Annotated in this window: 50 protein-coding genes and 1 pseudogene (2 of these 51 running past the window's edge); 22 read left to right on the top strand and 29 right to left on the bottom strand. The window is 63.7% G+C overall.

Annotated elements, in window-relative coordinates; all coding sequences use genetic code 11:
• Positions 1-353, bottom strand: the start of a protein-coding gene (locus tag VOM14_RS24390) for a 2-hydroxy-3-oxopropionate reductase (protein ID WP_327631322.1). 553 nt of this gene lie to the left of the window's left edge; the window shows 353 of its 906 coding nt (coding positions 1-353); it begins with the start codon at positions 351-353; its stop codon lies off the left edge, out of view.
• A 45-nt stretch (positions 354-398) separates the two neighbouring features.
• Entirely contained in the window at positions 399-1,205 is an 807-nt protein-coding gene (gene garL, locus VOM14_RS24385; protein ID WP_327631321.1) for a 2-dehydro-3-deoxyglucarate aldolase, read from the bottom strand.
• A 224-nt stretch (positions 1,206-1,429) separates the two neighbouring features.
• Between garL and VOM14_RS24380 the strand changes: the two genes are divergently transcribed.
• A complete protein-coding gene (locus VOM14_RS24380) occupies positions 1,430-3,025 on the top strand; it encodes an aldehyde dehydrogenase (NADP(+)) (RefSeq protein ID WP_327631320.1) in 1,596 nt (531 codons plus the stop codon).
• Positions 3,026-3,149: 124 nt separating this feature from the next.
• Here VOM14_RS24380 and VOM14_RS24375 read toward each other — a convergent pair whose 3' ends face one another.
• From VOM14_RS24375 to kdgD, 3 genes and pseudogenes are all read right to left on the bottom strand, one after another.
• Positions 3,150-3,893: a FadR/GntR family transcriptional regulator gene (locus tag VOM14_RS24375; RefSeq protein WP_327631319.1), complete on the bottom strand. Its 744-nt coding sequence runs from the start codon at positions 3,891-3,893 to the stop codon at positions 3,150-3,152.
• A 174-nt stretch (positions 3,894-4,067) separates the two neighbouring features.
• Positions 4,068-5,417: pseudogene (locus VOM14_RS24370) on the bottom strand (MFS transporter).
• 231 nt (positions 5,418-5,648) lie between these two features.
• Positions 5,649-6,566 (bottom strand): 5-dehydro-4-deoxyglucarate dehydratase, encoded by a 918-nt coding sequence (kdgD, locus tag VOM14_RS24365; protein WP_327631318.1) that lies wholly within the window; start codon positions 6,564-6,566, stop codon positions 5,649-5,651.
• A gap of 215 nt (positions 6,567-6,781) precedes the next feature.
• Between kdgD and garD the strand changes: the two genes are divergently transcribed.
• The 7 genes from garD to VOM14_RS24330 all read left to right on the top strand — a co-directional run bounded on the left by garD (position 6,782) and on the right by VOM14_RS24330 (position 15,243).
• Positions 6,782-8,371, top strand: a complete 1,590-nt coding sequence (gene garD, locus VOM14_RS24360; protein ID WP_327631317.1) for a galactarate dehydratase — start codon at positions 6,782-6,784, stop codon at positions 8,369-8,371.
• Between the two features lie 134 nt (positions 8,372-8,505).
• On the top strand, positions 8,506-9,348 hold the full coding sequence (locus VOM14_RS24355; protein ID WP_327631316.1) for an NAD-dependent epimerase/dehydratase family protein: 843 nt from the start codon (positions 8,506-8,508) through the stop codon (positions 9,346-9,348).
• Positions 9,345-10,298, top strand: a complete 954-nt coding sequence (locus VOM14_RS24350) for an SMP-30/gluconolactonase/LRE family protein (RefSeq protein WP_327631315.1) — start codon at positions 9,345-9,347, stop codon at positions 10,296-10,298. Before VOM14_RS24355 ends, VOM14_RS24350 begins: the two co-directional genes overlap by 4 nt.
• 678 nt (positions 10,299-10,976) lie before the next feature.
• On the top strand, positions 10,977-11,969 hold the full coding sequence (locus VOM14_RS24345; protein ID WP_327631314.1) for a TRAP transporter substrate-binding protein: 993 nt from the start codon (positions 10,977-10,979) through the stop codon (positions 11,967-11,969).
• A 164-nt stretch (positions 11,970-12,133) separates the two neighbouring features.
• A complete protein-coding gene (locus VOM14_RS24340) occupies positions 12,134-12,604 on the top strand; it encodes a TRAP transporter small permease (RefSeq protein ID WP_327631313.1) in 471 nt (156 codons plus the stop codon).
• 7 nt (positions 12,605-12,611) lie between these two features.
• Positions 12,612-13,964, top strand: a complete 1,353-nt coding sequence (locus VOM14_RS24335; RefSeq protein WP_327631312.1) for a TRAP transporter large permease — start codon at positions 12,612-12,614, stop codon at positions 13,962-13,964.
• Between the two features lie 79 nt (positions 13,965-14,043).
• Positions 14,044-15,243 (top strand): porin, encoded by a 1,200-nt coding sequence (locus VOM14_RS24330; RefSeq protein WP_327631311.1) that lies wholly within the window; start codon positions 14,044-14,046, stop codon positions 15,241-15,243.
• A gap of 107 nt (positions 15,244-15,350) precedes the next feature.
• Here VOM14_RS24330 and VOM14_RS24325 read toward each other — a convergent pair whose 3' ends face one another.
• From VOM14_RS24325 to VOM14_RS24315, 3 genes are all read right to left on the bottom strand, one after another.
• On the bottom strand, positions 15,351-15,599 hold the full coding sequence (locus VOM14_RS24325; protein ID WP_327631310.1) for a 4-oxalocrotonate tautomerase: 249 nt from the start codon (positions 15,597-15,599) through the stop codon (positions 15,351-15,353).
• The gene (locus VOM14_RS24320; RefSeq protein ID WP_327631309.1) at positions 15,580-16,356 is read right to left on the bottom strand and encodes a class II aldolase/adducin family protein; all 777 of its coding nucleotides are present in this window, start codon (positions 16,354-16,356) and stop codon (positions 15,580-15,582) included. Before VOM14_RS24320 ends, VOM14_RS24325 begins: the two co-directional genes overlap by 20 nt.
• A 102-nt stretch (positions 16,357-16,458) precedes the next feature.
• Positions 16,459-17,355, bottom strand: a complete 897-nt coding sequence (locus VOM14_RS24315; protein WP_327631308.1) for an urea transporter — start codon at positions 17,353-17,355, stop codon at positions 16,459-16,461.
• 246 nt (positions 17,356-17,601) lie between these two features.
• Here VOM14_RS24315 and VOM14_RS24310 point away from each other — a divergent pair, with 246 nt between their 5' ends.
• Positions 17,602-18,156, top strand: a complete 555-nt coding sequence (locus VOM14_RS24310; RefSeq protein ID WP_327631307.1) for a putative glycolipid-binding domain-containing protein — start codon at positions 17,602-17,604, stop codon at positions 18,154-18,156.
• On the opposite strand, the gene VOM14_RS24305 is transcribed toward VOM14_RS24310, so the two are convergent.
• The 7 genes from VOM14_RS24305 to VOM14_RS24275 form a co-directional block, all read right to left on the bottom strand.
• The gene (locus VOM14_RS24305) at positions 18,131-19,099 is read right to left on the bottom strand and encodes an alpha/beta fold hydrolase (RefSeq protein ID WP_327631306.1); all 969 of its coding nucleotides are present in this window, start codon (positions 19,097-19,099) and stop codon (positions 18,131-18,133) included. The two genes, VOM14_RS24310 and VOM14_RS24305, sit on opposite strands and share 26 nt — an antisense overlap.
• Positions 19,096-19,977 (bottom strand): metal-dependent hydrolase, encoded by an 882-nt coding sequence (locus VOM14_RS24300; protein WP_327631305.1) that lies wholly within the window; start codon positions 19,975-19,977, stop codon positions 19,096-19,098. Before VOM14_RS24300 ends, VOM14_RS24305 begins: the two co-directional genes overlap by 4 nt.
• 115 nt (positions 19,978-20,092) lie before the next feature.
• Complete coding sequence (locus VOM14_RS24295; protein ID WP_327631304.1) at positions 20,093-21,001, bottom strand: SDR family NAD(P)-dependent oxidoreductase; 909 nt, start codon at positions 20,999-21,001, stop codon at positions 20,093-20,095.
• 49 nt (positions 21,002-21,050) lie between these two features.
• The gene (locus VOM14_RS24290) at positions 21,051-22,655 is read right to left on the bottom strand and encodes a flavin-containing monooxygenase (RefSeq protein ID WP_327631303.1); all 1,605 of its coding nucleotides are present in this window, start codon (positions 22,653-22,655) and stop codon (positions 21,051-21,053) included.
• Positions 22,656-22,808: 153 nt separating this feature from the next.
• Entirely contained in the window at positions 22,809-23,672 is an 864-nt protein-coding gene (locus VOM14_RS24285; protein ID WP_327631302.1) for a MerR family transcriptional regulator, read from the bottom strand.
• 79 nt (positions 23,673-23,751) lie between these two features.
• Positions 23,752-24,336, bottom strand: coding sequence for a GNAT family N-acetyltransferase (locus VOM14_RS24280; RefSeq protein ID WP_327631301.1), 585 nt, complete (start codon positions 24,334-24,336; stop codon positions 23,752-23,754).
• 136 nt (positions 24,337-24,472) lie between these two features.
• Positions 24,473-25,360 carry a DMT family transporter gene (locus VOM14_RS24275; protein ID WP_327631300.1) on the bottom strand — a complete coding sequence of 296 codons (888 nt, stop codon included), beginning with the start codon at positions 25,358-25,360 and terminating at the stop codon, positions 24,473-24,475.
• A gap of 115 nt (positions 25,361-25,475) precedes the next feature.
• Here VOM14_RS24275 and VOM14_RS24270 point away from each other — a divergent pair, with 115 nt between their 5' ends.
• The gene (locus VOM14_RS24270) at positions 25,476-26,903 is read left to right on the top strand and encodes an aminotransferase-like domain-containing protein (protein ID WP_327631299.1); all 1,428 of its coding nucleotides are present in this window, start codon (positions 25,476-25,478) and stop codon (positions 26,901-26,903) included.
• A gap of 30 nt (positions 26,904-26,933) precedes the next feature.
• On the opposite strand, the gene VOM14_RS24265 is transcribed toward VOM14_RS24270, so the two are convergent.
• From VOM14_RS24265 to VOM14_RS24255, 3 genes are all read right to left on the bottom strand, one after another.
• Positions 26,934-28,019, bottom strand: coding sequence for a TAXI family TRAP transporter solute-binding subunit (locus VOM14_RS24265; protein ID WP_327631298.1), 1,086 nt, complete (start codon positions 28,017-28,019; stop codon positions 26,934-26,936).
• Between the two features lie 57 nt (positions 28,020-28,076).
• Positions 28,077-28,961, bottom strand: coding sequence for a hypothetical protein (locus tag VOM14_RS24260; protein WP_327631297.1), 885 nt, complete (start codon positions 28,959-28,961; stop codon positions 28,077-28,079).
• 528 nt (positions 28,962-29,489) lie between these two features.
• Positions 29,490-31,079 carry an MDR family MFS transporter gene (locus tag VOM14_RS24255; RefSeq protein WP_327631296.1) on the bottom strand — a complete coding sequence of 530 codons (1,590 nt, stop codon included), beginning with the start codon at positions 31,077-31,079 and terminating at the stop codon, positions 29,490-29,492.
• A gap of 74 nt (positions 31,080-31,153) precedes the next feature.
• On the opposite strand from VOM14_RS24255, the gene VOM14_RS24250 reads away from it, so the two are divergent.
• Positions 31,154-31,957 carry a TetR/AcrR family transcriptional regulator gene (locus VOM14_RS24250; RefSeq protein ID WP_327631295.1) on the top strand — a complete coding sequence of 268 codons (804 nt, stop codon included), beginning with the start codon at positions 31,154-31,156 and terminating at the stop codon, positions 31,955-31,957.
• A gap of 338 nt (positions 31,958-32,295) precedes the next feature.
• Positions 32,296-32,826 carry a response regulator gene (locus VOM14_RS24245; RefSeq protein WP_327631294.1) on the top strand — a complete coding sequence of 177 codons (531 nt, stop codon included), beginning with the start codon at positions 32,296-32,298 and terminating at the stop codon, positions 32,824-32,826.
• A gap of 123 nt (positions 32,827-32,949) precedes the next feature.
• On the opposite strand, the gene VOM14_RS24240 is transcribed toward VOM14_RS24245, so the two are convergent.
• Both VOM14_RS24240 and VOM14_RS24235 read right to left on the bottom strand, forming a co-directional pair.
• A complete protein-coding gene (locus VOM14_RS24240) occupies positions 32,950-33,591 on the bottom strand; it encodes a Fur family transcriptional regulator (RefSeq protein ID WP_327631293.1) in 642 nt (213 codons plus the stop codon).
• 62 nt (positions 33,592-33,653) lie between these two features.
• Positions 33,654-34,280 (bottom strand): glutathione S-transferase family protein, encoded by a 627-nt coding sequence (locus VOM14_RS24235; RefSeq protein ID WP_327631292.1) that lies wholly within the window; start codon positions 34,278-34,280, stop codon positions 33,654-33,656.
• A gap of 155 nt (positions 34,281-34,435) precedes the next feature.
• Between VOM14_RS24235 and VOM14_RS24230 the strand changes: the two genes are divergently transcribed.
• Positions 34,436-36,136, top strand: a complete 1,701-nt coding sequence (locus VOM14_RS24230) for an ATP-dependent helicase (protein WP_327631291.1) — start codon at positions 34,436-34,438, stop codon at positions 36,134-36,136.
• Positions 36,137-36,140: 4 nt separating this feature from the next.
• Here the strand turns inward: VOM14_RS24230 and VOM14_RS24225 are convergent, their stop codons facing one another.
• The gene (locus tag VOM14_RS24225; protein WP_327631290.1) at positions 36,141-37,088 is read right to left on the bottom strand and encodes a phosphoribosyltransferase; all 948 of its coding nucleotides are present in this window, start codon (positions 37,086-37,088) and stop codon (positions 36,141-36,143) included.
• Between the two features lie 220 nt (positions 37,089-37,308).
• Here VOM14_RS24225 and VOM14_RS24220 point away from each other — a divergent pair, with 220 nt between their 5' ends.
• Positions 37,309-37,851: a molybdopterin-dependent oxidoreductase gene (locus VOM14_RS24220; protein ID WP_327631289.1), complete on the top strand. Its 543-nt coding sequence runs from the start codon at positions 37,309-37,311 to the stop codon at positions 37,849-37,851.
• Positions 37,821-39,683, top strand: a complete 1,863-nt coding sequence (locus VOM14_RS24215; RefSeq protein WP_327631288.1) for an ATP-binding response regulator — start codon at positions 37,821-37,823, stop codon at positions 39,681-39,683. The genes VOM14_RS24220 and VOM14_RS24215 overlap by 31 nt, the downstream gene beginning before the upstream one ends.
• A gap of 24 nt (positions 39,684-39,707) precedes the next feature.
• On the opposite strand, the gene VOM14_RS24210 is transcribed toward VOM14_RS24215, so the two are convergent.
• The 3 genes from VOM14_RS24210 to VOM14_RS24200 all read right to left on the bottom strand — a co-directional run bounded on the left by VOM14_RS24210 (position 39,708) and on the right by VOM14_RS24200 (position 42,500).
• Positions 39,708-40,559: a helix-turn-helix domain-containing protein gene (locus VOM14_RS24210; protein ID WP_327631287.1), complete on the bottom strand. Its 852-nt coding sequence runs from the start codon at positions 40,557-40,559 to the stop codon at positions 39,708-39,710.
• Positions 40,560-40,902: 343 nt separating this feature from the next.
• Positions 40,903-42,243, bottom strand: coding sequence for a type II toxin-antitoxin system HipA family toxin (locus tag VOM14_RS24205; RefSeq protein WP_327631286.1), 1,341 nt, complete (start codon positions 42,241-42,243; stop codon positions 40,903-40,905).
• Between the two features lie 2 nt (positions 42,244-42,245).
• Complete coding sequence (locus VOM14_RS24200; protein ID WP_327631375.1) at positions 42,246-42,500, bottom strand: helix-turn-helix transcriptional regulator; 255 nt, start codon at positions 42,498-42,500, stop codon at positions 42,246-42,248.
• Positions 42,501-42,863: 363 nt separating this feature from the next.
• On the opposite strand from VOM14_RS24200, the gene VOM14_RS24195 reads away from it, so the two are divergent.
• The 4 genes from VOM14_RS24195 to zwf all read left to right on the top strand — a co-directional run bounded on the left by VOM14_RS24195 (position 42,864) and on the right by zwf (position 46,609).
• Positions 42,864-43,490 (top strand): C39 family peptidase, encoded by a 627-nt coding sequence (locus VOM14_RS24195; RefSeq protein ID WP_327631285.1) that lies wholly within the window; start codon positions 42,864-42,866, stop codon positions 43,488-43,490.
• Positions 43,491-43,577: 87 nt separating this feature from the next.
• The gene (locus VOM14_RS24190) at positions 43,578-43,841 is read left to right on the top strand and encodes a hypothetical protein (RefSeq protein ID WP_327631284.1); all 264 of its coding nucleotides are present in this window, start codon (positions 43,578-43,580) and stop codon (positions 43,839-43,841) included.
• Between the two features lie 108 nt (positions 43,842-43,949).
• Positions 43,950-44,885 carry a bifunctional Delta(1)-pyrroline-2-carboxylate/Delta(1)-piperideine-2-carboxylate reductase gene (gene lhpI / locus VOM14_RS24185; RefSeq protein WP_327631283.1) on the top strand — a complete coding sequence of 312 codons (936 nt, stop codon included), beginning with the start codon at positions 43,950-43,952 and terminating at the stop codon, positions 44,883-44,885.
• A 242-nt stretch (positions 44,886-45,127) separates the two neighbouring features.
• The gene (zwf, locus tag VOM14_RS24180) at positions 45,128-46,609 is read left to right on the top strand and encodes a glucose-6-phosphate dehydrogenase (protein ID WP_327631282.1); all 1,482 of its coding nucleotides are present in this window, start codon (positions 45,128-45,130) and stop codon (positions 46,607-46,609) included.
• 131 nt (positions 46,610-46,740) lie between these two features.
• Here zwf and VOM14_RS24175 read toward each other — a convergent pair whose 3' ends face one another.
• Together VOM14_RS24175 and VOM14_RS24170 are read right to left on the bottom strand one after the other, a co-directional pair.
• Positions 46,741-47,697 (bottom strand): LysR family transcriptional regulator, encoded by a 957-nt coding sequence (locus tag VOM14_RS24175; protein WP_327631281.1) that lies wholly within the window; start codon positions 47,695-47,697, stop codon positions 46,741-46,743.
• Between the two features lie 142 nt (positions 47,698-47,839).
• Positions 47,840-48,892: an NAD(P)-dependent alcohol dehydrogenase gene (locus VOM14_RS24170; protein ID WP_327631280.1), complete on the bottom strand. Its 1,053-nt coding sequence runs from the start codon at positions 48,890-48,892 to the stop codon at positions 47,840-47,842.
• 309 nt (positions 48,893-49,201) lie between these two features.
• On the opposite strand from VOM14_RS24170, the gene VOM14_RS24165 reads away from it, so the two are divergent.
• Positions 49,202-50,170, top strand: coding sequence for an AraC family transcriptional regulator (locus VOM14_RS24165; protein WP_327631279.1), 969 nt, complete (start codon positions 49,202-49,204; stop codon positions 50,168-50,170).
• Between the two features lie 19 nt (positions 50,171-50,189).
• Here VOM14_RS24165 and VOM14_RS24160 read toward each other — a convergent pair whose 3' ends face one another.
• The gene (locus VOM14_RS24160; protein WP_327631278.1) at positions 50,190-51,668 is read right to left on the bottom strand and encodes a sensor domain-containing diguanylate cyclase; all 1,479 of its coding nucleotides are present in this window, start codon (positions 51,666-51,668) and stop codon (positions 50,190-50,192) included.
• Positions 51,669-51,867: 199 nt separating this feature from the next.
• Between VOM14_RS24160 and VOM14_RS24155 the strand changes: the two genes are divergently transcribed.
• Complete coding sequence (locus VOM14_RS24155; protein ID WP_327631277.1) at positions 51,868-52,803, top strand: 2-hydroxyacid dehydrogenase; 936 nt, start codon at positions 51,868-51,870, stop codon at positions 52,801-52,803.
• Between the two features lie 49 nt (positions 52,804-52,852).
• On the opposite strand, the gene VOM14_RS24150 is transcribed toward VOM14_RS24155, so the two are convergent.
• Positions 52,853-53,908 (bottom strand): asparaginase, encoded by a 1,056-nt coding sequence (locus VOM14_RS24150; protein WP_327631276.1) that lies wholly within the window; start codon positions 53,906-53,908, stop codon positions 52,853-52,855.
• Between the two features lie 181 nt (positions 53,909-54,089).
• On the opposite strand from VOM14_RS24150, the gene VOM14_RS24145 reads away from it, so the two are divergent.
• A complete protein-coding gene (locus VOM14_RS24145) occupies positions 54,090-56,354 on the top strand; it encodes a two-partner secretion domain-containing protein (protein ID WP_327631275.1) in 2,265 nt (754 codons plus the stop codon).
• A 75-nt stretch (positions 56,355-56,429) separates the two neighbouring features.
• Here VOM14_RS24145 and VOM14_RS24140 read toward each other — a convergent pair whose 3' ends face one another.
• Positions 56,430-57,092: the end of an adenosylcobalamin-dependent ribonucleoside-diphosphate reductase gene (locus tag VOM14_RS24140; RefSeq protein WP_327631274.1), read on the bottom strand. The gene runs 1,938 nt beyond the window's last position; only the last 663 of its 2,601 coding nucleotides appear in the window; its start codon lies beyond the right edge, outside the window — the gene reads right to left on this strand; it ends in the stop codon at positions 56,430-56,432.

Below are 57,092 nucleotides of genomic sequence, written 5' to 3'. Positions count from 1 at the left end.
GTCTCGCGCACGCGCGCGGCGAAATCGCGTGTGGCCATCGGCGAAATCGAACTCATGTCGACCACCGTTTGCCCCGCGCGCAATGCGCCCGCGAGCCCGTTTTCGCCGAACAGCACGCGCTCCACATCCGGCGTGTCCGGCACCATGATGAAGATCACGTCGGCCTGCCCGGCGACCGCGGCCGGGCTGTCGCACGACTTCGCGCCGGCTTGCGTGAGATCGTCGGGAACGCCGCTGCGCGTGAAGGCGGCGAGCGCGACGCCGTTCTTGAGAAGATTCGCAGCCATGGGCTTGCCCATGATGCCGAGTCCGATAAAGCCTGCTTTTTGCATGGAATGCTCCGGAGATGTCATGGCGGCCACGGCTTACGTGGATTCATGCCTGATCGATGCGTTGCCTCAGGCTTCGGCCGCCGGTTTCTGGATGAAGTGTTGATGAACCGCCTGCGCGGCGTTTCTCAGAAGCCCGAGATCCGCGCAGACCGAGACGACGCGGCAACCCATCGCGAGATAGCGCTCGGCGTCGGCTTGCACCGGTGCAAGAATGCCGCTCGGCTTGCCCGCGGCCTGCGCGCGCTCGAACACGCGCGCGATCGCCCGCTGCACGTCGGGATGCCCGGGATTGCCGAGATGCCCATACGCGGCCGCCAGATCCGACGGGCCGACGAACACGGCGTCGACACCTTCGACAGCCACGATCTCGTCAATCGCGTCCACCGCTTTGCGGCTTTCTATCTGTACGATCACGCAGACGTTGTCGTTGGCGATGTCGAAGTAGTCGGGGACCGTCGCGTAGCGGTTGCCGCGGTGCCCCACGGAAACGCCGCGAATGCCTTGCGGCGGATAGCGCGTGGCGGCGACGGCGCGCGCGGCGTCGTCGGCGTCGTCGACGAATGGCACGAGGAAGTTGCAAAAGCCGCTGTCCAGCAGACGTTTGATGACCACGCTGTCATTGGCGGGCGGGCGCACGACCGGGGCGGTGCGGCTGTCCTTGAGCGCCATCAGTTGCGGGATCAGCGTGAGCACGTCATTGGGTGCATGCTCGGCGTCGAGCAGCATCCAGTCGAAACCGAGCACGCCGAGCATTTCCGTGACGATCGGACTGGCGAGCGACGCCCAGCAGCCGATCAAGGTATCGCCGCCGCGAACCGCGTGGCGAAAGCTATTGGGGAGAGACTGGTAGGGCTGGGAAGGCGCGGCTGGCATGAACGTATTCCTCGAACGACAATGGATCGGGTCGGGCTCTGACGACGACTCATGGCATGTTATAGGTCGTCGTACGTCTTGTTCCAGATTAGCACTCAGCCTCGCTGTTGTAACGGCCACGTAAACCCGAATTCCCCATTTCGTGAGGCGGTTTGGGTTGCGCGAGCAGTTCTCCGTGTTGTAGGATGACTTATATCTTTAGACTCCAATCCAAGGAAAGAAAAATGTCCAGTTCCACCGGTATCACCGGCGACATGCTGATCGGCCGCAAGGCGGTGCGCGGCGCGCAAAAACCGCTGCACGCCTTCAATCCTTCCACGGGTTCGGACATCGCCGAGCCGGTTTTCGGCAGCGGCACGCCGGAAGACGTCAACCTCGCGTGCGAGCTGGCGGGCAAGGCGTTCGACTCGTACCGCCAATTGCCGCTCGCCGTGCGCGCTGAATTTCTTGAGCGCATTGCCGACGGTATCACTGCTTTGGGCGACGCGCTGATCGAGCGCGCGCAGCAGGAATCGGGCTTGCCGAAGGCGCGTCTCGAAGGCGAGCGCGGCCGCACGACCGGTCAGCTCAAGCTGTTCGCGCAAGTGGTGCGCTCAGGCCAGTGGCTCGCCGCCACGCTCGACTCGGCGCTGCCGGAGCGCAAGCCGCTGCCGCGTTCCGATCTGCGCATGCAGAAGATTCCGCTCGGCCCGGTTGCGGTGTTCGGCGCGAGCAACTTCCCGCTGGCGTTCTCGGTGGCCGGCGGCGACACGGCGGCGGCGCTCGCGGCTGGCTGCCCGGTCGTGGTGAAGGCGCACCGCGCTCACCTCGGCACGTCGGAGATGGTCGGCCGCGTGATCCAGCGCGTCGCAGAGGAAATGGACTTGCCCGAAGGCGTGTTCTCGCTGATCGTCGGCGCGGGCAACTCGGTCGGCGAAGCGCTCGTCGCGCATCCGGCGATCAAGGCAGTCGGCTTCACCGGCTCGCGCGCGGGCGGCTTGTCGCTGATGCGCGTCGCGGCAGCGCGTCCCGAACCGATTCCGGTCTACGCGGAAATGAGCAGCATCAACCCCGTGTTCCTGCTGTCGAACGCGCTCACGCAGCGCACCGAGGGCATCGCGCGCGGCTTCGTCGATTCGCTGGTGCTCGGCGCCGGCCAGTTCTGCACGAATCCGGGCCTTGCGATCGCCATCGACAGCGACGCGCTGAAGCGCTTTGTCGCCGTGGCGTCCGAGGCGCTGACGGGCAAGCCCGCCCAGACCATGCTCACGGCGGGCATCCACTCGGCGTACGCGGAAGGCGAGGGCAAGCTGGCGGCGACCACGGGCGTGGAAACGGCGGCGCGCGGCGTCGACGTGACCGGCCCGAACCAGGCGCGCGCGGCGCTGTTCGTGACCGACGCGCAAACCTTCCTCGCCACGCCGGCGCTGGAGGACGAGGTGTTCGGACCGGCATCGACGATCATCCGCTGCAAGGACGAGCAGGAGTTGCTGCAAGTGGCGGAGCACTTTGCCGGCCAATTGACGGCGACCGTCCAGATGGACACCGCCGATGTGCCCGCAGCCCGCAAGCTCGTGCCGATTCTCGAACGCAAGGCCGGACGGCTGCTGGTCAACGGCTTCCCGACCGGCGTCGAGGTGTGTCACGCGATGGTCCACGGCGGCCCGTTCCCGGCGACCTCCGATAGCCACGCGACCTCGGTGGGCACGACCGCGATCGAGCGCTTCCTGCGTCCGGTCTGCTATCAGGACTTCCCGGCCGACCTGTTGCCCCAAGCGCTGGCCGACGGCAATCCGCTCGACCTGTGGCGCCGCCGCGATGGCGAGATCACGCGGAGCTAAGCGTGTCGAACCGCGGCCAAGCCGCGGTTGAAATGAAAAATGGCCGGGGAGATCGACTCTCCGGCCATTTTGTTTTGCTCTTTAGCCGCAAAAAACGGCCAAGCGCCGTTGCCTGGCCGTTTCTTCAGCTGTTCGTCTCAGCCGTTTCGTTCGCCCGACGCAAACGCTCGCGGCTATTCGACAGATGCATGCGCATCGCGGCCCGCGCGCCTTCCGCGTCGTGCCGGCTGATCGCTTCGAGAATGCTTTCGTGCTCCAGATTGACGAGCGACAGATACGCGTCCGGCTCCGCGCGCGCAATGCCGGCCGAATCGAGCCGGTTGCGTGGAATCAGCGCACTGCCCATTTGCGTCAGGATGTCGACGAAATAGCGGTTGCCCGTGGCGCGCGCCACCGAGATATGAAACTGCAAATCGGCGTCGACGCTGTCGAGCCCGTTGTGCCGCGTCGCTTCGATTGCGTCGAGCGCGACGCGCATGCGCGCGAGGTCTTCGGACTTGGCGCGCTGGGCGGCGAGACCCGCGCATTCCGTTTCCAGGCTGATGCGCAGTTCGAGAATGGACAACACGTCGCGCAGCGTGGTAGCCGGCACCATGTCGATGCCGAGCTTTTCGCGCTGCGGTTCGAGCACGAAGCTGCCGATGCCATGCCGCGTCTCGATGATCTTGCCTGCCTGCAGGCGCGAAATGGCTTCGCGAATGACCGTGCGGCTCACGCTCAGCGTGACCATGAGTTGCGATTCGGTCGGCAGCTTGTCGCCGGGCTTCAGCGCGTTGGACGCGATCTGCTCGGTCACGTAATTGACGACGAGCTCGGCAAGATTACGAGCGCGTCGTGGCGGTACGGCGGACGCCAGTGGTGTAGCCATCGAAAACGCCCCTTGAATCAGATAGTTGCACAAATTTCCTACGATCCATTATACCGTCGTCTGACGACTGATTATAGAAACGCCGGATCATTTTGAGAACTTCCCGGCAGCCGCCGGCTGCGGGCCGGGCGGGTGCCGGGCAGGCCGCGCGAAACCATGAGCACGGCGCTTCGCTTATTGCGGACGCAGTTCCACGCGCTTGATGTCCTTCACGATCACGAGGTAGCTGAACACCGTGAGCAGCGCATTCGCGCCGACGAACACCAGCGCGCCATTGAACGAGCCGCTTTGCGCCACCAGGTAGCCGATCACGATCGGCGTGACGATGCCCGCCACGTTGCCGAACATGTTGAAGATGCCGCCCGACAGACCGAGCGCCTCCTTCGGCGACGTATCCGCGACCACCGCCCAGCCGAGCGCGCCGATGCCCTTGCCGAAGAACGCGAGCGACATCAGCGCGACGACGATCCAGTCCGTCGAAACATAATTGCAGCCGATGATCGACACCGACAGCAGCATGCCGCCGACAATCGGCACCTTGCGCGCGACGGTCAGCGAATGGCCGCGACGGATCAGCGCGTCCGACACCACGCCGCCGAGGACGCCGCCGGAAAATCCGCAGATCGCCGGCAGCGACGCGACGAGACCCGCGTGCAGAATGGTCATCCCGCGCGCCTGCACGAGGTAGATAGGAAACCACGTGAGGAAGAAATACGTCAGCACGTTGATGCAGTACTGCGCGAGATAGACGCCGAGCAGCATCCGGTTGCTCAGCAGTTGACGGACGAGAAACCAGCCGCCCGATTTCGCGACGTCGTGCGGACGCGCTTTCTGGTGGCCGTTCACCACGCCGCCGCCCTATTCGATGTACTCCAGCTCGGCGGCCGACACGCCCGGATGATCGGCGGGATTCTTCATCGCCTTGAGCCACGTGAGCGCGAGCAGCAGTCCGGCCACGCCCATCACGAGGTAGACCATGTGCCAGCCGAACGCGTGCGTGAGCCAGGCCATCAGCGGCGTGAACACGACCGCGGCGAAGTATTGCGCCGAGTTGAAAATCGCCGACGCGGTGCCGCGTTCGGTGGTCGGAAACCAGCTCGCCACGACTTTTGCGTTGGCCGGAAAGGCCGGCGATTCGGCCGCGCCCATCGCGAAACGCAGCACGAAAAGGCCCGTCACGGCGGCGGCCGCGCTGCCGAGCAGGCCGATCGAGCTTTGCAGCAGCGTGAAGAGCGACCAGAAGAAAATGCTCGCGGCGTACACGCGCCGCGCACCGAAGCGGTCGAGCAGCCAGCCGGCCGGCAATTGCGCGAGCACGTAAGCCCAGCTGAACGCGGAGAAAATGTAGCCCATTCTGATCGCGTCGAGGCCGAACTCCGTGCGCATCGCGGTGCCGGTGACCGACAGCGTCGCGCGGTCGGCGTAGTTGAACGTGGTGATCAGAAAGATCAGCAGCAGGATCGCGTAGCGGACGTTGGTGCGCTTCGCGACGCTTGCGGAATTTGCCGTGCGGCTCATTTCCATGGTTATCTCCTTAATTCTTGTACAACGGACCGGAGTCCGGGCCGTTGCGGCTTGCCGCCGCGCCGGAAGCATCTGCAAAAAACGCCCGGCGACGGTGCGTCTCCGGGCGCTCGTTGCGCTGCTGTTCGTGCGGCTTGGGTTCGGCTTTGCGTTTGGCCCTGCGCTTGGCCTCGATGTGCCTGTTGTTCGCGTGGCCGCCGGATAATCGACTAGCCGGCCACGCGCGCGGTATTACTGCGAGCCGAGCGTCTTGATGAGCGCGTCGAGTTGCGCCATTTCGTCTTCGGTCAGGTCGGTCAGCGGCGCGCGCACGGGGCCGGCGCTGTGGCCGACCAGCTTCGCGCCGGCCTTGACGATGCTGACCGCGTAGCCCGCGCGGCGGTTACGGATCTTCAGGTACGGCAGGAAGAATTCGTCGATCAGTTTGCCGACCGTCGCGTGATCGTCGGCGGCGATGGCGCGGTAGAAGTCCATGGCCGTCTTCGGAATGAAGTTGAACACCGCCGACGAGTACACCGGCACGCCCAGCGCCTTGTAAGCCGCGGCGTAGACTTCCGCGGTCGGCAGGCCGCCGAGGTACGAGAAGCGGTCGCCCAGACGGCGGCGGATCGTCACCATGTTCTCGATTTCGCCCACGCCGTCCTTGAAGCCGATCAGGTTCGGGCAGCGCTCGGCCAGACCTTCGAGCATGTCGGCGTTAAGCTTGGAATTGGCGCGGTTGTAGATGATCACGCCCATGTTCGGCACCGACTTGCAGACTTCTTCGGCGTGCGCGGCGATACCTTCTTGGCAGGCTTCGGTCAGATAGTGCGGCATCAGCAGAATGCCGTTCGCGCCGTGGCGCTCGGCTTCCTTCGCGTATTCGATCGCGACGCGCGTCGGGCCGCCCGCGCCGGCCAGAATCGGCACCTTGCCGCGGCAGACTTCCGTCGCGGTGCGCACGACGTTGGAATAGTCGTTGTGCGTCAGCGAGAAGAATTCACCCGTGCCGCCGGCCACGAACAGTGCCGAAGCGCCGTACGGAGCGAGCCATTCGAGGCGCTCCGCGTAGGTGTCGGCGCGGAATTCGCCCTGTTCGTCGAAATCGGTGACGGGGAAGGAGAGAAGGCCTTCCGAAACGATCTGCTTGAGTTCCTGCGGTGTCGTCATGATGTGTGTATCCAAGCGTCGGTGTAAGTTAGATCAATAGAAATGAAGATTTCTTATACGTCATCGTACAACAACAATTCGCCTAACTCAACAATGTTTTCGCGGCATAATACTGGTCATAGGGTAAATACGGAACATCCTCAGCCCGTTCATGTTGTAGGATGACGTATGAATAGCTGGCGCAGAAGGCGTAAATCGCCATAAGGATCGATGCAATGGAACTTTCCCCGCTCTACATTCGCGTTCACCTCAATGACAATGTCGCGATCGTCGTGAACGACAGCGGCCTGGGCGAGGGCGCGGTTTTCGCCGACGGCCTCGTGCTGCGCGAGCGCGTGCCTCAAGGTCACAAGGTCGCGCTCGCCGATCTGGCCGAAGGCGACGAGGTCATCCGCTATAACGTGGTGATCGGCTACGCGCTGAAGGCGCTGCCCAAAGGCAGCTGGATCAACGAGCACGTGATCCGCATGCCGAGCCCGCCGGGGCTGGAGGATCTGCCCATCGCCACGATCAAGGCGCCGGACATGCCGCCGCTCGACGGCTACACCTTCGAGGGTTATCGCAACGCGGACGGCTCCGTGGGCTCGCGCAACATCCTCGCGATCACGACGACCGTGCAATGTGTGGCGGACGTGGTTCAGCACGCGGTCGCGCGCATCAAGTCCGAGCTGCTGCCGAAGTATCCGAATGTCGACGACGTGGTGAGCCTCGGCCACACCTACGGCTGCGGCGTGGCGATCGACGCGCCCGACGCGATGGTGCCCATCCGCACCGTGCGCAACATCGCGCTGAACCCCAATTTCGGCGGCGAAGTGATGATGGTCAGCCTCGGTTGCGAAAAGCTTCAGCCGGAACGCCTGATGCCGCCGGGCACGATTCCGATCGCATCGGCGCAGAACCCGAGCGAGATCGCGGACATCGGCGAGCTCGGCGCCGACGAGAACGGCGACGTGGTCGTGCTTCAGGACGAAGCGCATGTCGGCTTCCAGTCGATGATCGAGTCGATCATGAAAACCGCCGAAGGGCATCTGAAGCGACTGAACAACCGGCGTCGCGAGACGTGTTCGGCGGCGGATCTCGTAGTCGGCGTGCAGTGCGGCGGCAGCGACGCGTTCTCCGGCCTCACGGCGAATCCGGCCGTGGGTTTCGCGACCGATCTGCTGGTGCGCGCGGGCGCGACCGTCATGTTCTCCGAAGTCACCGAAGTGCGCGACGGCGTCGACCAGCTGACGGCGCGCGCGGCTAACCCGGAGGTGGCGGCGGCGATCATCCGCGAGATGCAGTGGTACGACGATTATCTGAAGCGCGGCGGCGCGGACCGTAGCGCCAACACCACGCCCGGCAACAAGAAGGGCGGGCTGTCGAATATCGTCGAAAAGGCGATGGGCTCGATCATCAAGTCGGGCAACTCGGCGATTTCCGGCGTGTTGTCGCCGGGCGAAAAAGTGCGCGAGAAAGGGCTGATCTACGCGGCCACGCCGGCCAGCGACTTTATCTGCGGCACGCTGCAGCTTGCCGCCGGCATCAATCTGCACGTGTTCACCACTGGCCGCGGCACGCCGTACAGCCTCGCCGAAGTGCCCGTCATCAAGGTGGCGACGCGCTCCGACCTCGCGCGCCGCTGGCATGACCTGATGGATATCAACGCGGGCACCATCGCGACGGGCTCGGCGACGATCGAAGAGGTGGGTTGGGAGCTGTTCCGCTTCATGCTCGACGTCGCGAGCGGACGCAAGAAGACCTGTGCGGAGAAACTCAAGCTGCATAATGCGCTGGCGCTCTTCAACCCGGCGCCGGTGACCTGACAGGCTGTTTCGACGGGCCGCGATTTCGCGGCTCGTTGCGTTTCAGGGCTTCGAGGTTTCAATGCGTCAAGGCGTCAAGGCGTCAAGGCCTCGTTCGCCTCCATGACAGTGGGTAATCCCTTCAATAGAAAGACATGACTGATTCGAATCCTGAGCGCGGCGCCGCACACAAACCTTTCCGACGTCTTCTGCTCACCGGAGCGGCCGGCAATCTCGGCACGCAACTGCGCGGCGCGCTCGCGGGGTGGGCCGACGTCGTGCGGGTGACCGACATCGCGCCGCTCGGCGAGGTGGCGGAGCACGAGGAAGCCTTCATCGTCGATCTCGCCGACGAAGCCGCGGTTCACGCGCTGCTGGAAGGCGTGGACGCCGTGATTCACCTCGGCGGCATTTCCGTCGAAGCGCCTTTCGAAAACCTGATCGAAGCGAATATTCGCGGCCTCTACAACCTGTACTCGGCGGCGCAGAAGCAGGGCGTGAAGCGCATCGTGTACGCGAGTTCGAACCACGCGGTGGGTTTTCATCCAGTGACGCAAGTGCTCGATACCGACGCGCCGTTGCGCCCCGACAGCCTGTACGGCGTGACCAAATGCTTCGGCGAATCGCTGTCGCGCTATTACTTCGACCGCTTCGGCCTGGAAACCGTGTGTCTGCGGATCGGCTCGTCGTTCGAGCAGCCGAAGAACCCGCGCATGCTCGTGACGTATCTCAGCTATCGCGACTTCATCGAGCTGGTGCGCTGTTCGCTGTTCACCAATCGCGTCGGTCACGCAATCGTGTATGGCGTGTCGGATAACCGCACCAAGTGGGTCGATAACACGAAGGCGGCGTTTCTCGGTTTTCGTCCGCAGGACAGCTCGGTCGAATTCGAGCATCTCTTTCCGGTCACGACGCCGACTGCCGATCTCGACGATCCCACGCAGCGCTTCCAGGGCGGCGCGTTCGTGCTCGCCGGTCCGATGGAGCCGAAGCGGTGAGCGCGGCGGGCCATCCACGAGTCGAGCGCGTCCAGGGCGCGGGCCAGGCGCCGGCGCTCGTCGGCGAAAGTCCGGTCTGGCGCGCGGCGGAGCAGGCGCTTTATTGGGTCGATATTCCGGCGCAAAAGATCGTGCGTCTCGCGCTCGACGCGGGCGAGCGGTCCGAATGGCTGTTGCCGGAGAGAGTCGCGTGCATCGCGTTCGATCGTCGCGGCACCGTGCTGGCCGGCTGCGAAACCGGTCTTTTCGCGTTCGCGCTGAACGAGGCTTCGGCTCATGCCGCCACGCAAGCCGCGCGCACCGGCGAGCCGGTGAAAGTGACGGGCCGCAAGCTCGCCGCGCCGGACTTCGCGTGCGGCGACATGCGTTTTAACGACGGCCGCTGCGACCGGCAAGGCCGCTTCTGGGCCGGCACGATGGTGCAGGACATGGCCGCGGCCAATCCGGCCGGCGCGCTATACCGGTTCGATGCGAAGGGCGTGCTGTCGGCGCCGGTGGTTGACAGGCTGATCACGCAAAACGGTCTGGGCTGGTCGCCGGATGGCGCGACGCTGTATCTGTCGGACTCGCATCCGTCGCGCAGACAGATCTGGGCGTTCGACTACGACATCGAAACCGGCGAGCCGCGCAACCGTCGTGTGTTCGCGGATTTGAACCACTATGTGGGCCGGCCAGACGGCGCCGCCGTGGATGCCGACGGCTGCTATTGGATTTGCGCGAACGACGCCGGCGCGCTGCTGCGGTTCACACCGCAAGGCAAGCTCGACCGCCAGATCGCCGTGCCCGCCATCAAGCCGGCCATGTGCGCGTTCGGCGGCCCTAATCTGGACACGCTTTTCGTCACGTCGATTCGTCCCGCAACGGGCGCGAGCGAACATGACGGGCATCTGTTCGCGCTCCGTCCGGGCGTGAGCGGCTTGCCTGAGCCGGAGTTCGCCGGCGAGCTTTAAGGCGGGTTCGAGGCTGGATTCGAGTCTGGATTCGAGGCTGAATTCGAGGCCGCGCAGGGCGCCGCCCCGTTGTCGCGGGCGGCACCGGTTGCTTGAAATTAAGCGTATATTCATCACTCGTCGTACAACATGTCGCGCCAATACCACGGTTTTGACGCATGTCCACGGAAAATCGACGAAGGTGCGTGCGCATCATCGTCCGTTCATTTCTTTGTGCTGGACGGCTCGCCACCTTGCCGCCACGTGATTTCAGCCTGTCAGGCCATCCTTGCCGATACTCGCTTTCCTCGGGTAAATACTGTCTGTACAACTCAAACAGCGTTTAATAGACTTCATATGTCGTCGTACAACGTATAAGCGCAAACAGATTCCTTTCTGTGGTTTTCGGGATCGTCGTTCGTACGTGGCGGCTTTCGCGCGCCATCGCGCACGCGAAACGCGCGCCGACGCAGCAGAAGTAAAAGAAGTGGAGTTGTCTGGCAGGAGTGCTGACCTTTGCGCCGGGGACGTTTGCACGGACAGCACGGCAAAGGCGTTCGTCCGCCCCAGGACACTGCGAACGCCGCGCCGGGAGACGCAGCAAAACCATGTCGCATCCGAAACAGGCCGCCAGGAGCGGCCCGCCGCACGCGGCCTTCCCGCGGTCGATCGGATGTCTAATTTTCAAGGAATGTCACGATGAACAAGAAGTTTGCCTCTTCCCGTGTTTCGTTGATCGTCGCCGCCTCCGTGCTGGCTTTCGGCGCCATGTCGGCGCAGGCGCGCGTGTTCCGCGTGTCGGACGTGCACGGCGACACGTATCCGACCAACATGGCCGTGAAGTACATGGGCGAGCAGATCAACAAGGCGACGGGCGGCAAGGACTCGGTGAAGGTCTTCGGCAACAGCGCGCTGGGTTCGGAGAACGATACGATCGATCAGGTGCGTATCGGCGCACTCGACATGGCGCGCGCCAACGGCGCGGCATTCAATGAGATCGTGCCCGAATCGATGATTCCGTCGCTGCCGTTCCTGTTCCGCGACATCAACCATTTCCGCAAGGTGATGTACGGCCCCGAAGGCCAGAAGATTCTCGACGCCTTCAAGGCGAAGGGCATGATCGCGCTGACGTTCTACGAGAGCGGCGCGCGTTCCATCTATACGAAGAAGCCGATCCACACGCCGGCCGACATGAAGGGCCTGAAAGTGCGCGTGCAGCCGTCGGATCTGATGGTGGACGAAATCAAGGCAATGGGCGGCACGCCGACGCCGATGCCGTTCGCCGAAGTCTATACGGGCCTGAAGACGGGTCTCGTCGACGCAGCGGAAAACAACCTGCCGTCGTACGAAGAAACCAAGCACTTCGAGGTCGCGCCGGTCTATTCGGAAACCCAGCATTCGATGACACCTGAAATACTCGTCTTCTCCAAGAAGATCTGGGACACGCTGTCGCCGCAAGAGCAGGACATCATCAAGAAGGCCGCGGCCGACTCGGTGCCGTACTACCAGAAGCTGTGGACCGCGCGCGAAGCCGATGCGGCCAAAACGGTGACGAAGGGCGGCGCGCAGATCGTGGCGTCGTCGCAGATCGATCGCCCGGCGTTCGTGAAGGCGATGCAGCCGGTGTGGGCGAAGTACGAAAAGACGCCGCAAATGAAGCAGCTTGTCGACGAGATCGAGGCAGTCAAGTAAGACTCGCATAGCGCTTTCGAAGCAGCGGGAAAGGTTTCGCGGATGAGACTGCGGACTTTCCCGCTTGTCGCCGATTGCGTCACGGGTAATGGAAAGTAGTATTGCTAATTAAATTCACGCGTCAGAGCTGTCCGTCGTAGGCAAGGATGGGGTCAATGAGATTCATGAAACGCCCAAACGATTTTCTCTTTCACGCGCTGGCGGTACTCGCCTCGATCAGCCTCGCGGCGCTGAGTCTGCTCGTGATTTACAGCGTCGTGATGCGCTACGTGTTTAGCGACGCCCCCGATTTCGTCGAACCGATCGCACTGTTGCTCGTGATCGTGATCGCCATGTTCGGCGCCGCGCTCAAGGTCCGCGAAGGCGGCCATATCGGTCTCGATTCGCTCGTGAAGAGCCTGCCGCCGAAAGGCCAGATCGTCGCGCATGCATTCCAGCATGTGTGTCTGATCGTGCTGGCAATAGCGATTTTCTTCGGCTGCCTGCAGATGGCGGAGACCACCTTGCATGACCGGATTCCCATTCTGGGCTTGCCCGAAGCCCTGCGCTACATGATTCCGATCATTGCCAGCGCCTGTATCGCGTTGTTCTCATTCGAGAACCTGCTCGCGCTTTTCGCCAAGAAACACAACTAGAGCAATCATGGAACTCGCCCTTCTTTCTCTCAGCTTCCTCGTTTTTCTGGTGCTCGGCGTTCCTGTTTCGTTCGCGCTGGGGCTGTCGTGCGTGCTGACGTATCTGTATGAAGGACTGCCCGCGGCGACGGCCATGCAGTCGATGATCTCGGGGATGAATGCGTTCTCGTTCCTGGCAGTGCCGTTCTTTATCTTTTCCGGCGAACTGATGCTGCACGGCGGCATCGCCGATCGCATCCTGCGCTTCGCGCAAGCCACGGTCGGCCATTTCCGCGGCGGCCTCGGCATGGCCAACGTGGTCGCGTGCACGCTGTTCGGCGGCGTCTCGGGTTCGCCCACTGCGGACACGTCGGCCATGGGCGGCGTCGTCATTCCGTTGATGAAGCGTGAAGGCTACAGCGCGGCGTACGCGGTCAACGTCACGACGCATTCGTCGCTCGCGGGCGCGCTGATGCCGACATCGACGAACATGATCATCTACGCGTTCGCGGCGCAAGGCATCACCGGCACGCTGAACGGCGTGCAGATGAGCGGCGTGTCGATCGGCGATCTGTTGTTTTCCGGCCTGTTGCCGGTGTTGTGGGTGATGGGCTTCGTGCTGGTCGCCGCCTACTGGCAAGCGGTGCGCTACGGCTATCCGCGTCGTCCGGACGGTTCGACCGAATTGCAGCGTTTTCCGGGCTGGTTCGCTGTCGCGCGCACTTTCCTCGGCGCATTGCCGGGCTTGATGGTCATCGCGATCATTCTGGTTTGCGTGGCAAAAGGTATTGCCACGGCAACGGAAGCCGCCGCTATCGCAGTGGCCTATTCGCTGGTGCTGACGGTCGTCGTGTATCGCTCGATGACGTTAAAGAAGCTGTCCTTCGCGCTTTCGAAGGCCGCCAAGACCACCGGCGTGGTGCTGCTGCTGATCGGCGTGTCGAACATGCTGCGCTTCCAGATGGCCTATCTGGAGATTCCCGATGCGATCGAGCACATGCTCGACGGCGCGACGAGCCTGCCGTGGCTGATGCTGCTCTACATCAACGTGATCCAGATTTTCCTCGGCACGTTCGTCGACATGGCGGCGCACATCCTGATCACGACGCCGTTGTTCCTGCCGATGGCGATGCACAGCGGCGTCGGTCCCGTCCAGTTCGGCATCATGATCCTGCTGAACTGCGCATTGGGTCTCGTGCATCCGCCTATCGGCTCGGTGCAATTCATTGGATGCGCAATTGGCAATGTGTCGATTGGGGAAACTACTAAGGTGGCGTGGCCCTATTACCTCGCTATCTTCAGCGCCATCAATATTGTGACGTACGTGCCGATGTTCTCCACGTGGTTACCTAGCTTGATCAACGGACACCCGGTCTTCTGACCCCCCAAACCCTCGATTCACCGGCTGAGCGGTTCGCAAAAGCCGGTGATCTAGAACAATTTTTTTAAGAGGAGCATAAATGAAAAAGGCACTTGCAACTTCGGCCCTGAGTCTGTTCGCCCTGGGCGCGCACGCTCAAAGCAGCGTCACGCTGTACGGTATCGTCGATACGGGTCTCGGCTACCAGAGCAGCCAGGCAGCACTGGGTTCGAATTCGGGTGGCCGCTCGGTCATCAAGATGAACAACGGCATCTGGGCGGGCAGCCGCTTCGGCCTGAAGGGCGGTGAGGATCTCGGTGGCGGCACCAAGGCCATCTTCCAGTTGGAAGAGGGCTTCAACAGCGCAACCGGCGCGCAGGCTGTGTCCGGCCTCGCGTTCAACCGCCAGGCATGGGTTGGCGTGACGAACAACACGTACGGTACGCTGACGGCCGGCCGCCAGTACACGTCGTACTACACGCTGCTGTCGCCGTATAGCCCGACCACGTGGCTGACGGGCGCATACGGCGCGCATCCGGGTGATATCGACTCGCTGGACACGGTGTATCGCGTGAACAACTCGCTGGTCTACACGTCGCCGAGCATGGGCGGCCTGACAGTGAGCGGCTCGTACGCACTGGGCGGCCAGGCAGGCAGCGTCAACGCCGGTTCGACCTGGAGCGCGGCAGTGCAGTACCTGAACGGTCCGTTCGGTATCGCGGCAGGCTTCCAGCGCATCAACAACTCGACCTCCGGCGGCGGCGATTGGGGTGCGAATTCGACGGCTTCGAACAACGGTTCGCAACCGGGCGTGTCGGGCATCAACAACGGTTATCGCACGGCGCAGGCTCAGCAGCGCGTGGCGGTCACGGGCGGTTATGCGTTCAACCCGCAGTGGGACGTGTCGTTCTCGTACTCGAACGTGCAATACATCCCGGGCGTGAACTCGACCTTCCGTCACGAAGCGATCTTCAACACGGTTGGCGCAGTGCTGCACTTCAAGCCGGTCAGCTCGCTGGATCTGGCTGCAGGCTATAGCTACACGCGTGCAACGGAATCGAACGGCATCTCGAGCGCAGCCCGTTACCACCAGTTCAACCTCTCGCAGTACTACAGCCTGTCCAAGCGTACGGGTCTGTACGCGCTGGAAGCGTATCAGCGTGCGAGCGGCCAGACGATCGGCAACAACGGCGTGAGCATCATCAACGCAACGGCCGATATCGGCGACGGTCAAAACACGGCTCCGTCCTCGTCGCGTAGCCAGGTTGCTGCTGGCGTGGGCATCATCCACCGCTTCTAAGCGGTTGGAGCAGGGGCGGCGTGTTGTTATGCCGCCACAGCGGCGCGTTTAATTACGCGCCGCTGAACATCACCAGGCTGCGCGTGCAACGCGCGCAGCGTTTGAATTCAGCTCGGGCTGTCGGACCACAGGCGTCCGCCGGTTGCCCAATTTTCGCGCTTCACGTCGGTGAGAATGATGTCCACCGAATTCGGCTCGACGCCGAGCGACTCGCAAGTCGCTTTCGTGATCGCTTCGACGAACTCGCGTTTCTGTTCCAGCGAGCGGCCTTCGAATAGTTCGATATGAAACGTGGGCATGCACGGTCTCCTTTGAAAAAATGATCGGTCGACGGATTCAATTCCGATAAGCGGCATCGATCCGGTCGAGTTTGCGCAGCAACGCCGGCCATTCGAGCGCGCCTTCAATGGCGCCGCCGTCGTAGAGCTGTTCGGCCGTTCGCGCGGCGACGGCATCGTCAGGCACGACGAGTTGCGCGCCGCAGGCTTGCGCCTGCAACTGGATGTCGCACGCTTTGAGCAGCGTCGCCATCAGCACATAGGCCTCGGCGACGGTGCGGCCGACCGTCAGCGTACCGTGATTGCGCAGCAGCATGGCCGGCCTGTCCGCGAGATGATCGACGAGCCGTTTGCCTTCGGCCGGTGTGAACGCAAGACCTTCATAGTCGTGATACGCGAGCTGGCCGTAAAAGCGCAGCGCGTGCTGCGACGCGGGCAGCAAACCGGCCGGTTGCGCCGACACCGCCACGCCCGCCGTATTGTGCAGATGCATCACGCAAAAGGCGTCCGCGCGCGCCGCATGCACGGCCGCATGCAGCGCGAAGCCGGTCACGTTCACCGCATGTTCGCTCGCGCCGACAATATGGCCTTCGATGTCGATTTTCACCAGATTCGACGCGTTCACTTCGTCGAACGCGAGGCCGAACGGATTGATCAGGAAATGGCCCGGATCGCCGGGAACGCTCGCGGAAATGTGCGTATAGATCAGATCGTCCCAGCCGTTGAGCGCGACGAGGCGGTACGCGGCGGCAAGGTCGATGCGAGTCTGCCGCTCGGCTTCGGACAGCGGCCCCGATTCCGCGACGCGGCCCGCAGGGGTATGGATGAACGTCATGGGGTGCCTCCTGATTGTGCGTGAACATGGCCTGAGCATTGCGCGGTTCTGGCGGACAGGCGGTGCCGCGTTACGCATTACACCCGCGTTACACATTACACATTACGCGTTGCGTGTCGTCGTTTCGCCAGGCGGGTGGCGGGTTACGCGCTGCCCGAGCCATTGCGCGCCCCATGTGGCGGCGACGAACGGCGCGGTCATCGCCGGCAAGCCGACGGCCACGGCCGCCGCCTGCAATCCCACTGAGACGGCCACGCCGCCGAGCATCCACGCCATGCCGCAATCGGCCAGCGCAAGCGCGGTGAGCGTGCCGTTGAATCCTAGCAGGCCCGCGTCGAACGAGCTTGCGGGCGCGCCTAGAAGCGCGTGTACGCCGCTCGCGAACGCCGCGCCGATGAGCGCATACAGCGCGTGCCGCGTGGAGGCCGCGGCGATGCCGATCAGCACCAATAGTCCAGCCGGCGCGCCCGCTGCAAAGCCGGTTTGCGCGAGGCCGGCGAGCACGCCGCCGACAAGCCGCGCCGCGTCGAGCGAATGCGTGGCCGCGACGCTCGCCGGTTGTCCGGCGCTTTGCGCGAGCGGCAGCCACAGCCATGTCACGATCAGACACGGGCTCGAAAAATAGCCGAGCCCGCGTGAGCGCAGCCATCGCGACCACGGCGCGAGAAGCCACGCCGTGCCTGTGGCGGCGAGAATCGCCGTGGCGGCGGCGGTCGAGTTATCGGCGATGAAAACAAACGCGGCGAGCGCGGCCAATGCGCCGTTGAAACCGTAGAGGCCGGCGCGGATGTCGTCGTCGTGATGACCGGCCAGCAGCGCGCTCACATTGGCCGCGATGGCGCCCATCAGCGCGGCGCACGCGAGGCGCGGGTCGCACAGCAGCCAGCCGCCCAACAAGCATGCGCCCGTGAACGCGTTCCCTTGCAACACGACCTGCCCAATGCTGCGCAACAGCGTGCGCAAGGGGGCGGAGGGTGCTTCGGTCGCGGCGGCGTGCATGGTTCGGCAATGAGGTTCGGCGGCGCGAGTCTTTCGAGTAAAACCCGCGCGGGAAAGCGGATGAGTGCGAACCGCAAGCATAGGGCAGCGGCGCGGCGGCGAGCATGCGGGCGCGTTGATAGTCGCTATTTGCAGCCATGACGTGACAATGACGAGGGCGCGCGTGACGCATCGGCGAATGCCGGCCGTTCGCGCTACGATATGAGGCGCGGCGTGCATCGAGCGCGCTCTACGAGGAGACGACCCATGCGTAAATTGCGGTGGGCATCACAGGAAGGCGACGGTATCGAGCATCTTGCTTTCGACGCGCGCGACGACGGCTTCAAAGTGGAAAGCGCGCTGGTCGGGCAACGCTACGGCAAGGCCTACGGGTTGCACTATGAAGTGGGCTGCGATGTGCAATGGCGCACACGTTATGCGTGGCTGAAGATAATCGGCGGCGCGGAACTGGAATTGCACGGCGACGGCGAGGGTCACTGGCGCGATGGCCACGGCCTCGTGCTGAGCGCGATCGAAGGATGCATCGACATTGATATCGCCGCCACGCCGTTCACCAACACGCTGCCGATTCGCCGGCTGCAACTCGCGCAAGGGGCGCGTCAGCCGATTTCGGTCGCTTATATTTCGACGCCCGACTTGCAGGTCACGCGTGCCGAACAGGCTTATTCGTGCATCGAACTGAATCGCGAGTACCGCTATGAAGGTATTTTCCGCGACTTCACGGCGAACATGAAAGTAGACGAAGACGGCCTGGTGATCGACTACCCGACGCTGTTTACTCGCTTGCCGCGCGCGCGTTGATCGAAGACGTGCCCGGGCCGCCCAGCCCGGCTTCATGTTGCGCGACGAAACGCACGACAGAACGCTCGACGAAGCGCTCGATGTTCGCGGCAATCCATTGCGGCTCGCGCAACACGACCCAATGGCCCGCGTCGACTTCGATCCGTTCGTAGGCGCCGAGCCAGCCTTCCTGTCCGAGCGACAGTTGCGGCCCGACATACCGGTCGCGCAGCGGCACGATGATCTGCACCGGCGCATGCGCAGGGCGTGCGCGCGGGTGCAGCAGTTTGTCGATGAAATTCGCGCGGTAAAGATTCAGGCCGTTGATCGCATTGCGCCTTTGCGCGGGGTCACGCGGCGCGCGCACGCGTTCGGTCGCGCGCAGCCACAGCGCCCAGAGACGAGCGCCGCCCAGAAGCCACACGAGTTCGGGCAACCAGGGCAAATGAAAAAAGAAGATGTACCAGGACTTCAGCGTTTGACGAACGCTGCCGCGCGACAATTGCTTCGTCATCCTATCGTTTTGATCAACACCATGCCTGCCGCGCAAACCGAACGACGCATGATCGAGACACGGCCCGGATATCGACGTGTAAGACGCAATGCGCCCCTGAAATTGCGGGTCCGTGACCGCTTCCCAGCTTTGAATCGATCCCCAGTCGTGGCCGACCAGATGAAACGGCTTGTGTCCGCACGTTGCATGGGTGACCGCCGCGAGATCGGCGGCGAGTCGTTCGAGACGATACGCGTTGCGCGTCGACGGCGCCTGCGACGAACCCGCGCCGCGCACGTCATAGCTAATGACGCGGTAGCGCCGGTCGAGCTGCGCGCGCACCGGTTCCCACACCACCGCCGAGTCGGGATAGCCATGGACGAGCACGATGGGCGGCGCGTCGCGCGGACCGCTCATATAGACGGCGAGCCGCACGTCGCCGGCATCGACTAGCATCATGTCGCGTATCACGCGGCCGCCTGCGCGCCGCGCCGCGCGGCGCGGCGCGTGTTCGGCAGATTGGCGTTCGAGGCGTCGACCGCGGCGACGAGTCCTTCGATACGCGCGAGTTGCGCGCGATTGTCGTGATCCCACGGATGAAAGCCGGGCCGGAAAAAGCTTAGCCATTCGCGGGCGATGCGCGGGAAAACGCCATGACGTGGCCCATAAAGATACTTCACCACCCGCCACATGCCGCGCAGATGACCGCCGCGTTTGCGATCGGCGACGAGCAGACGCACGTGGTAGTCGAATACGATCAGCCAGAACGTGAGCGTGGTGGCAAGCATCACGCCCGTGCGCAACAGATAACGCGAGACGCCCGGCTTGAGTACCGTATTCCACACGTCGTACGAGACGGATTTGTGCTCGGTTTCTTCGAGCGCGTGCCACGTCCACATCTGCGCATAGCCTTCGACGGAGCCCCCGATGCGCGAGGCGTCTTCGAGCAGCAAGCCCGCCAGCATCGCCGTGTAATGTTCGAGGCAAACGGTGACGGCGAGTTGATACGAATGCGGCAATACCTTGCGGCCGAAGTTCAGAATCGCCCACAGCCGTTTGTCGAGTTTGTGCGCGGGCAGGTTGGCCTGTTGCAGCAGATCGTTGTATTCGACGTGCTCGCGCGTGTGCATCGCTTCCTGGCCGATGAAGCCGAGCACCTGCTTTTTCAGCACCGGGTCGTCGATGTGATCGCGATAGTTGCGCACGCTGTCCATGAAAAAGCGCTCGCCGGCAGGGAACAGCAGCGAAAGCGCATTGAAGAAGTGTGTCACATGCGAGCCTTGCGCGTGCCAGTCACAGGCTCGGTCCTGCGGAAGATTAAAGCGTAGGTCGCGGCGAACGGGCATCATGCCTTTCTCCTTTTGATCCTTGTGGTCCTTGTGGTCCTTGTGAATCTTTTTGATCCGTGTGTGCGGTGCTCACTGTGCTGAAGGCGCGCGTGAAGATGCGTTCGGCGCCTTTGCCTCACGCGCGCCTGTCTGCGAGTTGCGCCATGCGCCGGGCGCGTTTCTCCGCGGTGCGCTTCATGCGCCGCGTTTGCAGCACGACCAGCGCCTGATACGCGGCTGGCAGCGTGCGCGCGAGCCAGTCGGCGGCACGCGCGTCGCGGCCGATCAGCACACGCCGCCTGTTTTTGCGCACGCCGTCCAGAATCACGCGCGCGGCTTCGTCGGCGGTGGTGATGAAAAACTTCTCGAAGTCGTCCTTGCCTTGCTGTTCGTTCTCCAGCATGAAGCCGACCATATTCGGCGCAATGCGGCTCGATTGCGCAATGCTCGTGCGGATGCCGCCCGGATGCACGCAGGTGGCCGACACGCCGCATTTCATGAGGTCGAGTTCCTGGCGCAATGCTTCGGTAAAACCGCGCACGGCGAACTTGGTCGCGTTGTAGCCGCTCATGCCCGGCTGCGAAAAGAGACCGAATACGCTCGACGTATTGACGATATGGCCTTCGCCCGACGCCTTCAGATGCGGGAGAAACGCCTTCGTGCCGTGCACCACGCCCCAGAAGTTGATCCCGACAATCCATTCGAGATCCGCGTAATCCATGCCTTCGATGGTGCTCGACAGCGCGACGCCCGCGTTATTGAACACGAGGTTCACGCGCCGGTGCTGCTCGACTGTTTGCGCAGCCCACGCGAACATGGCGGCACGATCCGCGACATCGAACACGGCGGTGGTGATCAGAAGCGGCGCGCCGACGATTTGCGGCGCGGCGGCCTGTGCAAACCGCGCGGTCTCTTCGAGGCTCGCGGCGTTGCGGTCGGCCAGCGCGAGGTGGCAGCCTTCGCGCGCGAGCCGGATCGCCAGCGAGCGGCCCATGCCCGAGCCCGCGCCGGTAATAGCGGCGACTTTGTCGGTGAAATGCTTCATTGGCGTTATCTCCTGTCCTCTCTGAACGTGTGTTGTCGTTATGCTTGTGTCAGGACGCTTGCGCCGATGCGGACGCATTGCTGCGCGCGCCGAGTGTCGCTTCCGGTGTGTCCGGAGCGGCATGCGTGCCGGCTGTTTGCAGCGCGGGCGAATAAGCGAAGTAATCGTCCATGCGAAAGCTGCTGGTGGCCTGGCGAAACTTGTAGGCGAATCCGGGCCACAGTGTGGTGTTTTTGCCGGTTTTCGGGTCGAGATACCAGCTCTTGCAGCCGCCCGTCGACCAGATCGCCCGGCCGAGCTTCTGCTGAATCCGCTCGTTGTACGCGCGCTCCACGTGCGGCCGGACTTCGATCGCGTCAGCGTGTTCGGCACGCATCGTCTTCAGTGCGCGCAGAATGTATTCGACCTGCGATTCGATCATGAAGACCATTGAGTTGTGGCCGAGCCCGGTGTTCGGACCGACGATCATGAAAAAGTTCGGATAACCAGGCAATGTCGTACCGAGATACGCATGCGCGCCGTCGCGCCATGTATCGACAATATCCACGCCGCCGCGTCCGCGCACCACGCCCGGCGGAAACGGATCGGCGACCTGAAAGCCCGTGCCGAAGATCAGACAGTCAGCCGGATGACGCACACCGTCGCTCGTGATCACCGAGTCTTCCTCGATGCGCTCGATTGCGTGGGTCGTTACCGAAACATTCGCGCGCGAGAGGGCGGGAAAATAATCGTTCGAAATCAGAATGCGCTTGCAGCCCATCGTGTAGTTCGGCGTGAGCGTCGCGCGCAATTGCGGATCGGGCACCTGGCGGCGCAAATGCCGCTCAGCGATTTTCTGCGCGGTCTTCATCAGCGAGGGATGAATCGCGAAACCGAGCGCGCGCGATTCGAGCATGCAATAGAGAGCCGAGCGCATGATCTTCTGCGTGAACGGCACGTGCTTGAAGAGCCACTGCTCGATGGACTTCAGCGGACGGTCGGCTTTCGGCATGATCCACGGCGGCGTGCGTTGGAACAGATCGAGATGCGCGACACGCTGGACGATTTGCGGCACGAACTGTATGGCGCTCGCGCCCGTGCCGATCACGGCCACACGCTTGCCTTCGAGCGAATACGTGTGGTCCCACTGCTGCGAGTGAAATGCCTTGCCCTTGAATGTTTCGATGCCGGGAATGTCCGGCATGGCTGCGCGCGAGAGCCCGCCCATCGCCGAGATCAGCACGCGTGCCGACCATTGCGTTCCATTGACAAAAGTCAGATGCCAGCGGTGGCGCGTGTCGTCGTAGACGGCGCTCGCGAGTTCGTGGCCGAAACGCACATGACGCTCGACGCCGAAGCGTTGCGCACATTGTTCGAGATACGCGCGGATTTCGGGCTGCCGCGCGAACATGCGAGTCCAGCGCGGATTCGGCGCGAACGAGAACGAGTAGACGTGCGACTGAACATCGCACGCGCAGCCGGGATAGTGGTTCTCGCGCCACGTGCCGCCGACCGAAGCGGCTTTCTCCGCGACGATGAAATCGGTGATGCCCGCTTGCCGCAGGCGAATCGCCATCCCGAGCCCCGCGAAGCCGGTGCCGATGATGGCGATGTCGGTCTCGACGGGCGCTGACGCGTCGTGCGCCGCGGCGTCATGAGGCATGCGTGCGTTCATCAGGGCCGTCTCCTTTTTTACGCTCTTAACTGTTACATTGAATGATGTAACGATAGGAGCGCAACCCCGATGACGCAAGCGGCGCGTCTAGACGCGCGCCTCTAGGTCATGCGCCGTATTGGGAATGAGACGAGCTTGACTAACCGCGCGAGGTTACTTCTTCGGCCCCGTCTTTTTTCCCGCGGGCCGCTCTGTCGCGGTGCTTTTCGCGGCGCGGCCCAGTTTCTTTTCCATGATGGCCGCGACGCGATCGCCGAGATAATCGCCGGACGCTTCTTCCAGCGCGCGGTTCATTTCGCTTTCCACGAGCACCATGGCGAGCGGGCGCACGCGCCAGATGGCGTCGACGAGGGCGGGCACATCGGCGGGCGGCGGCAGCGCGTCGGGATCGTAGCGGTCGAGTTGACGGACCACCAGATCGACCAGGGCCTTGGCGACCGCGCTGAAATGTGGCCTCGCGATGTCGACGGCGTCGAGCAGATCGGTAAGCGGAATGCCGGCCTTCGCCAGCGTCGCGCCGGCGGCGAGCGCGGTGGGGCTGCCGGAGACGAAAGAGAGACCGTCGCGTTCGAGCAGGCCGAGATCGACCGCTTTCGCAAGCGCGCCCGGCGAAGCCATGTCGCCGAACATCTGCAGCAGTTCGATCAGCGAGAACTTCTTGGGATGCTCGCGCGACCAGCGCCCGCCAATCGCCGATTCGAGGCCGAGAATGGAACGCAGATCGTGGCCTTCGTCCACGGCCTTGATCAGGTCCTGAATGTTCGCGAGCGTGTAGCCGCGCGCGAGCAGGTGATTGATGAGCTTCAGACGCGACACGTGCGTGTCGTCGTACACGCCGACGCGGCCGCGCTTTTCCGGCGGTGCGAGAAGGCCGCGGTCCTGATAGGCGCGCACGTTGCGCACGGTGGTGTCGCTCACGCGCGCGAGTTCGTCGACGGTGTATTCGGTGCGCGGCGCGTCGCCGGTTCGAGTGCCGGCGGCGGGCGGAAGCGGGGCGGAAGGCGGCGTGTTGGGCATGACCGCGATTTTAACCTGCCGCCTCGGGCAGACTGGCGCGAACTGGCGCGACGCGTTGGCTGGCCTTATTGATTCGCTGTCAGGAGGCTGAATCGGGCGGCGTCGAATCGCCCACGCCCAACGTGCGCTGCATCAACGTGGTGTCGAGCCATCGACCATGTTTGAAGCCCACTGCCTTCAATGTGCCGGTCAGCTCGAAACCTAACTGCGCATGCAGCGACAGCGATCCGCCACTGCCCCCGTCCGCGATCACGGCGACCATCTGGCGCCACGGCCCCGTTTCGCATCGTTCTATCAACGCCTGAAGCAGCACACGGCCGAGGCCGCGGCCGCGATAGGCATCGCTTACGTAGATCGAATCTTCGATGGTGTTGCGATACGCGGCGCGCGGGCGATAAGGCGTCGCGTAGCAATAGCCCGCAACTTCGCCGTCGATCTCGGCGACCATGTACGGCAGTCCATGTCCGCGCACCGCGGCGAGCCGCGTGCGGAGATCGTCGACGGAAGGCGGGACTTCTTCGAACGACGCCACGCCCGTCAGCACATGGTGCGCGTAGATGCGCTGGATGGCGGCCAGGTCGGCTTGGGTGGCGTCGCGAATCAGCGGGGCGCCGGCGGACGAGGTTGCGTTCGATGCGGCGCACGCGGGGCGGTTTGTGTTCATACGTAGTCCTGGGCGGCCGGGCGGCCTGTTGTTCTGAGGATACGTTTTACTATGCCCGCCGCGTGCGCGAATTTGAAGCCCGTCAAAAATCGCGGGACGGAAATTGCGTTGAACGATCGCGACCTTACCGCGCCTTTCACGCCGCGCGCCGCGCCGGCGCCGTCCTGGAAAAGCGCCGCGCGCCAGCCACGCAGGCCACCACGGCGACGGTGACCGCGATCATCGATGGCGGCACCTGTTCGTGCAGCAGCAAGCCGGCGAGCAGCAGCCCAAAGAACGGCTGCAGCAATTGCAGTTGCCCGACTCCCGCGATGCCGCCGAGCGCCAGCCCGCGATACCAGAACACGAAACCGATCAGCATGCTGAACAGCGACACATAGGCGAGGCCCCACAGCGCCGCGTGGCTGATGCCGTCGAACGAAACCGGCCGGGTCCACCACGCGAGCGGCAGCATGAGCGGAAGCGACAGCACGAGCGCCCACGAAATGACCTGCCAGCCGCCGAGATGCCGCGAAAGCCGCGCGCCCTCCGCATAGCCGAGCCCGCAGACGACGATCGCGGCGAGCATCAGCGCGTCGCCAATGGGAGACGCGTCGAGGCCGTGGCGCAAGGCAAACGCGACCACCGCGCTGCTGCCGAGCGCCGAAAACAGCCAGAACGCGGGCTGCGGACGTTCGCCGCCGCGCAGCACGCCGAAGATCGCGGTGGCGAGCGGCAGCAATCCGACGAACACGATCGCATGCGCCGAACTGATGTGACGCAGCGCGAACGCGGTCAGAAGCGGAAAGCCGACCACCACGCCGAACGCGACGACTACCAGCGGAACGAGATCGCGGCGCGCGGGGCGTGCTTCGCGAAACACGACCAGCAGCAACAAACCCAGCGTGCCCGCAATGGTCGCGCGCGCCACCGTCACGAACACAGGATCGAGTCCCAGCACGGCGATGCGGGTGGCCGGCAGCGAGCCGCTGAAAATCAACACGCCTATGAGCCCGCTCAACCAGCCGTTTGTTGTCTTGTCCATCGGAAAGATCCATGCGCAGTGAAATGAAGCCTATAGCATCCGCTTCCGGCGAGAAAACGTTAAGCTACGGATCAGTACAATTCATGCAAACTGTACCGACGAAGGAGCAGTACAGATGGCTGAAACTGAACCGGCAACGCCGCCGTCCGGCACGCGCGTCGGCATCGTCATGGACAATCTTCGCGAGCGTATTGCGAGCCGCTCGCTGATGCCCGGCGCTCGCGTGCCGTCGATCCGCGTCATGACAGACGCGCTTGGCGTGTCGAAATCGACGGTGGTCGAGGCCTACGACCGGCTCGTGGCCGAAGGCGTGATCGTAGCGCGGCGCGGCTCGGGATTTTTCGTGTCGGGCCATGCGCCGCCGCTCACGCTCGCCGATCTTGGACCGCGTCTGGATCGCGAGGTGGACCCGCTGTGGCTCACGCGCCAGTCGCTTCAGGCAGGTTCGACCATGCTGAAACCGGGTTGTGGCTGGATGCCGGCATCGTGGCTGCCCGAAGACGGCGTGCGCCGCGCGTTGCGGGCGTTGGCGCGCGATCCGCAGTCGCCGCTCGCCGACTATGCCAACCCCTACGGTTTGCCGGCGCTGCGTCAGCAACTCGCGTGGCGGCTCGCGCAGCATGGTGTCGAAGCGCCGCCGGAACAGATCGTTCTGACCGACGGCGGCACGCACGCGCTGGACCTCGTGTGCCGCTTTCTGCTCGAACCGGGCGACACGGTTCTGATCGACGATCCTTGCTATTTCAACTTTCAGGCGCTGCTGCGGGCACATCGCGCGCGCATCGTCGGCGTGCCTTATACGCCGTCCGGCCCGGATCTCGCTGCTTTCGAACGCGCGCTGATCGAGCATCGTCCGCGGCTTTATGTGACCAATTCCGCGATTCATAATCCGACCGGCGCGACGCTCGCGCCCGCGATTGCGCATCGGCTGCTGAAGCTCGCGGGCGAACACAATCTGATCGTGGTGGAGGACGACATTTTCGCGGACTTCGAAGACGAAGCCGCGCCGCGTCTCGCGGCCTTCGACGGGCTCGCGCGCGTGGTGTCGATAGGCAGCTTTTCGAAAACGCTCTCCGCCGCCGCGCGTTGCGGCTATATTGCCGCGCGCGCCGAATGGATCGAGCCGCTGATCGACCTGAAGCTCGCCACGTCGTTCGGCAACGGGCAACTCGCGGCAAGCGTCGTGCATCGCCTGCTCGTGGACGGCACTTACCGGCGTCATCTCGAATCCATGCGCGCGAAGCTCGCGGACGCGATGGGCGAGACCATGCGCCGTTTAGGCTATGCCGGTCTCGACGTGTGGACCCGGCCGCGCGCCGGCATGTTCGTGTGGGCGCGTTTGCCCGATTCGCTCGACGCAGCCGACATTGCGCGCCACGCGCTGGCCGCAAATGTCGTATTCGCGCCGGGCAATGTGTTCAGCGTGTCGCAGTCGGCGGCGGGTTACTTGCGGTTCAACGTGTCGCAATGCAATCGCCCGAAAGTCTACGAGGCGTTGCAGCGGGCCATGGAAAGCGCGGCGCTCGCAAGCGAGCGCGCGTGACAGGCGTAAGCGCGCTGGCCTTCGCGCGCCTTACTTGCACAGCAGAAGCAGGCGTTCCTGGTTCGTGCAATTGCTGCGCGGTTTCTGCGCGGGCTGAGCCGCCGTCGCGTTGATGTTCGTGCTGATGCCGGCGTTTCGGTTCGCGAGGCAGGCCCGCAAATGTTTCTCGACCGGCGGGTAATATTTCCAGCCGCGCACGAGAGTCGGCAACTCCAGCTTCACTTGCTTCCACTTCGGATGCCCGTGTTCCTGCAAGTTGTCGAAGTTGGCGCACAGCGAATCGGCGAAGTGATTCAGGTTGCCGACGGTGTCGCGCAGACCGTAGTCGTACGTGACGAGAAATGCCTTCACCGTGAGACCCGGAACATCTTCTTTCAGCCAGGTCGGATAGCTCGTGGCGCGGATCGTCGCCGGGAAATAGATCTGTTTTGCGCGCACCGTTTCAGGCGCGTTGGGATCGACTTTCAGCAGACGGATCTGTTGCAGCAGTTCCGGATTCATGTCGTTGAAGAGTTTCGCCGGCTGCCCGACCACGATGATCGCCACATCCACCTTCTTCACGATCAACGCGGCGAGCGCGTCTTCATTGCTGAGATGCTGGATGTTCTCTTCGGGAATCGGCTGGCCGAACATCAGGCGATACAGCGTGGTCGCCGATTGTGCAGTGCCGCTGCCGAGCAGGCCGACGCTGATCGTCTTGTCCTTGATGTCGCTGAGCGTTTTGAGCGGCGAATCCGCGCGCACCACCACGTTAATTTCCTCGTCGTAGAGCGGCATGATGAGGCGCAGCGGGCGAATCGTCGTGCCCGCGTCGGGATTGCCCGAGTTGGCCATGTCGACATACGCCTGATAAACGTCCGATTGCACCAGCGCGAGCTTCACGCCGGGCTCGAAGCGCATGCGTTGCACGTTCTCGGCAGAGCCTTTGGACGCCACCACCGTGAGATCGATGCCGGCCGGCTGCGCGACCCATTTCGACAGATCCTGACCGAACTGGATGTAGGTGCCTCGCTCCGGCCCGGTGACGATCTTGTAATGCGCGGGCTCGGCGCTGGCCAGGGAAAACATCGCCATTAGCACGAGCCCCAGCCATTTCGTCACAAGTTTCTTCAGCATGGTTTTTACCTATCGGTCCAGGTTGGTACGGCTGTGCCGATCGATTCGGCATCCAGACTATTTATTGCTTGCCTGTTTGTGGACCTGCCCGGCGTTCGCCAGTTGCGGACTCAGCGGCGCCCAGCCGGTTTCGCGAATCACCCGTTCGAGGATGGTCTTCGCCGCGTCGTTGCCGGCGTCGAGCGCGAGCGCCTCGTTCGCATGCTCGCGCGCGCAGGGCCACGACTGCTGATCGGCGCACAGGCGTGCCGCGAGCAACGCGGCATCGCGGCGCGCGGCCAACGGTTTGATCTCGGTGGCCAGCCCTTGCGCGGCGCTATTGTCCGGTTGCAGCGACTGTGCCGCGCCGAGCGCGGCTTGCGCGGCGCTCAGATCGTTGGCGCTGAATGCGGCATGCGCCGCCTGCAACGCTTGCGCGGCACTGCGGAATTGTGGCGTCGCGGGCCTGGCGGGAACCGCCACTTTCTCTTGCGCCGTCGGCATCAGATTGATCACGTTGGGCGTCGCGGCGATCGCCACCGCCGCGCCAGGCGAAGTGCCAGGCAAAGCAGCAGGGCGCGAGCCGGCCGATTGAGCGGGCGTATATCGCTCGATGATGCCGGTTGTTGTCCTCGCGTCCTGGTTGGCGTCGGCGGGCGGCTCGCTGCGGCCGAATTGCGAGTCGCTGAATAGTGCGTAGCCGACATACGCCAGGCCCGCCGCGACAACCACCGCCGCCGCGAGCAGCACGTTGCGCAGACGCAACCCGACGTGAGGCTCGAATTCATCGGCATCGTCGATATCGGTGGCGGGCAGCAGCGACGTGTCGGTGGCAAGCAGCGACGACGTCGACGACTGAAGCGCGCCTGCGGGCGCGAGGTTGAGGCCCGCGTGTAGTGCGCCGCCGGGGAAGTCGGGTTCGCTGATCGCCGGCGGCCCGAAGCTGTCCTGGAGCGTTGACATGTTCATCGTGCTCAAGTGGCTGCCTCGCCACGCGGTGCGCGCGGGCGGCGGGCTCGAGTCGAGTGGATGGCCTGCGCCGCAGTACGGGCAACGATCGACTTCCCGGTACAGGGCTCCGCCACATTGATTGCAGGGCGTCGGAAATTGATGGCCCGCTAGAGTCTGCATGGACATGCTATGGCTCCACCTGTGGAAAACAATGCCAATGAAGGCATGCTCCCGATCGCGTTTGAGGCGGTCCAGGTGTCCGCGGAAACCACGATCTACATGCGCCAGAGAGTCCGGGCAAAGCAAGTCAGGCTTGCCGTGCCGCGGGTTTCAATATGTGGCGTTTCGGTGCCGGCGTCAATGGACGATCCACCCTATGTTGTGTGCGCTACCGCACATTACCAGGTAGGACGAATGATCGCGCATGCCAGAAGAACGAACAGGCGCCGGATTTTTTATGTTAGAGCGCGCTGCACGGGCATGAATTTCGGGCGCGCGCAATGCGTATTTGCGTGATGCGCCCGAAGCAGGGGAGGTGGATTATTGCTGACGCAACGGATGGTCTTTGAGCAGCCAGGCGAGGGCGAATGCGAGAAGCACGACGCAAGCCGCCGACAGATACACCGTGTGCAGCGCACCGGCGAATGCCTGCAGATAATCGGCGCGCAACGCATCAGGCAACTGGTGGATCGCGGCGGGCCCGAGCGCATGCGGCAATTCGGTGTCGGGCGGGATCAGCGTTTCCAGACGCCCGGCGAGGCCGTTCGAGAAGACGGCGCCGAACGCGGCCACACCGATCGAGCCGCCAATCGAACGGAACAGCGTGGCGCCCGAAGTGGCGACGCCCATATGCCTGAACTCCACGGTGTTTTGCACCGCGAGGATCAACACCTGCATCACCATGCCGAGACCGCAACCGAGCAGGCCCATGTCGAGATACATCACATGAATCGGCGTGTCGATCTGCAAACGCGCGAGCAACACCATGGCGACGGCGACTAGCAGCGTGCCCGCAATAGGAAACATGCGATAACGGCCAATCTTGCTGATCAAACGGCCAGTCACCATCGACATGACGAAGAGGCCGCCCATCATGGGCAGCATCTGCATGCCCGCTTGTGTCGGCGTCGAGCCTTTGACCACTTGCAGATAGAGCGGCAGGAACGTGACCGAGCCGAACATCGCCACGCCGACGATGAAGCCGATCAGACTGCTCAGCACAAACGTGCGTTGCCTGAAGAGTTCGAGCGGCATGATCGGTTCGGCGGCGCTGCGTTCTTCGTGGATGAAACCCCAGATCGCCACGAGCCCCATTCCGAGCGTGATCCACAGCTGCGGCGACGACCACGGCAAGACCGTGCCGCCTTCGCTCGTGAACAGAATGACGCAGGTGAGCGCGCCCGCCAGAAACGCGGCGCCCATGTAGTCGATGACGTGCTTCACGTGGCGCACATGCGGCTTGAACACCGCGCCGATCACCAGCAGCGAGAGGATGCCGAGCGGCAGGTTGATATAGAAAATCCAGCGCCACGTGAGATGTTCGACGAGAAAACCGCCGAGCAGCGGACCGATCACCGTCGCGAGCCCGAACACGCCGCCGAACACACCTTGATAGCGGCCACGCTCGGCGGGCGGAATGACGTCTGCGATTGCGGCCATCGTGACGACGAGCAGGCCGCCTCCGCCGAGTCCTTGCAAGGCGCGCAACACGATCAGCTGCGTCATGTCCTGCGCCATCCCGCACAATGCGGAGCCCACGAGGAAAATTCCGATGGCGGTTTGCAACACGATCTTGCGGCCGAACAGATCGCCGAGCTTGCCGTAAAGCGGCACGACGATGGTCGAGCTGAGCAGGTAAGCCGTCACGACCCACGAGAGGTTGTTCAGTCCGCCGAGTTCGCCGACGATGGTCGGCAGCGCGGTCGACACGATTGTCTGGTCGAGCGCGGCGAGCAGCATGACCAGCAACAACGCGGGGAAGAGCAGGCGAATTGGCGGATGATCGGCGGCGCGCTCGCCTGACCGCGTGTTTGCCTCGCGCCTCGACGCCGACTCGGCGGTGCCCGGCGCCGCAGCGGGCGGATCGCCGTTCATCAGATGATCGGATTGCGTGACGCTCGAGTGTTGCATGACAGAACCGCCTTGAAATTAATTAATGTGGAAATTAATATATGCGACATTCTGTCGCCCGTCAAATGAGTGCAATGGCAAGGATTCCATCGGTGGATAAAAAAGTGGGCAGCGCGAAGCATGCGCCGCAACGCGCGGCTGCGGTGAAGACGCGCAAGCGCGGCAGGCCGGCCGCGAGCGTCGCCATGGACGCCGCGGCAAGTGCCTCGCCAACATCGGCGTCGCACGATACGCCCGCGCGGCGGCCGGGCCGACCGTCGGGCGCCGCGCGCGGTCCGCAGCAGCGCGGCCGTCTGCTCGACGCGGCGGTCGAGCTGTTCGCCCGCCAGGGCATCGTCGATACGACGCTGGGCCAGATTGCCCGCGAGGCCGGCTTCACGCCGGCCATGATGCATTACTACTTCAAGACGCGCGATCAACTGCTCGACGTGCTGATCGACGAACGTTTCGGTCCGTTGCGCGCGAGCCTTGGCGTGCCGTTCCAGGAGCATGCCGACGATCCCGTCAAGGCGATCACGCAGCTTGCGGAGCGGCTCGTGCAGGCGGCGGTGGAGCGTCCGTGGTTTCCGTCGCTGTGGGTGCGCGAAGTCATTAGCGACAGCGGTTTGCTGCGGCAGCGCATGCACGGGCGTTTCGGCGACGCGCATCAGAAGGCATCGCTTGCCGCCATCGAGCGATGGCAGAAAGAAGGGCGTCTGAATCCCGCGCTGGAACCCTCGCTCGTATTCGTCACGCTGCTCGGGCTGACGGTCTTGCCGTTGGCCGCCTCGAAGCTGTGGCGCAACGACCCGAGACGCCGCCCGCCAGGCGCCAAGGAGATTGCGCGTCACGCCGTCGCGCTGCTGGTGCAGGGAATAGGTCCGAAGATAGCGGACTGATCCGCGCGGCTTCAGGCGCGATCCTCGTGCACGGCCTCATGCGCGGCACATAACGTGCTACTCACGGGGATGAATGCGCGCGTCGCGCAACGGGGATGCCGGCGCCACATAAGAAATCGAAGCAGTAACAGAAAAGATGCCGCGGCGTCCCGTGCAACGTCTCGCCCGGGGCGCCGTGGCGAATCGGGTGTCGGCACCGGTTGGCAGGGAGATGGCCGCCGGGAGCCGCTTTTTCATTGGCGTGCAATTTTGGCGCGTTACTGTGCGCGGGTTATGGAAGCGGCCGGTTTACAATCGGACGCCTTTTGCAACTTGGCACATGAATTCGAGTCGGAACCATGAACAGCACTACTGCGGCCGCGCGAATCGGCGGCAAACAGCATCATCAGCATAAAAAGCAAGGCGATACGTTGGCCCAGTCTGACGGCCTAACCGGATTGATAGAGCAACAACAGAAAATGAACGGAGCATTGAGACTCGATCACGCCACGATCGTGCTCGTGGAAGACGACCCGGACAGCCGGGAATCGCTGACCTTGTTGCTGGAAGCGGAAGGGGCGAACGTCGTCGCAGTGGCGGATGCGGAAGAGGGTGTCGAAGCGGCCGTTCGGCTATTGCCGGATGCGGTGGTCTGCGACCTCGAACTGCCCGCCATGGACGGTTTCTATCTCATCCAGCGCTTGCGCGATCACGAGATTCGCGGCGATCACGCGCCTTCGGTGGCAGTAGCCCTGACCGGCCACACGGACGACGCTTACCGCCTGCGAAGCATCGGCGAAGGTTTCCAGCATTTCATGACCAAGCCGGCGTTGCCGGAAGATCTGGTGACGCTGTTGCACGACGCCATCGGCGCACGCGCGGCGCGTTGAACGCTCAGGCGCTACGTGGCGCCACGCGGCGCAAGGCAAGGCGCAAAGCGCGAGGCGCAAGGAAGCAGACAGCGCTTTGCTCCAGAGTCACAGCGCATCGCCGTTATTAATAGCGCACAACCGTTATTTAGCGGCGATGGGCGCCGTCGATCCCGCTTTCAAGGCGTCCGCAGTTGCGGCCGTGGCGCTGGCCGCTTCCGCTGCCTGACACGCCGAACACACTCCCTTCAACTCGATTTCGTCGCTCGCGATGCGGTAACCCGCGTCTTCTATTTGCGCGACGAGCGCCTGGCGCAGTTTCGGTTGATGCAGTTCGGTGACATTGCCGCACTGCTGGCAGACCACCAGAATGCCGTGCTGGCATTGCGTCAGGTCGTGGCAGACAGTGAACGCGTTGATCGATTCGATCCGATGCACGAGCCCCGCCGAGAGCAGGAAATCCAGCGCGCGATAAACCGTGGGCGGCGCCGATCCCGGATGAATCTGGCGCATGTCGTCGAGCAACGAATACGCCTTCGTGGCGCGCCCCGAATTCAGCAGCAATTCGAGCACTTTGCGGCGGATCGGCGTGAGCTTTTCGCCGCGCTCGCGGCAGTATTCCTCCGCGAGGGCGAGCGCGGCTTCCTGCGAGCCGTCATGCGCATGCCCGGGCGCGAGCGCGGCGGGATGCGCATGCGCGTGAGCGGACGAGGCAGCGGCGGCTTGCTCCACTTTCTCCCGACTGGCTGTGTTCGCGGCGTTCGCGGCTGGCTTGGCGTTCTTCATGCGTCGATTATAAAGGTCAACGCCGGTGTGCCGCTGCGCCGGGCGAGCGCGCGCGCCCGGACTCACGTCAACGGAAAGTCGACGTATTTCTTGAAGCCCGGCCGTGTCGCGATGCGCGAATACCAGCGCTCCACATTCGGCAGCGGCGGCCGCTCGACGCCCGCAAGGCCGAACCAGCGTTTTGCGTACGCGCCGATCACGATATCGGCGAGTGTGAACTTGTCGCTTTCAAGAAAGAAGCGCCCTTGCAGATACGTATCGAGCAGCCGCCACAGCACCGTGACGCCGCGGATGTCGTCGGCGAGTTTCGCCGCGTCGCGCTGTTCCGGCGGCGTGCGCACGAGCGTCCAGAACACCGGCCGCTCGGCCGGTTGCAGCGTGGACAGCGACCAGTCGAGCCAGCGGTCGATGCTCGCGCGCAGCTTCGGCTCGGCCGGATACAGCGGGCCCGACTCGCCGTACTGCAGCGCCAGATAGCGCAGGATCGAGTTCGATTCCCAGAGGACGAAGTCGTCGTCGACCAGCGTGGGAATCTTGCCGGTCGGGTTCATCGAAAGATAGTCGGGTTCGTTGTTGCGGCCGAATTGCAGGCCGGCGTCGATGCGCTCGTACGCCAGCACCAGTTCGTCGCAGCACCACAAGACTTTTTGCACGTTGACTGAGTTCGCGCGTCCCCAGATCGTAATCATCCGGTCAGTTCCTTTTGTTGACAATTGGCAAGCCGCGCCTCGCGCGCGGCGTTCAACCAGTAACGATACACGATGCGCCTCGCGTTGCCGCGCGCGCAGCCGGCCGCCCGATGCGTTGCGTACAATGAGCGCACCGAAATACGCTGAGGCACCGCATGGCCCGCATTGTTCCCGACGACTGGAAGAGCCTCGCCGCCACCGGCGCGGCGTCGCGCGAGCGCGAAACCCTTGCGCTGCTGGAACAGGCGCTTCCCGACACTTACACCGTCTATCACGGCGTGCACTGGACGCGGCTCAACCAGAACTTCTCGGTATTCGGCGAGGCCGATTTCGTGATCGTGAGTCCGGCCGGACGCGTGATGATCGTCGAACAGAAAACCGGCTTCCTGCGCGAAACGCCGAAGGGGCTCGTCAAGGTCTATCTGCAAACCGAGCGCAATGTGGCGATTGCGCTCGCGCATACCATCGAGGGTTTGCACCGGCGTTTTACCGCCGCGTTCGGCGCGGGCACGTATTTTATCGAGGAACTGCTGTACTGCCCCGACCACATCGTGAAAGACGCTGCGATTGCCGGCGTGAATCCCGCGCGGATCGTCGACGCAACGCGCCGTGACCGGCTCGCCGCGGTGATCCGCGAAGCATTGCCCGCCGACGAACCGCGCCTCGCCTGTGCGTCGAAAATCCATCACTTTCTCGCCGACGAACTCGCGCTCACGCCGGACGCGAGCGCGCTCGTGGGCCAGGCGGGCACACTCGTCACGCGGCTCGCGGGCGGCCTGGCAACCTGGGCGCGGCGGCTCGACTTCTCACCATTTCGCTTGCGCGTGATCGGCACGGCCGGCTCCGGCAAGACGCAACTCGCGGTGCAGGTGATGAAAGACGCCGTGGCGCGCGGGCAGCGTCCTTTGTATGTGTGTTTCAACCGGCCGCTGGCGGATCACATCGCGCGTGTCGCGCCGCCCGAGGCGAAGGTCGCGAATTACCATCAACTGTGCGACTGGATTGCGCGCGACGCGGGCCGCGAGCCCGATTTCCAGTCGGGCCAGGTGTTCGACCGGCTGGAAACGATGTTCGCCGAAACGCCCATTGAAGCGCGCTGGCAATTCGACGTGCTGATCGTCGACGAAGGCCAGGATTTTCAGGAGCCGTGGGTCGCCGCACTCGAACGCCTGTTGCGTCCCGGCGGTGCGTGGTGGTGGCTCGAAGATCCGCTGCAGAACCTGTATATGCGTGAGCCGGTCGCGCTGCCCGGCTGGACCACGCTGAAGGAAACCACCAACTATCGCAGTCCGCGCGACATTCTGGATTACGTGCGCGACGTCATCGGTGCATCGGTGCCGGTCGCGGCGGCGCTCGCCTCCGGCAGTCCGTTCGACGGCTCCGACATTTCGCTGTCCGTCTACGACGAAACGAACGCTGCCGAAGGCGCCACCGAGGCGACCAAGCGCGCGATCACGCAGGCGCTGTCACTCGGTTTCCGCAAGCAGGACATCGCGGTGCTGTCGTTTCGCGGACGTGAAGGCTCCGTGATGACCGCACAGGATCATCTCGGGCCGCATCGGCTGCGCAGCTTCACCGGAAAGTACGATTTATTTGGGAATCCGGAGTATCGCGACGGCGACGTCCTGTTCGAATCGATCTACCGCTTCAAGGGCCAGTCCGCGCCGTGCGTGATCCTGACCGAAGTCGATTTCGACGCATTCGACGAGCGTATCGCGCGCAAGCTGTTCGTCGGCGCGACGCGTGCCACGATGAAGCTGATCATCGTCGCCTCGGAGCGCGCCGCGCGGCATCTGCATCTGCGTGACGGGAAAGACAACCGGGACGGCAAGGAAAAAGAAGCGCGCGAGGCCTGACGCGCTAGGTCCACGCGCGCGCGCCGACCAGCATGCCGGTGCGCGTGTGCGCGTCCCACCAGATCACGCGCAGGAGCGGCGCTTGTTGCGCGATCAATAAAGCCTGCACCGGATCGCTTTCGACGAAATGCGTGACACCGCCCGCGAGCGCCGCGCCCGCCTTGTGAGCGGCGGCGCCGGCCGGGCTTTCGTCGTGCGTGCCGGGCGTGCGCATGATCAGTTGCATATGGCCGAAGCCATGCCGCGCGAGCCACGCTTGCGTGCGCGCGCGGTCCATTTCCGGACGGCCCGTGATGATCGTGCGAACGTTTTGCAGGTCGATGCCGGGCAGCACGTCGAAGGGCAGCAGCGCATCGCGTTCGAGCAGCGCCGCCGCGAGATCTTCGTCGTAGCGCGCGAGCGGCACGTCGGGCAGCAGAATGCCGTCGAGGTCGATCGCGTAGGTCGCATATTCGTGATCGTCGGCCATCGCGGACGAGTCGCCCGCTTCCATGCGCGTCCAGTCGTCGCGATAACGCTGCGTGTAGGCCTGGCGTTCCCACGGGAACAGGGCGAAGTAGCCGCGCGCGTCGATCGCGTAATCGGGCTGCGTGCGGCTCAGTTCGTCGACCGCGCCGGTCAGTGTCTTCACGCGCAGGCCGTGTTGCTGGAGAAACGCGATGCAATCGGTCAGCGTGAAGCCGCGCCCCGCAATGTCCTCGCACAGCAGCACTTTCGAGCCGGCGGGCGGAATGGCTAGCGTCGAGTCCCACGCGACCTTGCGCGCCGCGCGGTCGTAGCGCAGAAACGCGACCGGCGTGCCGGCCGAATGCGAAATCATGAGCGCAAGCGGCGCGCCGCCGCGCAGAATGCCGATCGCCAGGGCGAAACGCTCGGCAAGCAAAGCGGGCTGCAACGATTCGATCCAGTGATCGAGCTGCTCGTACGTGAGAGGCAAAACCGGCTTGTTCATAACGCTCGTGAGTCGCGTAACGCGTGTGCGAAGACGGCCTCCGGTGCGCGGAACGCCTCGGCGAACAGCGTGGCGGCAGGCTTTCGTTTGATTCTGCATAGAATTTTGACGATATTATGCATGCCGTTCGACGATCGCGTCGGGCGACATAAGGAAAGACACGGCGTTCCGCGCGGGCGGCATCGTCGCGAGAAAAAATAGACCACGGGCAAACAGGCAAATGACCAGGCTGACGGCAGCAAGGCAAAGCAGATTCAGTGCGTACAGAAGCGCGCGCTGGGCGATCGGGCTCTTCTTCGCGCTCGCCGCGTGGAGCGTAGAGGCGCAGACGGATGCCGCGGCGTTGTCGCTCGACGTCACGGGCAAAATCAGCAGGAGCACCGACGCGGCCCACCGCGTGTATCACTTCGACGAGGCTCAACTGCTCGCGCTGCCGTCTCATTCGATCACGACCGGCACGACCTGGACGCCGCGCTCCACCTTCTCAGGACCGCTGCTCGGCGATATTCTGAAGACGGTAGGCGCACACGGCACGCAGGTCGAGATTCACACACTCGACGACTACACCTACACGGTTCCGGTGTCCGACTGCGACCGCTACGGCGTGGTGCTCGCGTACAGCATGAACGGCCGGCGTCTGAAGATCAGCGACTTCGGGCCTCTGTTCCTCATCTATCCGCGCGACGCGTTCCCCGACGAACTCGTGGGCGCTTTGGGCGATTCGAAATTCGTATGGCAGATCAAGGCACTCATCGTCAAATAGCGCGCCGTCCGTGGCGCCGCGTTCTTTATGTGCTGATCTGGCTGACGGCGCTCGCCGCGCCCGTCGGTGCGATCGGCTATCTGCTGTACGCGAACCTGCTCAATCCGCGCGCGACCGAGTCGTTGACCGGCTCGTACGACGGCTTCTACTGGGACGCGGCGCAACTGCAAATCGCCTACGCGCGCTTCGAGAATCAGTTGCTGCTGTATCAGGCCGGCGTCGACGACGACTTTCAGCGGCTCCTGTTGCGCTACCAGTTGCTGCAGTCGAAGCTGCACGTGATGGAAGGCTCGACGCGCCGGCTCACGCCGCAAGTCGCGCTGCTGCAAAGACAACTGGATGAAATCCGCGGGCTCGAACGTCTGTTGACTGAAATCGAGCCCGAGGTCGCCGTTTTGACGACAGATCCGGGCGGCGTCAATGCGATCGTCGCGCAATTGCGCCAGCACTGGAACGACGTCAACGATCTCGCGCTGAGCCGCCGTTTCGCCGATGTCGCCGACCGCGAGGCGATGAACCGCGATTTCATCGACAAGCGCCGGATGCTGTTTGCGGGCGGCCTCGTGTTGCTGCTGCTGTCGGCGGCGGCGACGCTGCTGCTCGTGCTCAACGGCCGGCGCCGTGCGCGTCTCATGCATCAGCAGCACGCGGCGCTCGAAGCCGGGCACCAGGCGAGCCGCGCGGCGCGCGAGGCGAGTCTCGCGAAAGACGCGTTTCTCGGCATGATCAGCCACGAGCTGCGCACGCCCTTGCATGCAATCGTGTCGTCGATCGAATTGCTGGGCTTTAACTATCACTCGGAAGCCGACCGCAAGGTGATCCAGCGGCTCGACACGGCGGCGCGGCATCTCGAAGCGCAGATGAAAGACCTGACCGATTACGCGCGCCTCGGCGCCGGCAAGCTCGAACTGCGTTACGAGCATTTCGAGCCGCGCGAGTTGCTGGCGTCGATCGTCGATGAACATGAGATGTCCGCCGCCGCGCGCGGCTTGACGCTCGAGAGCGAGGCGAGCGGCGCGAGCGGCCTCGTCGATTCGGACCCGCATCGCATCCGGCAGATCGTCAATAACCTCGTTACGAACGCGATCCGCTATACCGAAACCGGCGCCGTGCGCGTGAAGCTGATGCAGCGGCCGGCGCTGCTCAGCTTCGTGGTCAGCGACACAGGGCCGGGCGTTCCAGCGGCGCAGATTCCACTCATCTTCGAGGAGTTCACGCAACTGGACGGCTCGCGCACGCGCCGCTTCGAAGGCGCGGGCATGGGGCTCACCATCGTGCAGGGACTCGTGAAGCTGTTCGGCGGCACGGTCGAAGTGGCGAGCACGGTCGGCATGGGCACGACCTTTACCGTGACGATTCCGGTGAGCTCGGTCGAGCCTGCACACCCGCCGGGCGTGACCGCGCAGGCAAAGACGGGCGGCGCGCGGCCGAGCGTGCTGATCGTCGACGATAACCGGCTGATTCGCGAGTCGCTGAGCGAAATGGTTGCGCATATGGATTACGACGCGCACGCCGTCGCCAATGCCGACGACGCGCTCGCGTGGCTCGACGCGCGCCGCTGCGACGTCGTCTTGCTGGATCTGCACATGCCGCAGCGCGACGGCTACGCGTTTCTCGCGGATTTCGCGGCGCGGGGCGGGCCGTCGTCGGGCGTGCCGGTGATCGTGGTCAGCGCTTATGCGCCCGAAGCCGGCGCGGCACAGACGAAGGAAGGGGAGAACAGCATGGAGGACGGCGCGCGGCCGTTTTTCGAAGCGTTATTAAAGCCGGTACATTACGGGGATTTGCGCGACGCATTGCAGCGCGCGCTGGCTTCGCGGCATACCGTCTGAGACGGCGCCGGCCGGCCCGGTGTCTTATGGACGGTTGAGCCGCTTCGACAGATCGGCCACCAGAATCGCCATGCGCGCGGGCTTTTCGTAGCAGGCGACGTCGTAATTGCGAATCACCTGGCTGATTTCGGACTCGCTCGCCTTGCCCGTCAGCAATTCGCCCGTCAGCACGAAGATCGGCGCGTCGGGATTTTCCGACGCCCGCACCGCGCGAATCGCGGCCGCCGAGGTCTGTGCGCCGAATAGCCAGTCGATCACGACGCCGTCGAACACTTGCGTTTGCAATTGCTCGGCAAAGGCCGCGAGTCCGTAGATCGCCACCGCGGCGAAACCGCTGCGCTCCAGATAGTCGCGCAGATTGTCGGCGCTCGCCTGATCGTCGTCGACCACCGCGATGGTCGGCTTGTCCGTTTCCGCGCGGCGCGGATAGATCTCGATCTTGTGGACTTCATAGGCGCTTTGATAGAGCGCGCCGTCGTGACGCGCCACGCGCCATTGGCCGAGCTTCGAATAGGCGACGAATTCCGGACGGCTGCCTGGTTCCAGCGCCGCGCCGACCCAGGCGGTGCACGGCAGCTCGATTGCGCCGATGCAGAACACCGCCTCTTGCGCGATCGCGCCGACCATGCCGGGGTCCAGCGATTGCGCGCCGAACAGTTGCGCCGCCGGCTCGCCGTACACTTGCGCGACCTTTTTGATTTGCGACAGGGTCCACGGACTATTGCCGCGCAGCTTGCGGTGTCCCTGCGAAAAACTCAGATCGAGGATGCGGCAAAGCTCGGTGGTCTGCTGTCGCTTGCCGATTCCGTGCCGGCTCATCAACTCGCGCACGCGCTCGGCGACTGCCATGGAGTGTGAGTGTGTTTCGTTGGTCATACTGCGTGAGAGTCCGCCGTCTTAAAGGGCTGTGGGAGCGATAGGGCAGGCGTCGCGCGGCCATGCATCATGGACGCACAGGGACGCGGCTACGCAGGGGCCAGCAAATGTACCGTAAAACCATGGCGCTCAGGGTTTTTGTAAAAGCGCCTTTACGACTCGCTGAGTCTGTCAGTGCGAGTGAAAAAAACCGGCAGGTTCAGCGCTTAAGTCAGCGCTTGTACAGCGGTGATTTTCATGCGCTTTTTTATGCATCTCGCATAAACGTATTTTACCGGTGAAACCCGGGCGCAGCCACCCAAGGCCCTCGTGCGCGTCTGGCAAGCCTGCCTCGCAAGCGCGCTCAGTTCGGCGGCATTCTCGCGAGTTTCGCGGCCGAGTTCCTGAGGCCTTTGAAAATCCGCTCGGCGACCCGGCCCGGAAACCGTTCCGGCAACTCCGCCGCCACCCGTGCGATCACCTTCGGCGTGTCCTCGATCAGACGCTCGATCAGCGGTTCAGCGCTCGCGCCATACGAGCACCGGAGCGCCATCGTGTTGAAGTGGCGCCGCTGCACGTCGCGAAAGGCGTCGTGTTTGCTGCGCGACCACATGCCCATGGCGAGGCGCGCCTTGAACCACGACCACTGGTTCGGACCATTGCCTTCGACCGGCCAGATCGACATCACGTCGTAAAGCGGTGTCAGGCGGTAGCGGCCGCCCGCGAGCAGGCGAATGCTGAAGTTCTTCGCGTGGCCGTCCGGCGCGGCGAGCATCCAGAAAAGAATCTGGCTGGCAAGCAGCGTTTCGATGTCCTGCGCCGCCGTCACCGATTGCTGCAACACGCGCGCGAGATCGAGCACCCCCGGGCCGCCCTCGTTTTCATATTTGCGATGCGAGGGCACGCCGTACACTTGGCAAAAGTCTTCCTGCGGCAGACGCAGCAGCCATTGGCCGCTCGAATGCAATTGCCGGTCGAAGCGCTCGACGCTCAGCACGCGCTGCTTGCCGAACGTGACGATTTCGGTATTCGCGACCGGTAGGCCGAAGGCGCTCAGAATGCGCAGACACAGCCACTCGTTTTCGACCGAGGTCGTGAGATCGGCCAGCTTGTTGCCGACGAGCCCGAGCGGCAATTTGAAGATATGCGTGGTCGGCGTCGCACCATGCGGCCGTTTCCACTGGTTGTCGTGCCACAGCAGCGCGGTTTTTTCCTGCGCGCCGGCGAGCGAAATGCGGAAATCGTCGATATCTTCCGCGACGCCGAGCACCGGCGCGCTGACCGTGCGTGTCAGCATGGCCTCGATTTCCGCTTCGGTCAGCGGCGTGCCCTCGATCCGGTCGACGCCAGACGGCGCGTCGTCTTCCGGCAGCAACTGGACCGCGCCCACACAATCGCGGCCGATAGCTTGCAGCAGATCGAAGGCGTCCAGCGTTTCGGTCTGGTAACGTTGAGCAATGCGCTTGCGGACGACCTCGCTGTCGGGCAGCAGGTTGTCGAAATAATTGAGCACGCGCGGCCCTTTATGCGCCATGTTGCCCGGCGTGAACGGCAGCGAGAGCGACAGCGGCCGGCCGGCGGGCGAGGCGATCCATTGGGCTTCGTAGACGAACTCCATCGGGCCGCGCGTCGGCAGGCGCCAGACGCCGACGCGCTCGCCGTTCGCCCAGACGGAAAGCGCGCGCGAATGAGTGGGGCGGGCCATGCTTACCACTCGATCGCAGGTGCCGGTTCAGACTCCGGCTGGTTTTTGTCGCGCAGCTGCAATTGCAGGCCGTAAACCCCGCACAGCAACAGCAACTGGACGAGGGTGAGCGCGGCGGCGTCGGTTTCCCATGCCGAAATGCGGCTTTGGCTGACGCCGACACGCACGGCGGCTTCGGCCTGCGTGAGGCCCGCTTGCCGGCGGCTCGCGGCGAGCAATTGCGCAATCTGGTCCGGTGTGGCAATGAGATGCAACATGGCAAAATATCCGTTGAACGAATAAAGGAATTTTATTCGTCTCGCGAATATTTGGCAAATATTCGTCTCGCGGATATTCGCAGAAAATATCTGTCTCGCGAATATTTGGCAAATATTCGTCTGGCAGATAAAAAGCAAAGATGCCCGGATGAGCTCGTAAAGCCCTTCCGACAAGGCTCGGCACATTTTTTTCGCCCGCGCCATGGCGGATCGCGGGTGCGCCTGCGAACATTATGCTCAAGCCTACATCCCTCACCCGACGACCGTCCTCGGCGATTTTCGGCGGCACAATGCAGCAGCCGGGCGCCATGCTGTGAACGCGTGCGCCGCCTTTCACGTCCTTTTCCGATATACCGCGTCAACATGAACGAACCCACCTTGCGCCACGCCGGCGTCCCGTATTACACGCAATGGGGCAGTCCCGAATGGGTTCGCCATATCGTCGAGCAACAGGGCGATCCTTGCGACGACCCTGACTGGCAAACAAGCGGCTTTTCCGACCCGGAGCGTTATCGTTTCTGGGCGAAACGCCTGTGCGGCCTGACGTGCCTCGAGTCGGCGCTCGACTACTGGCGTATCGACCATGCGCCGCGCGCCGCGCTGCTGGACGAAGCGTTGCGGCATGGCGTGTATCGGATGCGGGACGACGGCGGCGTCGACGGTTTGATCTATCGCCCGTTCGCGACGTGGGTGGCCGGCGCGTTTGGCGTGCACGTCGACGTGTTGCCGCAGGCGCCGCTCGAAGCGATCGCCGAGCGTCTGAATCCGCGGACGCTCGCCATTGTGTCGGTGAGCCCGGAAATCCGTTATCCCGAGCGGCACAATCAGCACCAGGGCGGCCATCTGATCCTGCTGCACGGACGCGACGCCGGCGGCGTGTGGTTTCATAATCCGTCGGGCATCGCGCCTCAACAGGCCGATGTCTACCTGCCGTTCGCCACCATGACGCGCTTCTACGCCGGCCGCGGCATGACGCTCAGCCGGATCTAGCGCGAAGCGGGGCACGTCGCAAGGCGACTGATCGGGCCCGTTTTGTGCGTAAGCGGCTGCATCGATCTTTCGACACGGGGACTTGAGATGAATAGAACCCACGTCCTGCTCGCTGCGAGCCTGTTCGTCAGCGGCGCTGTCTGTGCGGCTCACGCCGCCACGCGTGAAGAGCAGGCCAAGGCCTGCCGCCGCGACGCGATCCACTTTTGCGCAATCGACATTCCGAACAAGGCGAAGATCACCGCCTGCATGGAGCGGCACCTCGACGAACTCAGCCCGCGCTGCCGCGCCATGTTCACGGACGGCAATAATTCCGTCGACAAGAGCGCCAATCCGGGCCCGGCGCAGTGAATCCGCTTTGACCGGGCGTCTGGGCGGCGCTGCGCTTTCCCGTGACCGTAATCGTTCACGCCGCGCGTCGTAGAATCGCTTGTTCCCGACTGCGATCCTCATACGCTCATGACACGCCCGACCACGCAGATATTCGACGCCGCCGCGACCGCGCGGCTCACACCCTATGCCGCGCTCGTCGCGGCGCTCAAGCGCGCGAGCATCGACTACGCGCAGGGGCGCATTGCGAGCCCCGAGCGGCTCGTCGTGCCGCTCAACGAAACCGGCATTCTGCTGTCGATGCCCGCAACCGCGCCCGATCTCGCGATCCACAAGCTCGTCAACGTCTGTCCAGGCAATGGCCCGCGCGGCCTGCCGACAATCCACGGACAGGTCATGGCGTTCGACGCCGACACGGGCGAAACGCTCTTCATACTCGACGGGCCGACGGTCACCGGGCGCCGTACCGCGGCCATGTCGATGCTCGGCGTGCAGACGTTTGCCGCATCCACGCCGCGCGAATTCATGCTGATCGGCACCGGCACGCAGGCGCTCAATCATCTCGAAGCGATCGGCGAACTCTTTCCCGGCGCGCGGGTGTGGGTCAAGGGCAGTGCGCCGGCGCGCGCCGACGCGTTTTGCGCCGCGCATCGCGGCAAGGCGTTCGAGGTGCGGCCGCTGGCCGAACCCCACGCAACGCTTCCCGATTCGATCGACACGGTGATTGCGCTCACCACGAGCAGGCAAGCCGTCTACGACGAAGCAGCGCGCGCGGGCCGGCTCGTGATCGGCGTGGGCGCCTTCACGCCGGACATGGTCGAGATCGGCGCGCGCACGATCGCGGGCAGCGCGCTGTTCGTCGACGATCAGGCCGGCGCGCAACATGAAGCCGGCGATTTCATCCAGGCGGGCGTGGATTGGACGCGCGTGCAAGGCATCGCCGAGGTGCTGGGCACCACCGCGCCGCGGCCAGGGTCCACGCCGGTGGTTTTCAAAAGTGTCGGCTGCGCGGCATGGGACCTGGCCGCGTGCCGCGTCGCGCGCGAAGCCTTGTCGCGTGGATGATCGCGGCGCGGCGCAGCGCCGCCGCCGACACGACAATGCCTTGAAAACAGCTCCTTGCCGAAGTGTGTTGGCATCTTGCGCCAACCTGCGGCACATGTTGCCGTGCAAACAATCACAAAACGTTGCACCATAGACGTTTGCCAGAAAATCGTGCGGATGCGCGGCGTGAGGCCCGCATCCGCTTTTTCTGCCTGGCCTTTGGCTGACCGACGCTCTCTTTCTCACGACGCTGCGACCGCGCTATGACGACCCAAAACGCTTCCGCTTCTCCCGACCTTCCGCTCGACATGATCATTTTCGGCGGCACCGGCGACCTGTCGTTTCGCAAGCTGCTGCCCGCACTCTACATGGCGCATCTGCACTGCAATCTGCCGCCGGAGACGCGCATTCTCACCATTGGGCGCAAGCCGTGGTCGCGCGAGGAGTACATCAACGAGTTCATGGAGCAGAAGGCCAAGCCCTTCATTGAAAAGAAAGCATTCGATGCCGCCGCGTGGGATAAATTTCTCGCGCTGTTCGAATACGTGCGCATGGACGTCGATTCGGCCGAAGACTATCAGCGGTTGAGGGAAGCGTCGCGTGACGGCGTGCGCCGCGTGTTCTATCTCGCGACGTCGCCGGATCTGTTCATGAACATCTGCGAGAACCTTTCGGCGGCGGGGCTCGTGGACGACACGTCCCGCGTCGTGCTCGAAAAGCCGCTTGGCCACGATCTCGCCTCCGCGCAGGAGATCAACACGGCGGTCGGCAAGCATTTCAGCGAAGCGCAGATCTACCGGATCGACCACTACCTCGGCAAGGAAACCGTGCAGAACCTGATGGTGCTGCGTTTCGGCAATCCGATTTTCGGCCCGCTGTGGCAGGCGCCGTATATCAAGCGCGTGCAGATCACGGTCGCGGAAACGGTGGGGGTGGGCAGCCGCGCCGGCTTCTACGACAAGACCGGCGCGCTGCGCGACATGGTGCAGAACCACTTGTTGCAACTGCTGTGCATCGTCGCGATGGAGCCGCCGGTATCGCTCGACCCCGACGCGGTCCGCGACGAAAAGCTGAAGGTGCTGCGCTCGTTGCGGCCCATGACGCCGGAGGACATCGCGCGCGATACGGTGCGCGGCCAGTACACGGCGGGCGCGGTGGACGGCGAGGCGGTGAAGGGCTATCTCGAGGAAGACAACGTGCCGGCGGGCAGTCGCGCCGAGACGTTTGTCGCGTTGCGCGCGCATATCAACAACTGGCGCTGGGCCAACGTGCCGTTTTTCCTGCGCACCGGCAAGCGCATGCAAAAGAAGGTGTCGGAGATCGTCATCGAATTCTCCGAGCTGCCGTTCTCTATCATTCCGAGCGGCGGGCGCAGCTACGGCAATCGTCTCGTGATCCAGTTGCAGCCGGAAGAGTCGATCCAGTTGCAGATGCTCGCGAAGGAGCCGGGCAGCGGCATGCATATGCTGCCGGTCAACTTGAACCTCGACTTGCAGCAGGCCTTCACCGAGCGTCGCGCGGAAGCCTATGAGCGTTTGCTGATCGACGTGATTCGCGGGCGTCTCACGCACTTCATGCGTCGGGACGAACTGGAAGCCGCGTGGGCGTGGGCCGAGCCGATTCTCAACGGCTGGGCCAAGTCGAACGAGCGCCCGCGCAACTACACGGCGGGCACGTTCGGGCCGGCGGCATCGACGGCGTTGATGGCGCGCGGAGACGCCGTGTGGGCGGAGGAATCGCAGTAAGCAGCGCATGGTTGTTGGCGCGATAAAAAAGCCCGCTGGAAGCGGGCTTTTTCTTCAGTTTCCACGTGAATCTGCTGATCTGGCCAGTCGTGCTGTTCTGACACTATGGCTGCGCATCTTTACCGAATGCTTTAAGCGGGGTGCAGGCCGCGCAGCAACTGGCGCACGCGCGAGAGATCCTGATCGACGTGCTCGGTCTTTTCAAACAACTCCGCGAGCCAGTCGACGAATGCGCGCACGCGCGGCGACACGCGGCGATTCTTCAGGTACGCGACGGAGACGGGCATTGGCACGGGCTTCCATTGCGGCAGCACTTCGCGCAAAAGTCCCGAGTCGAGATACGGCTGCGCGGCGATCCGCGCGGGCTGGATCAGGCCGTGGCCTTGCAGTCCGCAGGTCAGATACGCGTGTTCGTCGCTGACCTTGACGAAGCCATTGACTTTGACGCTTTGCGCTTCGCCGTCCACTTCGAAATCGAAAGCGACTTCGCGACCGTTATGCGGCGATATGCAATTCACCGCGACATGTTCGCGCAAATCGCCGAGATCGGTCGGTGTGCCGTAGCGTGCGAGGTAATTCGGACTCGCGCAGGTCACGTGCTCGAGTGTGCCGAGTTGCCGCGCCACCAGGTTGGAATCGGGCAATTCGCCGAGCTGGATGCTGCAGTCGATGGCTTCGGTTATCAGGTCCACGGTGCGGTTGCTGACGCCGATAGCGAGATCGAGATGAGGGTAGCGCGCGTGGAAGTCGTCGAGCACGGGCAGGACGATGGCGCTTGCCACTGCACTCGGCATCTCGATGCGCAGACGTCCCGCGAGGTTGTCCGTCGCGTGACGGATGCTGGCTTCCATTTCGTCGATATCGGCGAGGATTTGCGCGCAGCGCTCGTAGTAGGCGGCGCCTTCCGGCGTGACGCTGAGACGCCGCGTGGTGCGGGCGAGCAGTTGAGTGCCGAGCAGGGCTTCCAGATTCTGAACGATGGTAGTGGCCGTGGCGCGCGGAATGTTGAGTGACTCCGCTGCGCGGGTGAAGCTGTTCGTGTCCACGATTCGGAGGAATGTGCGCATGGCGGTTATTCGGTCAATCATCGAGGGCTCCGGACAATGGGGTGTTGTTTTAAGCCTTGGCGGCGCGGGCGGTTTTTTGTCTTGGCGTTGTTATGTTTGTGAAAAACCCAATCACCGCCTGCGACACAAAAAAACAAGCGCCGCAGGCAAAAAAACCTCTAACTCACTTCCGCAAGGAATCCAGGTCCACAACAAACCGATACTTCACATCGCTCTTCAACATCCGCTCATAAGCTTCATTGATCTTCTGCATCGTAATCAATTCGATATCCGAAGTAATTCCATGTTCGCCGCAGAAATCCAGCATCGCCTGCGTCTCGGCAATCCCGCCAATCAACGAACCCGCCAACCGGCGACGCTTGAAGATCAGATTGAACACCTGCGGCGACGGATGATCGTGCTCCGGCGCGCCCACCAGCGTCATCGTTCCATCACGCTTTAACAGGTTCAGAAACGGATTGAGATCGTGCGGCGCAGCCACCGTATTCACAATCAGATCGAAGCTGTTCGCGTGCGCTTCCATCTCTTCCGGGTTCTTCGAAATCACCACCTCGTGCGCGCCAAGCCGCTTTGCATCGTCGATTTTCGACGGCGACGTGGTGAACAGCACGACATGCGCACCCATCGCGCGCGCAAGCTTCACGCCCATGTGGCCGAGGCCGCCCAAGCCGACAATGCCGACCTTCTTGCCAGGACCGGCGCCCCATGTGCGCAGCGGCGAATAGGTCGTGATGCCCGCGCACAGCAACGGCGCGACGCCGGCAGGATCGAGGTTTTGCGGGACACGCAGCGTGAATTCCTCATCGACGACGAGCTGTGTCGAGTAGCCGCCATACGTCATCTGACCGTCGACGCGGTCCACGCCGTTATACGTGCCGACGAATCCGTTCTCGCAGTATTGCTCCAGACCTTCCTCGCAACTTGCACAAGTACGGCATGAATCGACGAGACATCCCACGCCCACCAGATCGCCCGTCTTGTACTTCGTCACGTCCGGACCCACGGCGGTCACGCGGCCGACGATCTCATGACCCGGCACGACCGGAAACACCGTGTTCTTCCATTCATTGCGCGCCTGGTGCAAGTCGGAATGGCACACGCCGCAAAACAGCACTTCCATTTGCACGTCATGCGCGCGCAATTCGCGGCGCTGGATTTCGAACGGAGCGAGCGGCGCGGTTGCGTCGGTCGCGGCATAGGCATAAGTCGTGCTCATGGATAGCTCCAGCAAAGAGGTGATGTCGCGAGGCATGGACCAACGGCGACGCGTCACGCCGATATGGCCAGAACCTCGCAGTGATTTCGGACAACCCGCGCGGACAACAGTGCGAACACCAGCGCGGGATAACAACGCAGACCACAGCCCGGAATGAATGTTCCGGCGGGGTTCTCATAGTAGAAGCCGGGCGCTTCCCGGTGAATACCTGAATATCTTGAAGGTTTGCCTAAAACTCCTGGAGCGGCGCGCGGCAAGCTGTTTGATGCTACATTTCAAGCATTATTCTCTTGTTGTCACTATATGGTCATGTCCACGCGCTCGTCCGAAACGCCCGCGGTCCATTCCGCGCAACAGCGCCTCATCGAATTGTTCGACGTGCTCGCGCCCGCGCCGGGCATGACACGTTCGAGCCTCGAAGGCGTCAATCTCATGCGCGCCAATAGCCCGATGCCGCGCATGCCGGTCATGTACGAGCCGTGCATCGTGATCGTGTGTCAGGGACGCAAACGCGGCTATCTCGGCGATCAGGTGTTCCAGTACGACGCGCAGCAGTACCTCGTGCTCTCCGTGCCGCTGCCGTTCGAATGCGAGACCGAGGCGAGCGAGGAAGAGCCGTTCCTCGGCGTGTCCATTCGCGTCGATCTGACGATGGTCGCCGAATTGCTGATGGCGTTGAACGAAACTCAAGGCGCGACGCACAACGAACCGCTCGGCATCTACTCCACGCCGCTCGATCCGGCATTGAGCAGCGCGGTGCAACGTCTGCTCGATGCGTTGGTGTCGCCGCTCGACGCGCGCATTCTCGCGCCGGGCATCGTGCGCGAAATCTGTTATCGCGTACTGACCGGCGAGCAGGGCGATGCGATTCGCGCGGCGCTCACGCATCAGAATCATTTCGGGCGCATTGCAAAAGCGCTGCGCCGCATTCACGCCGACTATCACGGCACGCTCGACGTCGATACGCTCGCCGCCGAAGCCGGCATGAGCCTCGCCGTTTTTCACGCGCAATTCAAGGCGGTGACAGCAACTTCGCCGATGCAATACGTGAAGACAACGCGCCTGCATCACGCGCGTCTGTTGATGGTGCAGGATGGTTTGAATGCGGGCGCGGCCGCGGCGCGCGTCGGTTATGAAAGCGCTTCGCAATTCAGCCGCGAGTTCAAGCGCCTGTTCGGCCTGAGCCCTGTCGATGAAGTGAAGCGCATGCGCGCCATCTACGACTCGCCGCCGCCGCAAATCGTCAAACCTGTCGCGCGCTACGTGACGGCGGTGTGAACGCGGCGGCCCGCGTGCGTTAATTGCCGCTGGCTTTCGCGTCGGACTGGTTCGCGTACTGTGAGCGCTTCTCTTCGTACATCAGCAGGTCGGCGCGTTGCACGCCGGCTTCGAGACGATCGCCGCGTTGACAGGTCGCCGCGCCCATCGAAAAACTCAGCGGCGCGCCCGGATAAAACTGATTGTTCATCTCCACGAGTTGCCGGACCGCGTCGATCATCGCCGCGCCGCCGCGCTCGTCGGCGTTGGGCATGAGGATGGCGAACTCGTCTCCGCCAATGCGCGCGGCCTGGAACGGCGCTTCCATGGCCTTTGCGAGCACTTCGCCCGCGCGGCGCAGCAGCGCATCGCCGGCGGCGTGACCGAGCTGGTCGTTTACGCGTTTCAAGCCATTCAGATCGGCCATGATAATCGTCACCGGCCACGGTCCCTTGCGTTCGAGCCGGTTCAGCTCATCGACATAGAAGGAACGGTTGCGCAGTTTGGTCAGCACGTCGTGTTTGCCGAGGAATTCGAGGTACGCCTCGGCCTTCTTGCGCGCCGTGATGTCGGTGAGCGCGACGAGCACCAGATCCCAGTTCTTTTCGTGTCCTGGCAGCACGGAAAACTGCAGGTGCACGTGCACCTCGTTGCCGTCGAGCGAATAGTTGAGTACCTCGCGCTGCTGGAACAGCTTGCCTTCCCACAGGTCGAGCAACTGCTCGCGGAAATGCGGCGCCATATCGTCGCGGAACACTTCGGGCAGGCGTGCGAGCAGCGTCGCTTTGTCTGGCGCCGCGAACATCTCGAGCGTGTGCTGGTTCACGTCGAGCACGTGAATTTCCTGCATGCAACGTTCGACGAACTCGGGATGCACGTCCGTGAACACACGGAAATCGCTGATGCCCGCCGCGCGCGCCTGATCGAGCAGATGCTTGACCGCGCTGAAGTCCTCGACCCACAGCGAGACGGGCGAATGTTCGAACAAACCGCGCGCGTATTGCTCGGCGACAGTCACGCGATGCCGTGCGCCTTCCAGTTCGGTGATGTCTTCGACGGACACCAGCACGCGGTCCCAGCGCTCTTCGTGACCCGGCAGCACGCTGCCTTTTAACAGCACGTCGAGACGTCTTCCGCCGAGCGTGTAATTGACCGTCTGGCTCGTGAAGTGCAATTGCCCGGCCCACAACTGGCAAAGCTCTTCCAGATGCGTCTTCAGCATGTCGTCGCGGAACACCGCGGCGAGATTGTCGTTGAGCGCGGCGAAATCGGCTGCCTCGAATTGCGTGAGCGTCTTCTGATTGACCTTGACGACGCGAATGCTATGCGCGCATGCGGCGACCCGTTCGGGCATGTCGGCAAAATGCGCGCGCAAATCCGTCACGCCTTCCGCGCGCCAGGCGTCGAACAGATCGCGCACGGCGCTGAAGTCTTCGACCCACAGCGAGACGGGCGCGAGGTCGAACATTTTCGAGTCGTCGTTGGCGGGCTTGGAAACGCCGGGCAGAGTATCCAGCATGAGGTTCTCTTCGCTAAAAGTCCCGGTATTCTACGGTCCCTTTTGCCGGCGTCGAAAAAACAGAAGCTTTCAAACATCACGATGTATTGCCGTTCTCGCGCAAAGGCGTGGGACGGCGTTGCGCCAGCACGTGTTGCAGTGGCTTGCTACACTCGGTTTTAGCGTGTTGTGTCCGTCAATGCCTTCAAGAAAAGCCGACATGAAGCCTTCTCTACTGGTTCTGATTTCTCTCGACGATGAAAGCCGCGCGCGCATCGAGGTCGAATTCAATATCGTCGATGCGCCCGATCCGGCGCAACGGGCCGCTGCAATCGGCGCGCACGGCAGCACGATACGCGCGGTGCTGACCAACGGAACAACGGGGCTCACCGGCGCGGAAATCGAGCGCATGCCGCAGCTCGAATTCATCAGCGCGCTCGGCGCGGGCTATGAAAACGTCGCCGTCGAGCACGCGCGCTCGCGCGGCATCGTGCTCGTGAACGGCGCGGGCACCAACGCGGATTGCGTCGCCGATCACGCGTTCGCGCTGCTGCTCGCCATCGTGCGCGATGTGCCGCAACTCGACCTGGCGACGCGCCAGGGCGTGTGGCGCGACACCTTGCCGATGCACCCCAACGTGTCGGGCAAACGTCTCGGCATCGTGGGACTCGGCAGCATCGGGGAGAAGGTCGCGCGACGCGGCGCGGGCTTCGACATGGAGATCGGCTATCACAACCGCAAGCCGCGCGAAGGCGCGTCGCCGCGCTATTTCGACAGTGTGGAAGGGCTCGCGCGATGGAGCGATTTCCTCGTGATCGCGACGCCCGGCGGCACAGGCACGCATCATCTGATCGACGCGAAGGTATTGGCCGCGCTGGGTTCGCGGGGATTCGTGGTCAACGTGTCTCGCGGCAGCGTGCTCGACACCGCGGCGCTCGCGCACGCGCTCACGGCAGGCATAATCGCGGGCGCCGCGCTCGATGTCTACGAAAGCGAGCCCGCGCCGCCGGCGGCGCTGCTGACGCTGCGCAACGTGGTGTTGACGCCGCATGTGGGCGGACGCTCGCCCGAGGCGATTGCCGCGTCGGTGGACAATTTTGTGCGCAATGCAACGCGGCATTTCGCGGGCGAGGCGGTGTTGACGCCGCTGCCTTGAAGGTTTGCTGATCCCGAATGGGCAGCACGCTTGCGCCGCCCATTCTCTTTTAGTGCTTCGTCAGCTCGAACGGAAATTCCGCGTGGCCAAACTCCACGCCTTGGGTGTTCAGCATCTTCGGCCGATGGAAAGCCGTCAGTTGACTTCGCTGGCCCGGCGTCCCGAGCCGAAGTCTTTCCAGTATCTCGCTCACGATCATGTACACGACGCCGACATTGCCGTCCGCGACCTTCACCGAGATGCCGACGGCGCCCTGCGTGCCCAGTCGTTCGGTGTGTGCCGACGCGCGCACGCCGACGCCGTAACAGGCGTCCGCGCCGAGTTTGCCGACGACTTGCCCCTCGAAAGCACGCATCAAAAGCGTGCAATATCTCCCTTCGCCCGCGACCAGCTCGGGATATCCGGTCATGGCCCGATACATTCGCGCTAGCGCCGCCGCGCGTTGGGTCTTGCCTTCGTCCGCGGCATCCGGCGCGTGCGCCAGTTGCGCGTAGACGAAGGCCAGCCGGTCGAGCGGGAATGCCGGCGTGGGCAGATTGCAACCGTCGATGCCCCATTGCACACGGTCATCCGGCAACCCGCACAATTGCGCGACGACCCGCTTCACCTGTTGTTGAATCGGGTGGTCCGGCAGGTGATATCCGTCGAGCGCGGCGCCCAGCGCCCGCGCGCCGCCCAGCATCCCGACATGCTTACCCGAGCAGTTGCTGCACGCGGCGCTCGGCGTGAAATCGCGCTTCACCCAGGAGCGATAAACCGCGTCGGACAGTGGAGCGTGGCCTCCGCAGCGCAGGTCCGATTCCTGCGCCTGCACCTTGTCGAGCATGGACCTGGCCCGTTCGATATGCCGGTCCTCGCTGCTATGCGACGCGCACATGAGCGCCAGATCGGCGTCGTCGAAAGCGAATTGCTCGAACGCGCCTGCTTCGAGCACCGCGAGCGCCTGGGCGGGCTTCGCCGCCGAACGGGCGAGCGTCATGCGCGTCGGATCGCCAAAGCTGTAAAGAAGCTTGCCGTGGGCGTCCACGACGGCAATGTGCGCGTGATGCACGTTCTCGATCTCCGCATCGCGGTAGGTGACGACGGCTGCTCCCTGGGTGTCCATTCTTTTGGCCTCTGATGAAAAAACAGTCGTAAGAGTCTCATAAGAAGGCGCAAAACGCAGAGATATCGGCAAGCATCAGCGACCTCAACGGCTATTCTTCAGACGCTGCGACTTACCCGTTTCCGGTCGGCTCTGCGGGTTGCCGGCAGCCGTTCCGCGCTCTGCGCAAAGGGGAGGAAGTATGACACGTCGAGAACTAGCCCGGTCCGCGCGACAGGTGCCGCATCATCAACATCAGCCGCCGAACGGACTTATCCGGCTCGGCATCGCGATCTCACTGGCCGGGCTTTCGATCACGCACGCGGCGTTTGGCGCGGGCGTCCTGCCGCAAGGCGGCCGTTATGTTGCCGGCGCAGGCGCGATAGCAGGCGAGGGGAACAGCCTCGCGATCACGCAACCGGGCTCGACGCGCGGCGTGATCGAGTGGGACAGCTTCTCGATCGGCAGGAACAACAGCGTCACCTTCGACAACGGCTCGGGCGCGACGCTGAATCGCGTGACGGGCGGCTCGCCGTCCGCGATTCTCGGCAGCCTCAGTGCCACGGGCAGCCTGTATGTGATCAATCCGCAGGGCATCGTCGTGGGACGCTCGGGCGTGATCAGCACGGGCGGACGCTTCGTCGCGTCCACCCTCGACATCTGCAACGACGCCTTCATGCAAGGCGGCGCGCTCACGCTGTCGGGCGATGAAAACGCCAGCGTGATCAACCTCGGCAAAATCAGTTCGAGCGGCGGCGATGTGTTTCTGATCGCGCGACGCGCCGTCGTCAACGCGGGCGATGTCTCGGCGCCGAACGGCACCGCTGAACTGGCCGCCGGCGAGAACGTGCTGTTGCAGGACTCGTCCGGCAGCCGACAGGTCTTCGTGCAGACGGGCAGTGGCGGAACGGTCGTCAACAAGGGGCGGATAGAGGCCGCGCAGGCGAGCCTCCAAGCCGCGGACGGCAACGTCTACGCGCTCGCGGGCCGCGGCACGCACATCCGCGCGACGGGCACGGCGGACCGCGACGGCCACGTCTGGCTAGTCGCGGACAGCGGCCGCGTCGAGCAGTCGGGCAAGATTTCCGCAACCAATGCGGACGGCAGCGGCGGCACGGTCGACACGCAAGCCGCGCAACTGGCGTTCGGCAAACATGCCGCCGTGTATGCCGCGCGATGGAATCTCTCGACGCCCGAATTCACGATTGATGATGCCGCCGCCCGCGCGTTGCAGAAAAGCCTGAACGCGGGCACGTCAGTCAATGTGAACACGACCGGCGCGAACGGCGCGACCGGCGACCTGGGCGTTGCTTCGAGCCTGAACTGGCAAGGTCCGGCATCGCTCACGCTGGCGGCGTATCACAATGTCTCGGTCACGTCCGGCACGACGATCGCGAACACCGGCGCGGGCAATCTGACCTTGCGCGCGGACGCATCGGGCATCGACAACGGCGGCAGCGTCATCAACAACGGCACCATCGACTGGTCGGCGAGCACGGGCATCGTCAGTGCGCTCTACGACATGAACGGCAGCTACAGCCCCGGCACGCTGGTCGGCAACGCCGCGTGGAGCGCGCCGCTTTATAGCGGACTCGTGACGCAGATCACCGGCTATCAACTCGTCAATTCGGTCACGGACCTGCAAAACATCGACAACGACCTCGCCGGCAACTACGCGCTCGGCAAGGACATCGACGCAAGCAATGCCGCGTTCACCACGCTCGGTTACGCTTCCGCCACGCCGCTCACGGGCCAGTTCGACGGCATGTGGCATACGATTTCCAATCTCTCGCCGCGCTTCAATTCGCTGTTTAGCGCGATCGGGACGCAGGGCGTCGTGCGCGACGTGAACCTCAACTCGAACTCCAGCACAGTGGTTTTCTTTGCTAACGGGACCGGCATGTTGGCCGCCAGCAATCGCGGAACGATTGCCAACGTCTTCACGACCGGGAGCATTGTCTCGGCGACCAACGACGCAGGCGACTCGTTCGCCGGGCTCGTCGCGCAGAACTACGGGCTGATCGCGCGCTCGGGCAGCGGCGCCAGAGTCACGTCCGACGGCTTTACCGCCGGGCTCGTGCTGGATAACGAAGGGACGATCACCGAGTCGTACGTCTCCGGCCCGGTCTCGGGAATCTCTTCGCACGGGCCAACAGGCGGCCTCGTGGGCGGCAACAACGGAACGATCACCCAATCTTTCGTGTCGGGACCCGTGCGCGCGGTATCGCGTCAGGTTGGCGGCATCTGCGCGGTCTGCAATGGCATTGGCGACGATGTCTACTGGAACGTGGAGACAACGGGGCAAGCGGCGAGCGGCGGCAACCTGCCGGCGTCGAATGGGCTCACGACAGCCCAGATGAGCGACCCGGCGAGTTTCGCCGGCTGGGACTTCGGTCCGAACGGCGCGTGGGCAATGCCCGCTGGCGCGACGCAACCCGTGCTCAGATGGCAAATCACGGCGCACTGAACTTGCTTGCCGGGTTCGCAAAAACCCGCGCCGCGAATCATCGCTGACCGGGCTCGCCATCGAGCCCGCGCCGGCTCACCCGCACGCGCCCACCTCGCCGCACGCCGTGCAAAAGTCGCAGCCGTCCTTGCGGATCACGGCGTTCGCGCCGCACGACCCGCATTTGCGCCCGAGCATCGTATGCAGTCCGGGCGCCATGCCCGGCTGCGTCAGTTCCGGCGTGTCCGCGTCTCCCGGATGCGGACGGATGCCGAAGTCCGCGGACAACGCCGTTTCCGCTTTCATCTGTCCGCGCGTCAAACGCGCGAGCAAACGCGACGGAACCTGATTGCCTTCGGCGTCGAGAAAACCCCGGCGATGCAGAATCTGCTGGATGGCGAACGCGAGCGCGGCGACTTCCGAGTCGTGCCAGCGCGGCGTGCGATGTCCGTCCAGACGCTGCACTTCGCCAAGCCGCACTTGCCCGCGATCCCACGAGACCTTGCGCATGTCCTGCAGATTGCGCGCGACAAAACCGCCGCGCGCCGCGAGCGACAGCGAACGCATGGTCGCCGTGATCCATTGCTGCGATTCGTCGCGCTGACCGGTCGGGATGAAGAACTCGATAGGCCGCTCGATCGTCACGTCTTCGCCGCCGAGCCGCCCGGTCACTTCGATAAACGACGCCGCCACATACAGCGATTTCTTGCCGGCTTGCGTCAGGTATTCGACCTTCTCGATGATCGCCGGCAGTTCGCC

Source organism: Paraburkholderia sp. MPAMCS5, assembly GCF_036016995.1.
Lineage (GTDB): Bacteria > Pseudomonadota > Gammaproteobacteria > Burkholderiales > Burkholderiaceae > Paraburkholderia.
The sequence above is the reverse complement of the archived record's forward strand: the minus strand, read 5'-3'. Positions and strand labels throughout refer to the sequence as shown.

Coding starts and splice junctions, on each gene's coding strand:
- VOM14_RS24285 (WP_327631302.1), bottom strand. CDS start 23,672: ATGCCCAACACGCCGCCTTCCGCCCCGCTTCCGCCCGCCGCCGGCACT.
- VOM14_RS24230 (WP_327631291.1), top strand. CDS start 34,436: ATGGCCCGCATTGTTCCCGACGACTGGAAGAGCCTCGCCGCCACCGGC.
- VOM14_RS24225 (WP_327631290.1), bottom strand. CDS start 37,088: ATGAACAAGCCGGTTTTGCCTCTCACGTACGAGCAGCTCGATCACTGG.
- VOM14_RS24195 (WP_327631285.1), top strand. CDS start 42,864: ATGAACGAACCCACCTTGCGCCACGCCGGCGTCCCGTATTACACGCAA.
- VOM14_RS24270 (WP_327631299.1), top strand. CDS start 25,476: ATGGCTGAAACTGAACCGGCAACGCCGCCGTCCGGCACGCGCGTCGGC.
- VOM14_RS24260 (WP_327631297.1), bottom strand. CDS start 28,961: ATGTCAACGCTCCAGGACAGCTTCGGGCCGCCGGCGATCAGCGAACCC.
- VOM14_RS24160 (WP_327631278.1), bottom strand. CDS start 51,668: ATGCTGGATACTCTGCCCGGCGTTTCCAAGCCCGCCAACGACGACTCG.
- VOM14_RS24295 (WP_327631304.1), bottom strand. CDS start 21,001: ATGAAGCATTTCACCGACAAAGTCGCCGCTATTACCGGCGCGGGCTCG.
- kdgD (WP_327631318.1), bottom strand. CDS start 6,566: ATGACGACACCGCAGGAACTCAAGCAGATCGTTTCGGAAGGCCTTCTC.
- VOM14_RS24220 (WP_327631289.1), top strand. CDS start 37,309: ATGACCAGGCTGACGGCAGCAAGGCAAAGCAGATTCAGTGCGTACAGA.
- VOM14_RS24255 (WP_327631296.1), bottom strand. CDS start 31,079: ATGCAACACTCGAGCGTCACGCAATCCGATCATCTGATGAACGGCGAT.
- VOM14_RS24170 (WP_327631280.1), bottom strand. CDS start 48,892: ATGAGCACGACTTATGCCTATGCCGCGACCGACGCAACCGCGCCGCTC.
- VOM14_RS24335 (WP_327631312.1), top strand. CDS start 12,612: ATGGAACTCGCCCTTCTTTCTCTCAGCTTCCTCGTTTTTCTGGTGCTC.
- VOM14_RS24200 (WP_327631375.1), bottom strand. CDS start 42,500: ATGTTGCATCTCATTGCCACACCGGACCAGATTGCGCAATTGCTCGCC.
- lhpI (WP_327631283.1), top strand. CDS start 43,950: ATGACACGCCCGACCACGCAGATATTCGACGCCGCCGCGACCGCGCGG.
- VOM14_RS24245 (WP_327631294.1), top strand. CDS start 32,296: ATGAACAGCACTACTGCGGCCGCGCGAATCGGCGGCAAACAGCATCAT.
- VOM14_RS24315 (WP_327631308.1), bottom strand. CDS start 17,355: ATGCACGCCGCCGCGACCGAAGCACCCTCCGCCCCCTTGCGCACGCTG.
- zwf (WP_327631282.1), top strand. CDS start 45,128: ATGACGACCCAAAACGCTTCCGCTTCTCCCGACCTTCCGCTCGACATG.
- VOM14_RS24275 (WP_327631300.1), bottom strand. CDS start 25,360: ATGGACAAGACAACAAACGGCTGGTTGAGCGGGCTCATAGGCGTGTTG.
- VOM14_RS24250 (WP_327631295.1), top strand. CDS start 31,154: ATGGCAAGGATTCCATCGGTGGATAAAAAAGTGGGCAGCGCGAAGCAT.
- VOM14_RS24240 (WP_327631293.1), bottom strand. CDS start 33,591: ATGAAGAACGCCAAGCCAGCCGCGAACGCCGCGAACACAGCCAGTCGG.
- VOM14_RS24345 (WP_327631314.1), top strand. CDS start 10,977: ATGAACAAGAAGTTTGCCTCTTCCCGTGTTTCGTTGATCGTCGCCGCC.
- VOM14_RS24330 (WP_327631311.1), top strand. CDS start 14,044: ATGAAAAAGGCACTTGCAACTTCGGCCCTGAGTCTGTTCGCCCTGGGC.
- VOM14_RS24190 (WP_327631284.1), top strand. CDS start 43,578: ATGAATAGAACCCACGTCCTGCTCGCTGCGAGCCTGTTCGTCAGCGGC.
- VOM14_RS24165 (WP_327631279.1), top strand. CDS start 49,202: ATGTCCACGCGCTCGTCCGAAACGCCCGCGGTCCATTCCGCGCAACAG.
- VOM14_RS24355 (WP_327631316.1), top strand. CDS start 8,506: ATGACTGATTCGAATCCTGAGCGCGGCGCCGCACACAAACCTTTCCGA.
- VOM14_RS24325 (WP_327631310.1), bottom strand. CDS start 15,599: ATGCCGCTTATCGGAATTGAATCCGTCGACCGATCATTTTTTCAAAGG.
- VOM14_RS24340 (WP_327631313.1), top strand. CDS start 12,134: ATGAAACGCCCAAACGATTTTCTCTTTCACGCGCTGGCGGTACTCGCC.
- VOM14_RS24150 (WP_327631276.1), bottom strand. CDS start 53,908: ATGGACACCCAGGGAGCAGCCGTCGTCACCTACCGCGATGCGGAGATC.
- VOM14_RS24205 (WP_327631286.1), bottom strand. CDS start 42,243: ATGGCCCGCCCCACTCATTCGCGCGCGCTTTCCGTCTGGGCGAACGGC.
- VOM14_RS24155 (WP_327631277.1), top strand. CDS start 51,868: ATGAAGCCTTCTCTACTGGTTCTGATTTCTCTCGACGATGAAAGCCGC.
- VOM14_RS24300 (WP_327631305.1), bottom strand. CDS start 19,977: ATGATGCCCGTTCGCCGCGACCTACGCTTTAATCTTCCGCAGGACCGA.
- garL (WP_327631321.1), bottom strand. CDS start 1,205: ATGCCAGCCGCGCCTTCCCAGCCCTACCAGTCTCTCCCCAATAGCTTT.
- VOM14_RS24280 (WP_327631301.1), bottom strand. CDS start 24,336: ATGAACACAAACCGCCCCGCGTGCGCCGCATCGAACGCAACCTCGTCC.
- VOM14_RS24320 (WP_327631309.1), bottom strand. CDS start 16,356: ATGACGTTCATCCATACCCCTGCGGGCCGCGTCGCGGAATCGGGGCCG.
- garD (WP_327631317.1), top strand. CDS start 6,782: ATGGAACTTTCCCCGCTCTACATTCGCGTTCACCTCAATGACAATGTC.
- VOM14_RS24215 (WP_327631288.1), top strand. CDS start 37,821: ATGGCAGATCAAGGCACTCATCGTCAAATAGCGCGCCGTCCGTGGCGC.
- VOM14_RS24265 (WP_327631298.1), bottom strand. CDS start 28,019: ATGCTGAAGAAACTTGTGACGAAATGGCTGGGGCTCGTGCTAATGGCG.
- VOM14_RS24175 (WP_327631281.1), bottom strand. CDS start 47,697: ATGATTGACCGAATAACCGCCATGCGCACATTCCTCCGAATCGTGGAC.
- VOM14_RS24310 (WP_327631307.1), top strand. CDS start 17,602: ATGCGTAAATTGCGGTGGGCATCACAGGAAGGCGACGGTATCGAGCAT.
- VOM14_RS24380 (WP_327631320.1), top strand. CDS start 1,430: ATGTCCAGTTCCACCGGTATCACCGGCGACATGCTGATCGGCCGCAAG.
- VOM14_RS24145 (WP_327631275.1), top strand. CDS start 54,090: ATGACACGTCGAGAACTAGCCCGGTCCGCGCGACAGGTGCCGCATCAT.
- VOM14_RS24210 (WP_327631287.1), bottom strand. CDS start 40,559: ATGACCAACGAAACACACTCACACTCCATGGCAGTCGCCGAGCGCGTG.
- VOM14_RS24375 (WP_327631319.1), bottom strand. CDS start 3,893: ATGGCTACACCACTGGCGTCCGCCGTACCGCCACGACGCGCTCGTAAT.
- VOM14_RS24290 (WP_327631303.1), bottom strand. CDS start 22,655: ATGAACGCACGCATGCCTCATGACGCCGCGGCGCACGACGCGTCAGCG.
- VOM14_RS24235 (WP_327631292.1), bottom strand. CDS start 34,280: ATGATTACGATCTGGGGACGCGCGAACTCAGTCAACGTGCAAAAAGTC.